The sequence below is a fragment of the Acrocarpospora phusangensis genome, from assembly GCF_016862995.1.
Lineage (GTDB): Bacteria > Actinomycetota > Actinomycetes > Streptosporangiales > Streptosporangiaceae > Acrocarpospora > Acrocarpospora phusangensis.
This window is the reverse complement of the sequence record NZ_BOOA01000006.1, coordinates 114907-172577: the sequence shown is the minus strand read 5'-3', so window position 1 is coordinate 172577 and position 57671 is coordinate 114907. Positions and strand designations below refer to the sequence as shown.

Below are 57671 nucleotides of genomic sequence, written 5' to 3'. Positions count from 1 at the left end.
AACCAGCCCACCACCATCCGTCCGCTCCGCGGGCCGAAAGCGATGAGCACCGTGAACCCTGTGCAACCCGCACCCGAACCACCCCGCTGGACCTTTCTGACCCACCACGCCCGGGTGCTGCTCGAGATCGCCCGCGACCCTGAGGTGCGGTTGCGCGAGATCGCCATTGGCATCGGCATCACCGAACGTACGGTGCAGACCATCGTCAACGATCTGCGCGAGGGCGGCTACGTCACCTGTGAACGCGTCGGCCGACACAACCGCTACCAGCTCAACGCCGACCAGCATTTCCGCTACCCCACCGAGGCCGACCTGCCGGTGCGCCGTCTGATCGACATCTTCTCCGAGCGTGACCTACCCTCCGGCTCACTCCGATCGGGACGGCCTGCGCAGCTGGATGGGCGGATGTAATTCTGATCTCTTTCCAAACCACCCTGGCGGGGCGAACGGGCGCGGGTCTCGCGCTTGCGGCCACGGCCTCAGGGTAGGCGGACGCCCATGAGTGAGCGCCGGGCCCCCGACCGCCCGACCGACGTGCTCAGACGCTCCTGGTGGCAGGTGCTCCGGCGCACCCTCAAGGAGTTCCAGGAGGACAAGGTCACCGACTGGGCGGCGGCGCTGACCTACTACGCGATCCTGTCGATCTTCCCGGCCCTGCTCGCCGTGGTGTCCCTCCTCGGCCTGGTCGGCCAGTCGGCCACCCAGCCGGGCGCGGTGGCGTTCGCGAAGGAGGGGGCGGTTGCGCGGTAACAGGACCCTGATCGACTACGCCGCGACCAAGGGCGCGATCAACGCCTGACTGGACTGCTACCGGTGTGGTGGGTAGGAGGCCATTGTGAAGACGGGGATGACAAGGATGTGGATGGCCGTGCTCGTACTGCCACTCGCCGGGGCATGCGCGTCGGGGCAGGACGGCCAGGTCTCAAAGGTCGCCGGGGATTTCTACGCCGCCGTACGCGGCGGAGACGGGGTCAGGGCATGCGCGTTGCTGACGGAGTCGGCCGCCCAGACGCTGACCCCAATGGCCTCGGCTGAGGGCGAGTGCGCCACCGCGTTGCTGAAGTTGCGGCTGCCCGGCGCGGGGAAGGTGGAAAAGGTCGCCGTGTGGGGGAATGAGGCGCAGGCCCGGCTGACCGGCGACACCCTTTTCCTGCATCGGTCCGCCCAGGGATGGCGGATCAGGGCGGGCGGGTGCCGTCCCCAGGACCAGCGCCCCTACCAATGCGCCATCGGCTGAAAGCGGGACGCATGCGAGTGATGTTCGTGACCACGCTGGTCATCCTCGTGGTGGGCTTGGGCCTGATGTTCGCCGCAGGTTTGGGGGGCCGGTGATGCGCCGTTTCCTGTCGGGCAACGCGCTCAGCCTGTTCTTTCTGATCACCTTCCTGCTCGCGCTGGCCGGGCAGTCCCTCGCGGGCACCGCTGAGTACAACGATCAGCAGCTCGCCGAGGGCGGGACGCCCATCAGCTGGGCGGCCTTCGTCACCTCATCGGATTTCGCGGTGAACGTGGCCGAGAACTGGCAATCGGAATACCTGCAGTTCCTGCTGTTCATCCTCATCACCGCCTGGCTGGTCCAGCGAGGATCCCCGGAGTCCAAGAAACACCCGGAGCAGGGCTTCAGCGAGGAGGAGTCGCGTACCGGTCGCTATGCCGTTCCCGGCAGCCCGGCATGGGCGCGCGCCACCGGCCTGCGCCGTCACCTGTACGGCAACTCGCTCGGCCTGCTCATGGGCGCAGTGTTCGTCTTGTCGTGGCTGGCCCAGTCAGTGGCCGGCACGGCCGCCTACAACCGGCAGCGGCTCGCCCAGCTGCAAGATCCCGTCGGCTGGGACGGCTACGTCATGTCCGGCGACTTCTGGAACCGGACCTTTCAGAACTGGCAGTCGGAACTGCTGGCCGTCCTGTCCATGGTGGTCTTCTCGATCTACCTCCGCCAGCGGGGATCCCCAGAGTCCAAACCGGTGGGCGAACCGCACGAAACGACCGGCGAAAACACCTGACCGCCGATCGTAGATCGTCACGGTCGAGAAGATGGATGTCACCGGTGGACGACAGAATCCGTCCACGCGTTCAGGCGGCCACAACCGGGTTCCAAGGAGCTTCCAAAGAGCGAGTCTCATTCTCGTTCGTGAACACCCCGTTCCGGGGTCGTCGAAGGGAACGATTCACATGAGGCTCCGTAACCCCGAACTCCAATCCTCTTCCACGAGCGCGTCCGGCCGACCGGCATTTCCGCGAACCCTGTCATTGTTCGCCCTCGCGGGACCGGTCCTGTTCGCCGCGTTGATAGCGGTCACCGTCATCCTCCAGTACGACTGGCTCGTCTCGGCCGGCCAGGACCCCCTCACGACCAGCCCGGTCAGCGTCAACGCCTGGGGTCCCTACGGGTTGCTCCAGTACGCCGCGTTCGCGATCATCGGCCTATCGACCCTCGTCCTGACCGCCGGTCTGCACCGCGTCCCCGGCGGACGGGTGGCGACGCTGGTGCCCCTGGCCCTGCTCGGCCTGGCCCTGCTGGCGGAGACCGCACGCTGTGACTGCGAAGGCGGCTTCACCAACGCGAACCCGCTGCCGGGGGCCATCCACACCATCGGATTCTTCGGCCTCATGCTGGCCCTGCTGGCGGCGACGTTCGCGACCTGGTGGCGCCTGCGCCGAACCCCGGGCTGGTCCTTCCAGGCCCGCTGGTCCCTGGTGACCGGTATCGCGCTCCTCCCGCTGTTCATCGTGGGAGATCTGGTTCCCGAACTGGGTATCCCCGGGTTCTACTTGTTCCTGATCCTCGGCCCCCTGCAGTGGCTCACGATCCTCGCGTGGAAGCTCCTGACGGAGACCAGGGCCGCCTCGGTGTCTTCCTGAGCGAAGGACGCCGGTCAGGAACCAAAGGCCGACTCCGCAAACTTCAACTGTTCGGTCAGGGCAGGAGGGTGGATGGGCCGGTACGGGGCGTGCGAGTATTCGGCTAATGCCGCATGCCGAGGCCATGGTCTGGAGCGTGACTATGCGCGCGGGGATCCGGGATCTGATCTCTGTCCTGCACTGCAGTCATCTGGCTATCGCACTTCCCACCGCGATTCGGATCGCGTCGACCGGCACCGCGGAGGCCGTGCCGGATTTCGCCCGAGCGGTCGCGCCCATCATCGACGACGTGCTGCGCGATCCGGCGGAGAGAAAGCGGATGCACGACGCGTTGCTGGGCACCGCGATCACGTTCAATTTCGGTATCCGCAGCTACAGCGTGATGGCCCGGCAGAAATTCGACGGCGAGGTCTCGGTGCTCGGCGGATCCATGGCCCGGCTGTACGACGACCTGGTCGACAGCACGGAGGGCGACGAAGTCGACGCGTGGCTGGCCGGGCTCTTTGAAACCGGGCGGGCCACGCCTCGAAACGACATCGAGCGGCTGCTGGTCCGGATGTATCAGGCGATCAACGACCGCCTCCCGGGCCCGGACCGGCTGGACGTGCCGGGATCGCTGCTGCACGACTCGCTCGTCGCGCTGCACGAATTCCAGGTCCTCTCCCGCGAGCAGCGAAATCCCGAGATATCGAGCGACAAGCTCGAGAAGATAGCCCGCGGGAAGGGCGGATTCGCCGCGCTGGTGCTCTTCGGGCTGATCCGGCGGCGCATGAGCGTGCGGGAACACGACCTGATCATGGAGCTCGGGGAAGCACTCCAACTCATGGACGACTATCTCGACCACGACGCCGACCTCAGAAACGGCATCGCCACGCCGGTGAATCGTGGTGACCTGACGCTCAGCGACATCGGTGCGCGTTTCCGGGCGCTCCGGGCGCGGTTGTCGTCCTTCTACGGCAAGGGCCCAGCGCGCCCGTTCGTCGCGATGATGTTCCTCGAACTCGCTGCCGACGCGTGCAAGCGGCGGCGGCCACGACGCCGCCCCAGCGCGCGCGAGTTTCGCGAGACGCCGCTCAGGCTGCTCATCCGCGGGGGACCGAGCGCCATCCCGACTGTCCCGCGGACCGGCCGGACGCCGTGATGCGACCGCAGAAACTGATCCTCATCCTGCTGAGCGTCGGCGCGCTGGCCTGGGGCCTGTGGGCGTTCATCACGGACAACCCGCAGGCCGGAAACATTCTCACGCTGGCCGCCCTCCTGGTGGCCGTCCTCGCGGTGCTGTTCCCACTGGGATCCTCCCCAGGAACGGCCTCGGACATCACCGCGGAGAAGATCGAGAGCTACGCCACCACCCTGGCCGAGCAGGTGAGGAAGGTCACCCAGTCCGAGGCGGTACGGCGTGACCTGGTCGAAGGTGACTCCATCCGTATCCCGTGGCGGCTGGAGACCCGGCGGAACGTGCCAGCGCTGCCCGCGAGCGGTTACGTCGACGACCTCGTTGAGGTGCTGGCCGCGCCGCAGGGGCCGAAGCGGCTGGTGGTCATCGGCGGCAGCGGCTCCGGCAAGACGAGCCTGGGTCTGCTGCTGACCCTCGCCCGGGCCGGGTCGGGGAACGCGAGCCCGATCCCGGTGTCGCTCGCGCTGTCCTCCTGGGGCGCGGGAATGAGCCTGCGGCGATGGATGAGCCACCGTCTGGTGACCGAGTACGGGTTTCTCGGCAACGAAGGCGTCGACCCGAAGACCGGCGTGGCCGTCATGGTGGAGAAACTCCTCGAACGACAGCGGCTGCTGCCCATCTTCGACGGGCTCGACGAACTGCCGCCCGAGCGGCACGCGGCGACGATTCAGGCGATAGTCGGGAGCGGCATCCAGTCGTTCGCCATCACCTGCCGCGCCGAGAGTTTCGAGGCGCACTCCGCCGATGGGATGCGCGCGATGCCGGTCGTACGGCTGCTGCCGGTCGAGGCCGGGCAGGCCGCTGACTACCTCCGGGCGTACACGGAATCCTCGGAGATCGGCCCGCTGCTGGAAGCACTGGCCGCAGACCCCGGCGGCGAACTGGCCGCGGTGCTCGGGAATCCGCTCATGCTCTACCTCACGCGGGCCCAATATCGGCACGACCGGCCGCTTCCCGCGGAGCTCGTCGCCACCGGCACCCGGCCCGAGATAGAGCGCTTCCTGATCGCCGAATTCATTCCAGCCGTGTTCCGCCCGGCCCCGGACTCCGATGAAGGCCAATCGTGGGATCCCGAGGCGGCGGCCCGCTGGCTGGGTTTTCTCGCGGCGTTCCTCGAGCGGCAGAAAAAGCGCGACCTCGCGTGGTGGGAGCTCTACCGCTCGGTGCCCCGCTGGGTCACCCCGGTCACCCGGTTCTTGTTCGGTGGCACTATTTTCGCGGTGCTCTGCCGGGGCGCGTTCGGCGTATTCGGGATGCCCACGACGGGCCTCGTCCTCGGGTTCGTCGTCGGTGCGATCGGCGGCCTGCTGCTCTCGCTCGCCGAGCAGGAGGGGCCGCGCCAAGCCGCGCCGGCTTTCCTGCGCCGCGTGCCGCCCGACTTCGTGCTTCGCAGCCTCGGGTTCGGCGCGATCTGCACCGTCCCCGGCGGAGTGATCGTCGCGCTGCTCTTCGACGGATTCCACTACGTGATCATCGACTGCCTGGCGTTCGGCGTCTCGTTCTTCCTCGCCCGGTTGCTGTACGCGCCCGCGCTGCCCACCCAGGCGGGCACCCCCGACGGCTTCCTGCGCAACGACCGGGCAACGGTCTTCTACGCTTGGGGGATCGGCGGCGCGATGGGCATCGTGGTCGGCGCGTTCCTTGGGCTGTCCTTCGAGTCGGGCCTCGCCCAGCGGGTCAAGGACGCGCTCGGGCCCAACCCGTGGCTGTTCGAACTCGCCACCTGGCAGCAGGCCCTGCTCGGCGCCGCGGCCGGACTGATCCTCGGCATGACCGGGATCGGGCTCACCGTCATGGCCACCAGCGCGTGGGGCCGGTTCACCAGCGCACGGCTCTCAATGGCCTTACGCGGCCGGACCCCGCTCCGCCTGATGCGCTTCCTCGACGACGCCTACGACCTGGGCATCCTCCGCCGATCCGGGCCCTACTACCAGTTCCGGCACGACCTGCTCGCCGACCACCTGACTAGCCCCGGCGTAGCGCGGCCGGTCGCCGATCCGCAGCCGCAGCCGTGACCCGTACCGGGCCGGACAGAACCCAGAAGGCGACCCGGGCGGGCTGTTCCCGGTCTCGCCGCGTATCGTGGGGGCGGCTCAGATAGGTGGCCTCGGGGAAGCCGATCCGGGCCGCCGCGTGGTCCTGGCGTATGAACTCGACCTCGGCCAGTCCGCGCCGGATCCGCGCCAGCACGCGCTCTCCGCACGGACGACGGTAGGCGAACTCCAAGAACGCCTGCGACGCTCCCGCCGGCTCCGATTCCTGGCGTCGCAATAGCCTGTCCACGTCGTCGGATCGGGTCAGGTCGTAGACGTCGCGGGTGCCGGCCGCCGCATCGCGTACGGTGAGCCGGACGACGTCGAAGCTGTGCGCCCGCAGTACCCGGGTCTGCGCGGCCAGCCAGGCCGGCTCGAACGCACGCTGCCGACGGGCGTACGCCGCTGCCGCGACCACCCTCGCCAGCGCGTACCAGGCGAGGACCTGGGCGACCACGACGAGCGGAGACGCGATCAGCAAACCGATGGCGGCCGCGACGATGGCGGCGGTCATCCAGCCGACGGTGAATCGCCATGCCCGCCCGAAATCGGGCTCGCGGAGCCCGAGGAGGATCGCCCGGAAAACGGCCGGGAAGCGCGGTAGCGGGACGAGCGGGATGGGAAGTTCGGGCCGCGTGAACTCCGGCCCATAAGGCACCGGTGTCACCATCCCCACTCCTTGCGGGTCAGGGCTTGCGGCCGACGGCGCCGATCCGCTTCCGTCTCCAGCCGCGAGTCCTGCACATGGTAACCGCGCGCCTGCCGAAAATCTCATCCATGCAGTTCAGGCTGTATGTGAGTACTCGGACGCCGGTGGGCACGTCTCGATGTCGGCCTCGGCGAGGGCTGCGACCCTGAGTTCATTTGACGGCTGCGGTCAGCTCGGCGACATCGTCCTCACTCAGCTCGACGCCCGCGGCGGCCACGTTCTGCTCCAGATGTTCGACCGACGACGTGCCCGGAATGGGCAGCATGACCGGCGAGTGGCGCAGCAGCCATGCGAGCGCGAGCTGTGACGGTGTGGCCGACAGCCGGGACGCGATGCTCTCCAGCGGGCCGCCCGGTTTCGCCAGGCCACCGGTGGCCAGCGGGAACCACGGGATGAAGGCGATCTGATGGCGTTCGCAGTGGCCGAGCACGTCCTCCGCCGCACGGTTGGTCAGGTTGTACAGGTTCTGCACCGAGGCGATGGGGGCGATGGCGCGGGCCTGCTCGATCTGGTCGACGGTGACCTCGGACAGGCCAATGTGCGCGATCTTCCCTTCGTCCTGCAGCGCCTTCAACTCGCCGACCTGGTCTTCGAGGGGCGCTTCGGGATCGACGCGGTGCAGCTGGAGCAGCGCGATCCGGTCGACTCCGAGGATGCGCAGACTCATCTCGCACTGCTGGCGCAGGTAGGCTGGCTTGCCGACAGGTGTCCACTTGTCGGGGCCCTGCCGGGTGAACCCCGCCTTGGTGGCGATGACGACGCTCTCGTCGTACGGGAAGAGGGCGCGGTGCAGGAGCGGCTCGGCGACCAGAGGGCCGTAGGCGTCCGCGGTGTCGAAGAGGGTCACGCCGAGCTCCGCCGCGCGGCGCAGGACCCGCACCGCCCCGTCCGGATCGGCCGGTGGCCCCCACACGCCGGGTCCGGTCAGCTGCATCGTCCCGTAGCCGAGGCGGTTGACGGGGAGCGTGCCATCGATCATGAACTGGCCGGACGCGGCGGCCGTCACAGCGGTCATAACAGAATCCCCTCCTTCAGGAACACGCCGATGGCGCGGGGTCGCGTCAGCCCATCCAGATCGTTTTGAGGTTGCAGAACTCCCGGATCCCGTGCGCGGCCAGCTCACGGCCGTAGCCGGACCGTTTGACGCCGCCGAAGGGCAGCTCCGGGTACGAGGTCGTCCTGCCGTTGATGAACACCTGGCCGGCGTCCAGGTCGGCGATGAACCGCTCCTGCTCGGTCTCGTCGTTCGTCCAGGCGTTGGATCCCAGGCCGAAGCTGGTGGCGTTGGCGATCTCCAGCGCCTCCTCGATGTCCGCCACCCGGTACAGCGAAGCGACCGGGCCGAACACCTCCTCGGCGAAGACGCGCATGTCGCGGGTGATGCCGGTGATGACTGTCGGCGGGTAGAACCAGCCGGGCCCGTCCGGACGCCGCCCGCCACACAGCGCGGTGGCCCCGGCGGCGATCGCGTCGTCCACCAACTCCTCGACGTCGGCCCTGCCCTGTTCGGTGGCAAGCGGTCCGACTTCGGTGGCCGGGTCGAACGGGTCGCCGACCTTCAGCCCGCGCATGCGTGACACGAACCGCTCGGTGAAGGCGTCGTAGACATCGGCGTGGACGATGAACCGCTTGGCGGCGATGCAGGACTGCCCGTTGTTCTGCACTCTGGCGGCCACCGCGGTCTCCACGGCGCGATCCAGGTCCGCCGAGGGCATCACCACGAACGGGTCGCTGCCGCCCAGCTCCATCACGGTGTGCTTGACCTCGTCACCGCAGATCGCGGCCACCGAACGGCCCGCGAGTTCGCTGCCCGTCAGCGTCGCGGCGACCACCCGCGGATCGCGCAGGATCGACTCCACCTTCCTGGAGGAGATGAGCAGGGCCTGGAAACAGCCCTCAGGGAACCCGGCGCGGCGGAAGACGTCCTCCAGGTACAGCGCGCACCGCGGCACATTGGAAGCGTGTTTGAGCAGCCCGACGTTGCCCGCCATCAGCGCCGGCGCGGCGAACCGCATCACCTGCCACATCGGGAAGTTCCACGGCATCACCGCGAGTACCACGCCCAGCGGCTGGTAGCGGCCCAGAGCCCTCCTCGCCCCGACCGCCGACGCGTCGGCCAGCGGTTCGTCGGCGAGGAACTCAGCCGCATGGTCGGCGTAGTAGCGCATGCCGTGGGCGCATTTGAGCGCTTCATCATGGGCCGCGGCCAGCGTCTTGCCCATCTCGGTGCTCATCAGCTGAGCCGCGACGTCGACTTCCTTCTCGAACAGATCGGCAGCGGCCCGCATGCACTCGGCCCGCTCGTCGAACCCGGTGTTCCGGTAGGTGCGCCATCGTTCGCAGGCGATGCCGATCTTCTGCTCGACCTCGGCATCGTTCAATTCTGGAAACGTCTCGACTGTCGTTCCGGTCGCGGGGTTGATCGTGGCGATCGCCATGACCGGCCCCCCTCCTGGTCGTCTGAGCACTCGCCAACTGGCGACGCCACTCTCGATCGGGGAGCGCCCAGAATGCACGGACGAACCTGACGCTTCCAACTTATCGACAAGGCCCGAACGCTGAGCCATCGCGGGGTAATAACTCCTCAATGTACGACGGCGAGATCAGCTTGGCGGCGTCGTCCACGAGTACCTGCGTGCCGCCTGATCTGCATGACGAGGTTTCGGCAGGCGCAGAGCCGTCGGTCTTCTGGTCGCGGAGGGCGCCGCATGTCATCGGATGCGGGACTCTCCGTCACGCGCACAACCCTTTTGCCCGCTGGTCGTCCACGATCTCGTCCACGGTCTGGCCCTCGTACTGCCTGCGCTGATCGGCGGTCATCTCGTACCGCCATCGCCCGGCCTGATAGCGGAAGGTGAACTGGTCGACCAGGATCGAGCGCGACGCGGTGACCTTGGCGGCAGATCCCGAGACGCGAACGTCATCGATCGACCAGCGAAGCCCCTCGGCCGGGGCCGGGCACTCCTGGAAGCGCCGGATGTACTCCGACCGGCTGACCACCGCCTGGGACTGCTTGGTCCACTGGTCCCAGAACTTGCCGTAGTTGCCGAGGCTGTAGAAGGCGAACGCTCGCGTGGCCGCCGCCCGGGCTCCGGCTCGGGTCTGGGGCTGCGGCGTCGGGGATGGCGTCGGCGAGGCGCTCGCGATGCTCCCGGCAGGTCCGGCGGTGGAGGAGTCGCTGACAGCGGCTTGGGCGACCGTGGTGGGTTGCGGCACGCGTTCCACGACCAGAACCACTGCGGCGATCGCGACCACCAGGGCGAGAATCGCCACCACCAGGGCCACCATCGCCACGCCGCCGCTGGGCTCCCGCCGCTTGCGCGCCCGGCGCGGTTCTCGGTCAAGCGGTTGGGTCATTGGAGGCTCCAGAGGTGACAGCTACCAGTGGGACGTGCGAACTGGCACGGAGGGTGGCCTTCGGGGCTGGCCGGATCCGGTCACGCGCCGGCGTGTGCCACCGGTGAACGGCTCCTGGGCGGGGATCATCCCGACACTCTGTCCTGCCGCAACAACCTCGCCTCCTCCTACTGCGCGGTGGGAGAACCGGGCCGGGCCATCGCTCTCTTCGAGCAGACCCTGGCCGACTGCTAGCGCGTCTTGGGCGGCGAACACCCGCTCACGAAGCTTGTACGGGCCAACATGTCGGCGCTGCGCTAACCCGTGTGCGCCATGACTTCGCACGTGAAAATGCTCGTGTCGGACCGGTGCGAGCGGTGATCGAATCGGGTTGCCGCTATGACGAGCGTGGGTCGTCGTCGGCCATCCGCGATTTGTCCGGCACGCCGGGTCTGGGCTCCAGGACCACCACAGCGGTCTCGGACGGCCGCAGCGCGGCGTACGCGTCCAGGTCCGTGTTGATCTCGCACCAGCGGCTCCACAGCCGCGACCGCTCTTCGCCTGTTGCGGCGTGGCCGTGCACCAGTCGCCGTCCGTCGACCAGATCGACGGTCGCGTCCGGGTTCGCCTGCAGGTTGAGCCACCAGGCGGGCTCGCCTTCACCCCACCCGTTCATCGCCAGCGAGACCAGGTTCGGACCGTCCTCGAAGTACCCGATGATGACGCCGCGCTGCCGGCTGGTGCGGCGCCCGGTGGTGGTGAGCCGCAGCGTGCCCCAGCCGTTGGCGCGCGGTCGCCACAGTCCGGCCCGGCCGCCGAAGATCCTGTACACGCTCCGGTGTACCAGCCAGGCCAGACGGATGAACCAGCGCGGCGGAAGCCGCGGCGTTCTCGCCCCGTGTTCGACTGACATGGCGACCTCCCACATCCAAGCCGACTGCCGCCACAACACGACGCTAGCCGCAGCCGCAGGCGCCCGCCATAGCCGAGCAGACCGTCTGCGCGTGGCGCAAGCAACGCGGTTCACCTCGTGGGCGTCCGCCGCGCCCGCGAGTCCGGCCTGGCGCCGTCGATGGGGCGATCGGCAGCTGCTTCGGCAAAACGGTCATCGAGTCGTTCTAGGACGGGTGGTGTCGCGGGGATGGCGATCAGGGGGTGGATTGTGGAGGCCGGGCATGACATCGCTGCTGGAGCGGCTGGCTGCAGACGAGGAGTCCATGCGCGGTCAGTTGAAGCCATGCGCGAACAGGCGGCCATGCTGCAGGAGCGCCTGAACCAGCTTGCCATCGCCCGGGAGGTGATCACTCAACTGCTCGCCGCGGACCCGTCCTCTCGCCCGGCGTCCGACGCGATGACGCGCACTGACGGTGCCTGGTCGTCAGCGCGTGTTATCGGCTCAACCGTCCTCCTCATCCTTTACAGGACGGCTCCGGTGCCCTCACGGGCGCGGACGTTCCGAGGCCGGGGAGGGGCAGGGGGTGGTTTGCGGTCGAAGCGGTTCAGGGCGATGGCGATGGGGCCCGCGACGAACGAGGAGGACAGGGTGCCCGCCACGATGCCGGTGACCAGGGCGATGGCGAAGTTGTGGAGGGAGTCGCCGCCGAAGACGGCCAGGGCGCCGAGAATGAAGAGGGCGCCGAGACCGGTGTTGATCGTCCGGGGGACGGTCTGCAGGATCGCGCTGTTCACGACTTCGGGGAGATCGTGTTTGCGCTTTCCTGTCCAGAGTTCTCTGACCCGGTCGAAGACCACCACCTTGTCGTTGACGGAGTAGCCGACGATGGTGAGCATCGCGGCCAGGAAGATGCCGTCCACCGGCTTGCCCAGCCAGGCGAACAGGCCGAGCACCACGGCGACGTCCACCAGCAGGGCCAGCACCGCCGCCAGGCCGAAGGTCCACCGGAAGCGTACTGCCAGGTAGGCCAGCTGGGCGGCCATGGCTACGGCGAGCGCGATGGCGGCGTCGCGGCGCAGTTCCGCGCCCATGCTGGGACCGATGAACTCGTCCCGGCGTTTGCTCACCTCGCCCGCGTGGCCGCTCAGGGCGTCCTGGATCCTGGTGACGTCCTCGGGGGTGAGCTGCCCGGCCCGGATGGAGACGAGTCCGGCCGAGGAGTGCACCACGGCCGACGGGTGCCCGGCGTCGGCGACGGCCCGCCGGGCGACCTCGCCCGGCACGGTGCCGGAGGTGGTGAACTCGACGGCTCTGCCGCCGGTGAACTCGACGCCGAAGTTCAGGCCCTGGGTGAGGATCCCCGCCAGCGCGACCGCGACCAGCCCGCCCGCGAGGGCCAGCCACCAGCGGCGGGGTGCCATGATCGCGGGATTTCTGCGGGTGAGCCACGATCTGATCCGGCCGGCCGAGCCGATGCCGGACGCCTTCGGCCCGGCCCGGCCGATGACCGCCTGGGTGAGCACGCGGGTGATCAGCATCGCCGACACGAGCGAGGCGAGCACTCCGATCCCCAGGGTCACGCCGAAGCCCTTCACCGGCCCCGACGCCAGCCAGAACAGGATGGCGGCGGCGATCAGCGTGGTGACGTTGGAGTCGGCGATGGCGCTCCACGCGTGCTTGAAGCCCAGGTCCAGAGCGGGTCTGAGGCCCCGCCGGGGATCGCGGCCGTACTCCTCCCGGCCTCGTTCGAAGATCAGTACGCAGGCGTCGATGGCGATGCCGATGGCCAGGACGAAACCGGCCAGGCCGGGCAGGGTGAAGGTGGCGCCCATCGCCACCAGCACGGCGTACGAGATGAGGCCGTAGGTGGCCAGCGCGACGGCGGCGAGCAGACCGGCCAGGCGGTAGACGACGACGATGAACAGGGTGGTCAGGACGAGTCCGGTGACGGCGGCCTTGGCGCTGGCGTCGATCGCGTCCGCCCCGAGCGTCGGGCCGACGCTGCGTTGCTCGACCAGGTCGAGCGGGACCGGCAGCGCGCCCCCCTGGATGAGTACGGCCAGGTTGCGCGCCTCCTCGTACCCGAACGAACCGGTGATGTCGGTCGAACCGCCGGGGATGCCCGTCCCGCAGGGGATCGAGGGGTCGAGCCGCGGCGAGGAGATGATCTTCTTGTCGAGGACGATCGCGATCCTGCGTTTCGGGTCTTCCAGCGCCTCGCAGGCCGTCGTGCCGGTCAGTCGCTGCCAGGCCCGGGCGTCCCGGAAGTCGATCTTGACTGTCCAGCCGAGCCCGCTCTGCGGGTCGGTGCGGTGGTTCGCGCCGCGGATGTCGTCGCCGCTGATCGCGGCGGGGCCGATCTCCAATCGCTGCCCGGACTCGTCGCGCGGTGCGGCCTGGTCGCTCTCCTGGGCGAGAGCGAGTACGGGATGGATGGACAGCTGCGCGGTTCTGCCGATGACCTCGGCGGCCCGGCTGGGGTCCAGGATGCCCGGCAGTTCCACGACGATGCGCCGGTCGCCGGAGCGGACCAGAGTGGGGTCGACCACGCCGAGCGCGTCGGCCCGCCGCCGCAGCACGTCCAGGGCGCGATCGGCGGATTCGGCGTCGGCTCTGACTGTCGGTGAGTCTCTCGCCTCGAAGACGAGTTGGGTGCCGCCTCGCAGGTCGAGGCCCAGGCGTGGGGTGATGCTCACGGTGAGAATGATCGAGGTGACGATGACGGCCAGCGCCGCCAGCGCACGCCAAACAGGCGCACGGGACACGGAAGCCTCCACAGGCTCGGACGTACAGGAAAGAAGGGACTGGTCAGAGAGGTGTGGAGGGCGGGGCGCGCGCGGGCGGCGCGTAGCGGCGGAGAGCCGGGAGAGTCTGGTCGTCGCCGGGGAGCGCCAGGGAGTGCCGGGCGAAGCGCCTTCCGGGCGCATTCGAGGTGAGGACGGCGTGCCAGGGCGTGCCGGATATCTCGGGTGCGTCGGCACGAACGTGGGGGAGGGGCAACGGGCGGCCGACCTGGTGCTGCTGGTCGGCCTGCCACACGACCGCGTTCGGCGTGACCCCGTGGCCGGCTACCCCGGAGGCGTGGGCGGTGACGGGCAGCAGCCATGCCAGCAGGAGCAGGACGGCGGGCAGCCTGGTCCGCACGACGCCTCCTCCCGTCCGCTGACCGTCCAGCCTAACCGCCAACCCGCCGATGCGCCTTTACGCTTTGGAGCGCTGATGTTTCATCGTCCCGCGCAGGCCCAGAACCCCGGACCGTCTGGTCCGGTATAAGAGGCATGGACTACGTTCAGCGTTATGGCAGGGCCGCACGCTGGTTCCACGCCTTCGTCTATCTGGCCATGCTGGTACTGCTGTCGACCGGCTGGTGGTTCGTCCTGGACGGCTACCAGAGTCAGCTGCTGGGCCTGCCCGACGGTGACATCCACCAGTGGACCGGCCTGCTGTTCGTGCTCGTGACCCTCGGCTACGCCGTGCGGCGCGTCCGGGCCGCCCGGGCCTTCGTCCGGGAGTCACTGGAACGCGAGCCGGGCGACGCCCGCTGGCTGGCCGCCTGGCCCAGGGCCGCGCTCACCGGCCGCTTTCCCCGCCACGAGGGTCACTACGACCCCGGCCAGCGCCTGGCCAACCTGGTCATGCTGGTCACCTTCACGGTCATGGCCCTGACCGGGCTGGGCATGCTGTACCTGCCCTCCCTCCTGTTCATGGCCGACCTGCACCGATGGACCACCTTCCTGCTCACGCCTGTCCTCGCCGGGCACGTCCTGGTCGCCTCCGGGCTGCTGCCCGGATACCGGGGGGTCTGGCGCTCCATGCACCTGGGCGGGAGGTTGCCGCGCGCGGTCGCCGCCCGGATCTGGCCAGGCTGGCTCGCACGGCAGGACAACGGCAAACCCGTTGAACCCGCCGAACCTACCGGTTAACGATTCCTCGTCCGGTGTTCACCGCGATCCGCATGCGCACGATCCCCCGCTGGTACGGGCACCGCGAGCCGACGCCATCACCGACCGTCGGGAGATTCCGGCGCGTACCCGCGCGCGCTGATCTCCAGGCCGACAGCCGCCAGGTCGGGGATCAGCGGCGCGGCGGGCCGCTCGTCGGCCGGTGCGGCGGCGGGAAACCGGGCCGTGATGGCGACCGCGCGGGCGGCCATCGGCGGAAAGGGGTCCCGCCACGACCCGGTGGCGTTCAGCGGCTGGGCCCGCAGATCGTCGACCTCGGTCTTGTGGGCGGCCACGAACTCAGCGAACCCGCCGAACACATCGGCGGGCACGTGCCCCGAGACGTAGAGGCGCCAGGCCTGGATGAGCACCATGGTCTCGCGCAGCGCCTCGACCCCGGCGACCGGTCCGGCCACCCGCGCGGCGGCGGCGTCAGCGCGGTACTCCTGACGGCGGAGGAGGGCACGGTCGATCAGCGTGTACACCCACGCGTACGTGCGGAAGGCCCACCCCGCCGGATTGGCGGGGTGGAGGAAGCCAGCGGTGGCGGTGACGACCGCGCCGCACCGATCGGCGAGGCCGCGCGTCCGGGTGTGCCCGGCGGAGAAGTGCTCCACATGGTGCGCGAGGGCGAACCGAAACTGGCCGAGCGTCATCATCTGGAGCAGCGGCAGCCCGATCCGCAGGCGGCGGCGTCCCCGTAACAGGGTCTCCTCCGACCAGACGTTGATCTCCGCCATGAGCCGGATCTCGTCCGGAGGCCGGGTTCCGGCGGTGGCGGCCAGGTCTCGTACCAGCTCCCACAGGCCCGGGGCCCGATCAGGGCCTACAACGGCCTCGGGTGGCGAGTGCGGGCACGACCGCAGCCCCTTCCACAGGCCGGCGGCCACGGCGGTGACCAGGGCGGCGGCGAAGCCGAAAAGGATCAGAACGAGCACGGTGTAACCCACGGCCGAGGACGAGGGCGACGGCACCGGGGGCAGCACACGCAGCACCAGAACAAGCCCGGCCAGCTGCGCGGCCGCCACGACGACCAAGCCGCCCAGCAGGCCGACCGACACCAGAGCACGTCCCATGTGATCACGTTAGTGGCAGATGCCGAGCTCACTGTCGATGAGCAGGTCAACCGCTATTCACGGACTTTCGGCACTCCACGCCTCCGCCAGGCCGGACCCGGCCCGGGACGCCTCCCCATCGGGTACGGGGGCTAACCCGGTAGGACGGGCGGAATCCGGCGGCGAGACTGAGGGCTTGTGACGTTCCTCCTGCTCTGGCTCCGGCACGAGCTCCGGGTGCGGTGGCGCGGCCTGGCCGTGCTCGCCCTGCTGGTGGCGTTCTCGATGGCGACCGTCCTGGCGGCCCTGGCCGCGGCCCGGCGCGGCGAGAGCGCGCTCGACCGGCTGCGCGCCGTCACCTTGCCCGCCGACGTGCAGGTGCTGACCCAGGATCCGTCGTTCGACTGGGACCTGGTCCGCAGCCTGCCCGGCGTGGCAGCGGTCGCGCCGTTCCTCACCACCCCCTTCTATGTGGAGGGCGCGGAGCTGGGCTGGAACTCGACGCCGCCCGCGGGATCGGGTGTCTGGCAGGGCGTCGAGCGGCCGGTCCTCCTCGACGGCCGCCTCCCCGATCCGGCACGTGCCGACGAGGTGGTGGTGCTGCCCCGCTTCCTGGAGCGGTACGGCAAGCGAGTCGGCGATTCGCTCACCATCATCCTGCATCACCCCGAAGACGTGGACCTGCTCCCCGATGCCGACACCACCCGGATCCGGGCTCGTGGGCCGCGGGTGACCGCGCGGATCGTCGGGGTCATCCGCTCACCGCAGTTCACCGACCCGAGCGACGGCGAAGCCGTCGTCATTCCGTCGCCGGGTCTGTTCACCCGCTACCCGGCCAACTTCCTGGGCACCGGCGGCGTCACCTTCACCAACGCGCTCGTCCGCCTGCAGGGCGGCGCGAGCGGCGTCGCCGACCTCCGCCGCCGGCTGACCGAGCTGACCGGCCCGTCCCGGCTCAAGGTCAGGGACCTGTCGCTGGTCTACCGCGACCGCGACCGGCTGGTGGCCTATGAGGCCGCGGTCCTGCGGGCGTTCGCGCTCGCCGCGCTGGCCGCCGCCGCCTTCATGATCGGCCAGTACGCGGCCCGGCTGACCGACGTGTCCCGGGCCGAGCTGAGAGCCCTGCGCGCCGCCGGGCTGGGACCCCGCCGCGCCGCGGGCGTCGCCGCGGCCGGATCGGCGGTTGCGGCCGTCCCCGGCACGCTGCTGGGCGTGGCGGGGGCGGGCGTCGCCTCGATCTGGATGCCGATCGGCGCCGCCGCGGCCTTCGAGCCCGCGCCGGGGCTGGACGCCGACTGGCTGATCCTCCTGCCCGCCCTCCTGATCGTCCCCGTGGTGATCGGCACCGGTGCCTGCCTGTACGCGCTGACCGCGAACGCCCGTACCGCTGTCCGGAGATCGGTCCTGGTGGACGGCGCGGCCCGGCTGGGCTGGCCGGTGGCGATGGTGGCCGGCCTGCGGTTCGCGCTGGAACGCGGCCGTGGTCAGGCGACGCCGGTACGGTCGGCGCTGGTGGGCTCCGTGGCCGGGGTGCTCGGCGTCATGGCCGCCCTCACCTTCTCCGCCGGAATCGCCGACGCGGCGAGCAACCCCGTCCGATACGGCCAGACGCACCAGCTCCTCGCCTTCATCGGCCTCAACGGCACCGGCCCGGCGCCACGGGAGATCCTCACGGTGCTCACGGCCGACCCGGCGGTCACCGGCGCGGACGCCAGGAAGTCCTCCACGGTGACGGCCGGCGACATCACCTTCCCCGTGTACAGCGTGGGCGGTCCCGTGCCCGTCACCCTGGTGCGGGGCCGCCCGCCCGCATCCGCGGACGAGATCGCGCTGGCGGTCGGCACGGCCGGTCGGCTGGACGCGTCCGAAGGCGACCGGATCTGGGTGAGCGGGTCGGACGGCAGCCGGGAGTTCCTGGTGTCCGGTGTTGGTTTTGTTCCCTTAGGTCCAGATAACGACTACAACGATGGCGCGCTGATCACACCGGACGGGTACGACGCGCTCTCCTCCTCCTTCGACGCGGGCCTGGCGGTCATCACGCTGCGCCCGGGCACGGAACTGGGGGAGACCATCGCTCGTCTGAGAACCGCCGTGCGCGCGGTGCCGGGCGGCGACCGGGTCAGCATGCTGCCCGCCCTGGTTCCGCTCCAGCTGGCGCAGATCCAGGGGGTGCGCGGGCTGCCGGTCGCGCTGGGCGTCTTCCTGGGCGTGCTCGCCCTGGCCGCCGCCGCGCACGCGGTCACCGCCACCGTGCGCCGACGCCGCCACGAGATCGCGGTCATGCGCGCCCTCGGCCTCACCCCCGCGCAGTCTCGGGCGGCCGTACTCACCCAGGCCCTCACCCTCGCGGCCATCGCCGTCGGAATCGGCGCGCCACTGGGCGTCGCACTGGGCCGCGCCCTCTGGCGCGTGGTGGCGGAAAGCACCCCGCTCAGCTACGTCCCTCCGAGCCCGCTGGGGGCGATCCTGCTGATCGCCCCGGCCGCCCTGGCCGCCGCCGTCGTCCTCGCCGCCCTTCCCGCCCATTCGGCCGGACGGTTCCGCCTGGCCGGAGCGCTCCGCGCGGAGTGAGCGCAGCACCACAGGGTGTGGCGTACCGAAAGTCGTGAATAGACCTGCACGTTCACTTGAACGCTGGGCGCTCGCCGGAGGCGGTGGTTCGACGCCCGATCGGGTCGGTGAAATCAATCTCCCGCACGCGGCAGAACTTGCGATCACGGTCCCGGATCAGAAAACGGAATCACCAGCCGGCCCGCCGCCTTTCCCGGTGGCCGCAGCTGCGATGGGAGGCAGCGGTGAGGAGGGGCGGGCCGTTCGCCATAGGTACGGCGGTGCCGGTTCAGTTCTCGCAGGAGACGATGATGGCGTCGCGGTCCTCGACGGCGTCGCGTGTGAGGACATCGCCGGTGCCCGTGCCGCAGTTCAGCTCGATGTCCGCGCTGCGGAAGGCGGCATTGACGGTGTCGTTGCCGCCGCCGGCGCGGATTGAGTCGCCGCCACCCTGGCTGGTGATGACGTTGGCGCTGTTGTTGCCGCGCAGCGAGTCGTTGAAACGGGTGCCGATCAGGTTCTCCACGGTGGTGAAGATGGTGTCGGTGTCGCCGCTGGCCGGGCGGCCGTCGTCGGCGGCGCTGTCGATGTCGACGAGCACCCCGGAGGTGCCGGCGGAGTAGTCGGCGGTGTCGGTGCCTTCGCCGCCGTTGAACAGCACCCGGGAAGAGGCGGATGACTGGCCGCCGAGGTAGGTGTCGTTACCCGCGCCGGCGGAGACGATCGTCTCGACCGGGCGGGAGTTCTGGATCCGGGCGACGTCGCTGCCGCCGTCCAGGTCCAGCCTGACCAGGTTGATGACGGGCTGCCCGGCGGAGTCGCAGGTGGCCCTGCGCGGGTTCAGCGAGTCCAGGCTGCAACCCGCCAGCGCGGTCAGGGCGCCGCTGCTTTCCACGATCACCAGCCGCGAGGCCTGGGTCAGCGTGACGGTCTCGGCCGAGCCGGTGCCGGTGTAGCGAAGCTCGGGGACACCGTTGACGCTGGTCACCTGGACCGTCGCGCCGGCGGCATGGCCCGGGGTGGCCAGCGCGCCCGCCAGCATGGTGGTGGTCACCGCGAGCAGGGACAGCCGGGCTAGGTTCTTACGGATACGCATGATGAATTCCTTGATGGTGGCGGAGCGGCCTCGACGAGGCCTTTCACCCCCGGTACGCCCCACCCGGACACGCCCGTTCCGTAACCGGCCAAAGGACACACACGCCAGGCCGTAGCCGGGATCACAAGCCGCCGATCATTACCTTCGCCCGGCTATGAGCCGTCTTTGCGAGCAGGTCAGCAGACGCCCTTCCGGGGGTGCCAGCGCAGCACCGTCCGGGGCGAGAGGATCAGGCGCAGCCGACGGCGATGCGCCGTGGAGGGCAGCCGAGTCAGCCCGGACACTCACGGTGCCAGACAGCGGGTCGTCTCCGGCACTATAACGATCATCGTCCGCGGTGGTCCCGAGATCGGAAGTCGACCGCCAGGAGCGCGCGGCATACCGGCTGACCTGCTGAAACAGTCGAATTATACAGCCAATATATCGCCCTCCCGTAATCCAGTCCTCGCATCCATTCGCGAGCTGTTCACGGGAGGCAACAGGTGATTCGTCGCCTATTAGGAGTCGCGGTTTCTGCGTTACTCGTGGGGGGCGTGACGTTCAGCGCCCCCCTCGGGGCGGGGGCGTCGGCGGAAGCACCGGAGATAAGGGAGGTCCTGTCGCAACGCGGCGAGACCTCCGAGGTATTCGCCAATCCGGACGGAACATTCACCCGGTACGAATATCTTCGCCCGATCTGGGCGAAGTCAGCGCAGGGCGACTGGGTGCGCCCCGACGCCACCCTGCGCGTACGCCCCGACGGAACGGTCGCCCCGGTGGCGTCGACGTTCCCGATCACGTTCAGCGGGGGCGGCACCGCCCCGATGGCCACGGTGCGCAGGAACGGCACCGAACTCAGCCTCGGCTGGCCGGGGGAGCTCCCCGAACCCGTGCTCAAGGGCAATGTCGCGGTCTACCCCGAGGTGCTCAAGGGCGTCGACCTGCACGTGGAGGCCGAGGTCGACGGCTTCACCCACGTTCTGGTCGTGAAGAACCGCGAGGCCGCGCGGAACCCGGCGCTGCGCAAGCTGTCGCTGACGACCAGGACCAAGGGCCTGTCCGTGGGCGTCGACCCCGAGACCGGCGCGGTCAGCGCCAGGGACGCCGCCGGAAAGCTCGTCCTGGGCGGCGCCACCCCCACCATGTGGGACGCCGACACCGAGAGCACCGTCAAGGCCGAGGTCCGCGCGGGGGCGCTGACCCTGGTGCCCGACCCGGCGCTGCTCGACGACCCCGGAGCGCGCTTCCCCATCAAGATCGATCCGTCCTGGACGGGGCGCCGCAACCACTGGACGGTGGTCCGCGAGAACGCCCGTACGACCTCGTACTACGACCGGCTGACGATCGGCGACGACGACGCGGAATCGGGAGTGCTGCGCGCCGGGATCTCCGGCGGCCTGAAGTCCCGCTCGATCGTCGAACTGGACATCTCCAAGGCGTCCGGGGCCGTGGTCAGCAGCGCCACCTTCAGGCTGTGGCACTCCTGGTCGTCCAAGGACTGCGGTAACGGCAACTGGAGCGCCGGCGCGGTCGCCGCCTGGCACACCGGCACGATCAGCGGCTCGACCACCTGGGATGCCCAGCCGAGCTGGATCACCTCGCTGGGCGGCGACGGGGGAGTCGTGCGCCGCTACACCGGCGGCTACCAGGGCAGATGCCCGGCCGGCGCGCAGGAGTACAACGCCACCGACGTGGTGCGGGCAGCCGCCGCGGCCAGCGCGACGAACGTGACGCTGGGGCTGATGGCGGTCAACGAGAACGACCAGTGGTCGTGGAAGCGCTACATGGTCTACAGCGACGGAGGACATAGCCAGAACCCGCATCTGGCCTACACCTACAACTCCTATCCCGCCGCGCCCGAGCTGCTCACCGCCGCGAACAGGCCCTGCGTCACGGGCGGCTCCCGGCCGTGGGTGGCCACCCGTACGCCCGTGCTGAAGGCGCGGCTGACCGACCCGGACGGCGACGAGGAGAACGACCTGAAGGCCACCTTCGAGTGGGCCCGCGTCAACGCCGACGGCACCTACGGCGCGGTCATCGGCTCGGCGACCACGGCCGGCAACACCGCGAACGGCACCACCGCCGAGGTCACCACCCCGGCACTCGACGAGGGCGGCCTGTACGCCTTCCGCGCCCTCGCCAACGACGGCAACCTCAGCAGCAAGACCCACGGCGGCTGGTGCGAGTTCGGCGTGGACACCGTCGGCCCGGACACGGCACCGGCCGTGACCTCGCCCGACTACCCGGCCGACGGAGAGTTCCACGGCGCCCCCGGCCAGACCGGCACGTTCACCTTCAGCGGCGGCGGCACCGGCGTCACCGGCTACAAGTACGGCTGGGCCGACCCGCCCACCACGCCGGTCACCGGCTCGCCCGCGACGCTGCAGATCACACCGCCGCCCCCGAACCCCGCCGACCCCACCCGGCCCGGCGAACGTGTCCTGTACGTCCGCGCCGTCGACCGGGCCGGCAACGAGAGCCCGAGCAAGCACCACATCATCAAGATCGGCTCGGCCGGCGGCCCGACCGGCGACTGGGCGCTGGACGGCGCCGGCTCGGCCCAGAACGACCTGTCACCCGCCGGCCGTACCGCCACGCTGAACGGCGCGGCACCGGGCGCGGACGGCCGCCTGGTCGGCGCCACCACGGTGGCGTTCGACGGCGTGGACGACTACGCGGCCACGGCCGGAACCGTCCTGAACACCGCCACGAGCTTCACCGTGTCGGCGTGGGTCAAGCTCGCCGACAAGAGCGCCGCGCGCACCATCCTGTCCCAGGCGGGAGCGAACTACCCGACGTTCCGCCTGGAGTACAGCCCGGCCAACGACCGCTGGCAACTGTCGGCCTGGCCGAGCAACGCGGGCGGCACGCCGGTCACCGCCGCCTCCACGGCCGTACCCGCGGCCGGTGTGTGGACCCGGCTGACCGGCGTGTACGACGCCGGGGCCAGGACGCTCACCCTGTACGTCAACGGCGTCGCCCAGCAGACCGTCTCCCGGCCGACCGCGCCGTGGGCGAGCACCAGCCCGCTGTACTTCGGGCGTGGCCGGTTCGCGGGAGCGTTCACCGACCACTTCGCCGGCTCCCTGGCCGGTGTGCAGGTGTGGAACCGCGTCCTGGCACCCGCCGAGATCGTCGGGCAGGCCACCACCCGGGTCGGCCTGTGGACCCTGGACGGTCACGGTTTCGACGATTCCGGCTACGGCCAGGACGCCCAGCCCACCGGGGTCGTCTGGGCCGCCGACCGGGGTGGTAACACCGAGGCCGCGGCTCGTCTGAACGGCGCCGCCAAGCTGACCACCGCGGGCCCGGTGGTTCGCACCGACCAGTCGTTCACGGTGGCCGCCTGGGCGCGGATCACCGACCTGTCCCTCTACGAGCGGACCGTCGTCTCCCAGGAGGGCACGAGCGTCGCCAGCTTCTACCTGGGTCTGCGGCAGGACGCCAACCGGCCGCAGTGGTCGATGCAACTGCGGCCCAGCGACGCCACCGTGTGCTGCCCGCGCGCGGCCGTCGGCGGCACCGTGAAGCTCGGCCAGTGGCAGCACCTGGCCGGCGTGTACGACCAGGCCGCCGGCAAGGTGCGCCTCTACGTCGACGGCGTCAACGTCAGGGAGGTCACGGCCACCTCCGCCTGGCGGGCCAACGGACCGCTGTCCATCGGCTTCGGCAAGTGGGCGCCCGCCGGTGACTTCTTCGCGGGCGACGTGGACGACGTCCAGGTGTTCGCCGGCGTTCTCCCCGACTCGCGGATCGCGGCCCTGGCCGCGGCCGCTCCCGGAGGCCAGCAGTGAAAAGAACCTTCAACCTGCTCTTAGGGGCGGCGCTGCTGCTGCCCGTATTCGTGCCGATGCCCGCCGTCGCGGCGGCGCCCGAGCGGATGCGCGCCCAGGAGGACGTGTCCGTGCCGGGCCACGTGCTGCCGCTGGTGGACATCCCGGAGCCGAAGACCGGCGAGCCGTATGTGGGCACCCCGCCCGTGCGGCCCCGGGCGGGGCTCAGTTCGACCACGACCCTGGTGGCTGGGCAGCCCTCGACCGCCGCGGGCCTGCCGGTGACGCTCCAGTCGGACACCGCCGGCCGGGTCACGCTGGAGGTGGTGGACTCGCCGGGACTGACGTTCCACATCGCCTCCGAAAACTCGGTGAACGGCGATCCGGCCGTGCCGGCGGCGACGGTGAGCGTCGACTACACGGCCTTCCGCGACACGTACGGGGCCGACTGGGCCGACCGCCTGGTGCTGGCCAGGGCCGGCGACTGCGCGGGGTGCGCGGCGGCGCCGCTTCCCTCCACGAACGAGGACGGCACCGTGTCGGCGCAGGTCGCGCTGCCCGCCACGCTGACCGTGCAGGCGGGCCCGGCCGGGCCGTCCGGCGACTACAGCGCCACCTCGCTGCAACCGTCGGCCACCTGGTCGGCGGGCAACTCGTCCGGTGACTTCTCCTGGAACTACCCGTTCCGGGTGCCGCCGGCGGTCGGCGGGCCCTCACCCAGCCTGGCGCTGGCCTACTCGTCCTCGTCGGTGGACGGGCGGATGGCCGCCTCCAACAACCAGCCGTCGTGGGCCGGTGAGGGCTTCGAGGTCTCCACCGGCTACATCGAGCGCCGCTACAAGATGTGCTCGGAGGACACCGAGGGCACCGCCAACAACGCCAACCGCAAGACCGGTGACCAGTGCTGGGTGACCGACAACGCGACCCTGTCGCTCAACGGGCGCGGCGGTGACCTGGTCTTCGAGAGCGGCAAGGGCTGGAGGAACCGCAGCGACGACGCCTCCCGCATCGAACGCAGGACCGGCGCCGCCAACGGGGACGACGACGGCGAGCACTGGGTGGTGACCACCAGCGACGGCGTCCAGTACTGGTTCGGCAAGAGCGGGGCCACCGAGAGCGTCCTGACCACGCCCGTGTACGGCAACCACCCCCAGGAGCCGTGCCACGAAACCGCTTTCGCCGACTCCGACTGCACGCAGGCGTACCGGTGGAACCTCGACTACGTCGTGGACCCCTCCGGGAACACGATGACGTACACGTACAAGCGGGAGAAGAACAAGTACGCCCGCAACATCACCACCACCGACCTGGCCGAGTACGACCGGGCCAGTTACCTGGTCAGGATCGACTACGGCACCCGGGACGGCTCGGCCAACGTGCCCGCCCGGGTGCTGTTCGAGACAGCGGACCGCTGCCTGGCGAACTGCACCACGAAGAACGCCACGACCTGGCCGGACACACCCTTCGACCAGGAATGCAGCACCTCCCCGTGCCAGCAGACCGCGCCCACGTTCTGGACCACCAGACGACTCGCCAAGATCGTCACCCAGGTGTGGAACGCCACGACCGGCAAGCACGACGACGTGGAGTCGTGGACGTTCACCCACTCCTTCCCCGACCCCGGTGACGGCACCAGGCCCGGCCTGTGGCTCGACAAGATCTCCCACGCGGGTCGCGACGGCGTCACGGTGCCGGACGTGATGTTCCAGGGCGTGCAGATGCCCAACCGGGTGGACACCATCGACCATTCACCCGCCATGAACTGGTGGCGGATCGCATCCGTCACCACCGAGACCGGCGGCAAGCTCGGCGTCTCCTACTCCGCGCCCGACTGCGTCGCGGGCACTCGCGTGCCGTCGGCGCCGGAATCCAACACGCTGCGCTGTTACCCGGTCAAATGGAGGCCACCCGGCGCGGCCGACCCGCTCACCGACTACTTCCACAAGTACGTGGTGACCGCCGTCACCGAGAACGACCTGACCACCCATGCCCCCCGCACCATCACCAGGTACGACTACCTCGGCGACCCCGGCTGGCACTACACCGACGACGACGGCATGGTGAAGGCCGACTACAAGACCTGGTCGGTGTGGCGCGGGTACGGCACCGTCCGCACCACCAAGGGCGACCCCGGCCAGGAGGAGATCACCGAGACGACCTACTTCCGCGGCATGCACGGCGACAAACTGCCGTCGGGCACCCGTACCGCCACAATGCCCGCCGTGGGCGGCGCGCCGGCCGTCAACGACGAGGACGCGTACGCCGGCATGACCCGCCGGACCGTCACCTACAACGGCGCGGCGGCCATCGGAACGCAGACCTTCGAGCCGTGGCAGTCGGCCCCCACCGCGACCCGCACCCTCAACGGGGTCACCGTCTCGGCCCGTCACACCGGCACCGCGGTCACCCGCACCGGCACCGTCCTGGACGGCGGCCGGGCCCCCCGCACCACGTCGGCGCGTACCACCTTCGACGAGTACGGCCTGGTCACGCAGGTCAACGAAGCCGGCGACGAGGCCGTCACCGGGGACGAGAAATGCGTGAAGACGACGTACGAGCCACGGGACGGCCGATGGCTGCTGGCCCTGGCCAAGCGCGTGGAGACCTACTCCGTGCCCTGCGCCACCGCGCCGGCCGTCGCCGACGACGTCATCAGTGACGTGTTCAACACCTACGACGACAAGGGCCGGGTGACCAAGGTCGAGACGCTGACGTCGTGGTCGGCCAAGACGTACACGACGACCGCGCGCACCGGGTACGACGCGCAGGGCCGCATCATCGACGCGTGGGACTCCAAGGGCGGGCACAGCACCACCGTGCACACGCCGGTCACCGGAGGCCCGCTCACCAAGACGGTGCAGACCAACGTCAAGGGCTGGACCACCACGACCGAGCACGACCCGGCGTGGGGGGCCAGCACCAGGATCACCGACCAGAACGGCCGCGTCACCGTCATGCGCTACGACGGCCTGGGCCGCCTCAGCAAGGTGTGGGCTCCCGGCCGGGAGGGCGAGCCGACCCCGACGGCGCAGTTCGGCTACCTGGTCCGCAACGACGGCCCGGTGGTGGTGACGACGTCACGGCTGAACGCCAACGGCGGCCTCACCACCTCCCACACCCTGTACGACGGGCTGTTACGGGTCCGCCAGTCGCAGGCCCCCGAGGCCGGTGATCAAGGCGGCCGGGTCGTGACCGACAGCTTCTACGACACGGCCGGGCGCATGTGGCAGACCAACGACGCCTACGTCGCCGACGGCGCCCCCGGCACCTCGCTGTACGAGCCGCTGGGCGACCACGTCATCCCGTCCCAGACCCGCAAGCTCTACGACGGCGCGGGCCGGGAGACCGCGTCGATCTTCTACTCCAAGAACGTGGAGAAGTGGCGCACCACGACCGCGACCTTCGGCGACCGCATCGAGACGACCCCGCCCGAGGGCGGCACCCCGTCCACCATGTTCACCGACGTCTCCGGCCGCACCACACGGCTGCGCCTGGCCGGCGACGACACCAGATACGAGTACAACAAGCGCGGCGAACTCAAGAAGATCACCGACCCGGCCGGCAGCGTCTGGGAGTACCAGTACGACCTGCGCGGCAACAAGATCGTCGAGAAGGACCCCGACAAGGGCACCACGACCAGCAGCTACAACGAGCACAACGAACTGACCAGGATCACCGACACCACGGGCGCCTCCCTCACGTTCGCCTACGACGAGCTGGGCCGCAAGAAGAGCGTCAGCGCGGGCGCCGTCAAGCGCGCGGAGTGGTTCTACGACACGCTGCTGCCGGGTCAGCTGGACAAGTCGGTCCGGTACGAAGGCGGCAACGCCTACACCCGGGAGATCACCGAATACACCGTCGGCTACAAGCCCAAGAGTGAGATCTTCACGATCCCCTCGTCCGAGGGCGCGCTGGCGGGCTCCTACACCTACACGCACACCTACACGGCCAACGGCCTGCCCGCCTCCACCCGGCTGCCCGACGTCGACGGCGCGGGGACCGGCCTGGCGGCCGAGACCCTCGCCACCGGCTACACCGACCTCGACAAACCGGCCACCCTGTCCGGCTACGTGGACCTGACCGACTACACCCGCTACGGCGAACTCGCCGTCGTCGGACGCCGCAACGGCACCGGACAGATCATGGACACCGGCTACTTCTACCAGGAGGGCACCCGCCGCCTGGAACGTCTCCGCACCACCCGCGAAGTGGCCCCCTCGACCGTCCAGGACGTGACCTTCGGATTCGACAACGTCGGCAACCTCACCAAGGCGGCGGCCTCCGACGACACCCAGTGCTTCCGCTACGACACCCAGCGGCGGCTCACCCAGGCGTGGACGCCGGACAACGGCGACTGCGCCCCCGACCCGGCGGCAGCCGCGCTCGGCGGGGCGGCCAAGTACTGGCTGAGCTGGCAATACGACGAGGCCGGCAACCGGCTGGAGCAGGTGGCCCGCACCACGGGCAGCACGGTCTCCACGACGTACGCCTACTCGGCGACGCAGCCGCACGCGCTCACCGGCGCCACCACGGACGGGACGACGACGACCTACGGCTACGACCCGACCGGCAACACCGTCACCCGGCCCTCGGCCAACGGCACCCAGACGCTCACCTGGGACGGCGAAGGCCGCCTGGCCGCCTCCACGGACACCTCGGGCAGCACGTCCTTCGTGTACGACGCCGACGGCCAGCGACTGCTCCGCCGCGACCCGGCCGGGGCCACGCTCTACCTGCCCGGCCAGGAACTGCGGGTCACCGGCGGCACCGGCGGCACCAAGGCCACAACCCGCTACTACACCCACGCGGGCGTCACCGTCGGCTTCCGCACCTCGGCCGAGGTGACCGGACTCACCTGGCTGGCCGGTGACCACCAGGGCACCTCCCAGGTGTCGGTCCGCGCCTCCGACCAGGCCCTCACCGTCCGCCGCCAGACTCCCTACGGCACTTCGCGTACGGGGTCCGGAACCTGGCCTACCGGCATGACCAAGGGCTTCGTCGGCGGCGTCAACGACAACACGGGATTGGTCCACCTCGGCGCACGCGAGTACGACGCCGCCCTCGGCCGCTTCATCAGCGTCGACCCGGTGATCGACTACATGGACCCCCAGCAGATGCAGGGGTACTCCTACGCCGGGTCCAACCCGATGACGATGGCCGACGCCGACGGCCGGTGGCCCAAGCCACCCGCGTGGCTGTCGAAGGCGGGCAGCGCGCTCAAGCAGGTGGCCGACAACCACGTCCAGGCGGCCGCGAAGGCGATCTCCACGGTGAAGTCGTCGGCGGTCGCGGCGTACAACAACACCAAGTCCGGGCTGAAGAGCGCCGGCACGTGGTTGGTTGACCACGCTGGGGACATCTCGGCCCTAACGGGTACGGCGTCGCTGCTTCTGGCCATGGGACCGCCTCCCCTTCAGGTGGCGGCGGCTGCCCTGGGCGCGGTGTCTTTCGCCTTCGGCGTCGTCGACGCGGTCAAACAGTGCGCCGACCGCAAGCCGATCGACTGCTCGGTGGCCACCGTGAGCCTGATCCCCGGCTTGGCGGGCCTGAAGTCGGGCGTGAAGGCCGCGAAGGCGTCGCTGAATTTCTTAAAGGCGCGTAAAGCGCTCAATGCCGCGGACATAGACGCGCGTCACGCGGCCGGAGCGTCCGACATGCTGTACAGCCAGCCGACACCTAGCACGACCAACCCCAACTACAAGGACTTGACGGCGGACCGCACGAAGGCCATGGACGACCTGTACGCGGCCAACGAAAGGCAGGCAATGGCCAAACGGCAGTACGACGAGTGGAACAAGCGGCTCTATGCGCCAGACCCATGGCGGAATACCCAAATAATGGTCACCGTCTACAACCAAAGCTACACGACCTGCAAAGCGATGCGTACCTGCCCGCAAGACCAGCAGGACTTCTACCAGCCGATGCTGAACACCATCGGCAAGCGGCAAGGAGGGACGTTCGTCGAATGATCAGCTGAGGCCCGTCCTCTCGGTTGGGTGACCAGAAGCCCAGGTCGAGCGACCTGGGCTTCTGGCCAACGGCCCGGGTGCCCAGAGTCAGCCGAGCACGGCGTCGATGTGCCCTCCGCATCAGCGGCCGCCTGCTTCTGGTACACGGGGCGGCAGGTCTCAGGGTTTTCGCTGCGAGCCCTACGTCCTCGCGGAGGCCACCGAGAGGACGGTCTACGCCCCGGAATGCCCGAACAAAAGGTGAACGGCAGGCATCTAACCCCGCATGAAGCTCCTGCTGGTCCTGTCGCTGCTCGTCCCGCACCAGATCCTCGCCCCCGAAGACTGGCGGATCGTCAAGGGCGCCCGCCTCGGCGACCGGGCCAGCGCGCTGCTGGACGTCGCCGCCACCGGACCGAGCGACGCCTGGGCGGTCGGGTACGGCTGCGGCGCCGAGGACAGCGAAGGCTGCCCCGGCGTCGAACGCTGGGACGGCGTGCGATGGCGGAAGGCCGACGTGCCGTGGCGGAGCTACCACGCGGACGGGGTCAGCGCGGACTCGCCCAGGAATGTCTGGGTGGCCGGCAACGGCGAGACCGCCGCCGCCGCGCACTGGGACGGCCTGCGCTGGCGGACCTACCAGCCCTTCGGCGCCGCCCAGTATCACCGCGTCAACGACGTGGCGGTGGCCGGGCAGCCGTGGTTCGCGGGGAACACGCCGAACGGTTCCGCAGTGGTGGTGGGGTGGACCAGGACGCGGGGCTTCTATCCGGCTTTCAGCCTAGGCGGCTCACTGAATGCCATCACCGCCCGGCGCTCCACCGGAGACGTCTGGGCGGTCGGCATCACCGGCACCCAGCCGCTGGTCATCCACGGTGACGCGCGCGGCGCCTGGGGGAACATGCTGCTCCCGCCCATCCAGGACGGCGTGCTCACCCGCGTCTGGCAGGTGGCCAAGAACAACGTCTGGGTCGTCGGCTACGCCGGAAAGACCCTCGCCGACTCCCGCCCCATCGCCCTGCGCTACGACGGGAAGACGTGGCGCCAGGTGCCCGTCCCCGTCGCCAGGGGCCGCCTGACCGGTCTCACCGGCGACGGCGCTGGCCAGGTGTGGGCCGCCGGAGTCAACACCGACCTCGGCGAACGCGTGATGTTCGTGCGCCTGCCCTCAGGCTCGGTCTCGTACGGCCCCCGGCTGCCGATCCCCGACCAGCGCGACTACGACCCCCAAACGGTCACCAAGGTCTCGATCGCCCGCATTCCCGGCACCAAGCGGGGCATGTGGGCCGTGGCCGCGGCAGGCGGGGGAGATCGCGAGGCGCACTTCATCCTGCGCTCCGGATAACGAACGGGAACCGCGGCTGGCCCGGCAGAGGATTCTTCCTGGTGATCGTCAACTGGACGGCACCGGCGAAGCCTACTGCGGGCACGTCCGCCTTCTCCGGGCTGGCGATCACCAGAACACGACCAGCCCTGCCACGTCCGTCAGCGCGACGCCTCCACCGGCGAAACCCAGACGACGACGAGATATGCCGCCATTGCCCGTGCTTTCCCGGGTCCGGCATAGATTGGCGGGCCGCCCGCGTCCTTGATGGGTGATACCGCGAGGAGGACCGGTGGATCTGGAACCTGATTTCCGGGCGTTCGTCACCGAACGGTCGGGGGCGCTGTTCCGCTCCGCGTACCTGCTGACCGGGGACCGCCACGCGGCAGAGGACCTGGTGCAGACGGCGCTGACCAAGACGGCGGCGAAGTTTCGCGGCCTGAACGACCCGAGCGCGCTGGAAGGCTACGTACGGCGGGTCATGTACAACGAGCAGGTCAGCTCGTGGCGGCGGCGCGGGCAGATGACCGAGGTCGCCTTCGGCCACCTCCCCGACCAGATCGCCGAAGGTCACGCCGACACGGCCGACCTGCGGCTGGTCATGCGGGGGGCGCTCGCCCGGCTGACGGCGAAACAGCGGGCCATGCTCGTGCTGCGCTACTTCGAGGACCTGTCCGAGGCCGAGATCGCCCGGTTGCTGGGAATGCGGATCGGCACGGTGCGCAGTCAGATCTACCGCTCGCTGGAGCGGCTCAGGAAGATCGCGCCGGAACTCGGCGCGGTAAGGGAGCTCAGGTGAACATCGAGGATCTGCTCCGGGAGACCCTGGCCGACATGGCCGACGACGAGACCCCGCCCCATCCGTCCAGGTTCCTGGTCACCCGGTCGGTCCGGCGCCCCCCGTGGCTGGCGCTGGCCGCGGCGGTCGCGATCGTCGTGCTGGTGGCCGGGTCCACGTACGCGGTTCGGGTACTGACGTCGCAGGACGCGCCGCCGCGGCCCGCAGTGGTTCCGTCACCCGCGAGCGAGCCCCGGACCGTGCCGCTGGCCGAAGTCTGGCCTGACGCGGTCCACACCGTGCCGCTGATACTGCCCAACGGCCTGAGCTTCACGCCGGAGGTGTTCCTCGACGCCGACACCCTGCTGGCCAGGACCGGCCCCGCGCAGAAGCCCCGATACTGGGCCTACGAACTGGACGGCTTCCGCGCCAGGGAACTCTTCACCTTCACCGCGCCCCCCGCGACTGGCTACACCTCGGGTGTGACCATCGGCGAAGGCCGCCTGGTCTGGTACACCGTCTCCGTGGGAGCCATCAAGGGCGCCCTCGACCTCTGGACCGTCCCCGCCACCGGCGGCCGAGTCACCAAGGTCACCACCATCCGCCAGACCATGAAGTACGGCGACCTCGACGCCCTCACCATCCAGAACGGCAGCGTGATCTACTCGCGCCGCGGTCCGGGCGGCATCTACCAGGTCCCGCTGACCGGCGGCGACCCGGCCCCGCTCCCGTCCTCCCGGCCCGGCCTGCACCTGCTCGAATGGCCCTGGGCCGTAATCGCCACCACCGGCGTCCAGTGGGCGCAGACCAACACCCAGCACATCGTCAACATGCTGACCGGGGAGAAACGCGACATCACCGCACTCCAGGGGGATCCCTGGAGTTGTTCCCCCACCTGGTGCCTGCAAAGGCACGGCCAGAATGACCGCTTCACCGTCGCCAAACGCGACGGCACGTCCCGCCGCGAAGTCGTCGGCGCGAGCCTTCTGATCGGCCCGCCCACCAACGACCGCTTCGTCATCCTGACCAAGCGCGAAGGCGACACTTTCCGTCTGGTCCTGCACGACATCACCACCGGCGACACCGGCGACCTCGGCATCACCGGCACTCCCGGCGACGGCAGGATCCTGAATCAAACCATGCTGCGCGGCGGCACCCAGAACCTCTACACGTACCCGCTGAACGGCAAGCGGATCGTGGTCAACCTAAGCGCGATCAAATAACTCCGGCCTGTTACGCGCAGGGGCGGCGAGGTGTCGGCTCAGTGGCCGTCGAAGGGGTCCTGCTTCGGGCACATCCTGCCAAGCATAGACAGAGACTAGCCATGGCTATATCTTATAGCCATGGCTAGTAGTTCGAGTCCTGAACCGTACGCGCGACGGCTTGCCCACCGCCGCCAGACCATCGACCAGGCGCTCGACGAAGCTGTGCTGATCATGGAGGAGGCCGGGGTCGGGGGCCTGTCGGTTTCCGAGGTCGCACGGCGGCTGGGCATGCGCCAGCCATCCCTGTACAAGTACTTCTCCTCCCTGCACGCGCTGTACGACGCGCTGTTCGCCAGAGGGCTGGCGCGCAGCGACGCGGCCATGCGGGCCGCCACGGAAGGGCAGCCCCCCGGGGTCGCGCGCCTGCGGACCTCGGCCACCGCGCTGGTCCGCTGGGCGGTGGAGAACCCCGCCCTGGCCCAGCTGCTGTTCTGGCGGCCGGTGCCCGGGTTCGCCCCCACCGAGGCGACCTTCGCCGCGAGCGTCGCGCAGATGGCCGAGGTCCGCGACGAGTTCGCGGCGGCGGTCCGCCTCGGCGAACTCCGTCCCGACGCGGCGGACCTTGCGGCGCTGCGGCTCTACACGGTCGTGGTGAGCGGCCTGATCTCCCAGCAACTGGCCAACGAGCCGGCGGTCGGCTACGAGACCGGCCAGTTCACCAGCCTCACCGAGACCGCCCTCGACATGTACTTCGCCTGTTACTCGCCCACTGGAGGCTCCGATGCAGACCCTCGACCATGACCTGGTGACCATGCACGTCGACGCCCCGCCGCACCTGGTGTACGGGCTCGTCGCCGACGTCACCAGGACCCCCGAGTTCAGTCCCGAGATCCTTGAGTGCACCTGGCTGGACGGCGCCACCGGGCCCGCGGTCGGTGCGCGCTTCGAGGCCGTCAACAAGGTGCGGCGCGGCCCTTCGTGGCGGAACCGGCCGGTCGTCCTGGAAGTACGGCCGGGGGAGGAGTTCGCCTTCTCCCGCACCGAGAAGTTCGCCGGCACCGTCGTGTGGCGCTACCGGTTCACCCCCGATGGCGACGGCACCACGGTGACCGAGTCCTACGAGGTCACCGACCCCATCACGCGCATCGGCTGGTTCATCATCGGCCGCCTGTTCGGTTGCCGGGACCGGCGCTCGGAGCTGCGGGAGGGCATGGAGCAGACGCTGGAGCGCCTCCGCGCCACCGCCGAGCGAGAGGCACGGCAGGAGGCGATGCCCGGTCATCACACGCCCGGACAGCGATGACGTGAAGGGTGTACTCGACCTGCACATTCCCCGGCTGAGGCCATCGGCGGCAAGGATTGCCTTCTTTGACAGCACGATCGGTTTGGCCGGGCGGATAGCTCAATGGGAGGTGGGCCTGGCCGGCTTGTGGCCGGGCCCACCTTGGAAGGCTTGAGATCCTTTACTGGATGGCGGACGCCAGGTGTGGTTGCGACTCCGCCTTTTCCGTTCCCTCCCATCGTGCGAGTCGATTTCTGTGCTCGTCCAGACGCTTGACCTCGATCTAATCCCGATTTTCACTGTTGGCCGCAAATCTTCGACTCCATGACTAAAACCCAAGGAGCCATCCTCGTTTAGTCAGGCAGACGCCGCTCGCATGTGTCGCCAGTGGCCGGGGGCTCCGGCCGGGAGCTCGCGTCCGGTGGTGTCGCTCGGAGGAGGCGCAGCGCCGCCGCGCCGGAGAGGTAGGCGATCAGTGCCGGCGTCGGCCACCCGAACAAGGCAGGGCTCGTGCTGGGCAGCAAGCTGTTGCCGAGTATCCCCGACGCAACCCCGGCGAATCCGGCCACGGCCAGTGCCGAGCGTGGCGCTGAACGGCTGACTGCCCGGACCAGGCTGAGCGGGATCCCGCGGGGCAGCCGGTCTCGCCGGAGGGCGGCGCGGACCTCGATCGATCCGAAGATCGCGACCAGGAGCGCGAGCACGAGGCTGAACATGATCAGCAAGGGGATCCGCCAGGCGTACCAGGCCGTCGAGCCGACGCTGGGAGTGGACAGGATGCCCGCGAAATGCAGGACTGCCAAGCCCAGGATCGCGGCCGTGATGTGCCACAGGAAGATCGTCAAGATCACCGCATTGACAGCGATCACTCCCAGCCACGCACGCGACTGCCGCAGCCACCGCTCAGCCCGGTCACGCAGCAGCAGGGCCGTCCCCAGTTGGACGGCGGCCACCGCCAGCAGGGCCAGGCTTGGAGGCGACATGTTGTGCAGCCGCTCACCCGGCACATCGATCATGCTGATCGGGTACGGGCCGGCAAGCGTGAGCACCAGCAACGCGCAGAACCCGCCGAACATCAACGCCAGCGCGACACTCACACGGTTCAGCCGATCCTCGCGCCAGGCGAACCCCATCTGGTGGATGGCCAGCCATCCGAACAGGAAGTTGCCGTTGCCGTAGAACGGCTCGCCGAGCAGGCGGGCAAGGTCGCCGGCGGCGACGAGGCCGACCAGCGCCACCGGAACCGCCAGGCCGTACCGGCGGTGCAGGGCGTACATGACCGGCGTCAGCACCACCACGACCAGGTACGCCACCAGGAACCACAGCGGAATCGAGGCGAACCACACCACCAGGCGAACCCGGGCGGGGTCCTCGTCGAACAAATGGGCGATCAGCGCGCCGGCGGCCATGACCAGCACCAGGGCGGTGGTCGGGCGGATCAACCGGCCGCCCCGGCCGAGCAGCCATTCGGTCGCATTACCGCCTCGCCTGCGTTCCGCGGCCAGCGATACCGCGTTGGCGTACCCGCCGACGAAGAAGAACACCGGCATCACCTGCAGCACCCAGGTGAGAGGGTGCGCCCACGGCAGATAGGGCAGCGCCGACCGGGCGGTCAATTCACCGTCTTCGTCGTAGCCGACCACCGTCGCCAGCCAGTGCCCGAGGACCACGGCGAGGATCGAGACTCCCCGCAGCAGATCGATGAACCGCTCCCGTGACGGCGGCGTCTTCTCAGCACGCCGCCGAATCCCCCGCGACACGGCGCCCATGCCGTCCATGTCGTAAATGCCTCGTGAAAGTGAGTAGTACTAGACTCCTACCCTCGCTGGCCGTTCACGAGAGCTCGGCAGGCGGGAACATGGACGGATGGCTTGCCCGTGTCCGCACGCACCTGCTCCCGGGCCGGTCACAGCCCGGGATCCAGCGCGCCCACATGTAGCGGTCTCATCATTCGGCGGGCCGGTTGGGCGCCGGTGACACCGGCGACGCTGCTGGGGCCCGGTCTCACTCAGTGGTGAGGGATAGGCCGGGAGTCGCGCGGGCGTCAGGCGTCGAGTGTTCGCCGCAGGGCGTCGAGGCCGCCGCTCAGGACGCGGTTGACGATGGCGATCGCTTCCTCTTCGGCGACCCCTGCCGGGGTGAAACTGGCGGACCATTCCACCTGGGATCTTTCCGGTTCGCCGGGAACCTCGTGTACGGCGATGGTGGCGCGGTAGTCCTGTACCGGGAGGGGCGGCTCGGGGGCGGAGTAGCTGTAGGTGCGGGCCTGCTCGTCGAAGTGTTGGAGGCGCTCGACGATGACGCCGCCGTCCTTGGTGGTGACCCGGCGGACGCGGCCACCCTCGAGGAGCTCGCTGCCCGTGATGGCAGGCAGCCAGTCGGGTAACGAGTCGAAGCCGCCGATGAGCGCCCAGACGCGGTCCGGCGAGGCGGCGAGGTCGGCGGATGTGGTCGTGCTGGCCATGATGATCTCCTGAAGCCGGGGGCACCCAAGTGGCGTGTCCAGTGCGGGGCGAATTATGGGGGGTTGTCACGCGGCGCGGTGGTCGCTGGGGGACACCCCGCGGACCCGTTTGAAGGCGACGCTCAGCGCGAACGCGTTCGCGTAGCCGACCTGCCGGGCCACTGAGTCGATCGTGATGTCGGAGTGACGCAGCAGGTCGGCGGCCAGCGCGATCCGCCAGCCGGTCAGGTACGTCAGTGGCGGCTCGCCCACGAGGTCGGAGAAGCGGCGTGCGAAGGTCGCCCGCGAGGCACCCACCTTTCCGGCCATCGACGCCACCGTCCACGGATGCGCCGGCGCGTCATGGATCAGCCGCAGCGCCGGCCCGATCAGCGGGTCGCTCTGCGCTCGGTACCAGCCCGGCGCCCGCGCCTCGGGGCGGGCGAACCAGGCGCGCAGGGTCGCGATCAGCGCCAGGTCCAGGAGCCGGTCCAGGACGATCTGCTGCCCGGGCCCTTCGCCGCTGACCTCCTGCGCGAGCAGTTCCATGATCGGTGACGGTGTGCCGGACCGGCGCACCAGCACGATGTCCGGCAGGGCGTTCAGCAGTCGCTCGCTGACTTCGCCGTCGACCTGGTACGTGCCGCTCGCCACGGTCGTCGACCCGTCGAGGGAGTACCCACTGGTGCGCGGCGCCAGACGTAGCTGATCGGTGACGTCGGCGCCGTCGGGCGTCGTCAGCCGGTTGCCGGGGTTGACCACGATGTCGGGCGCAGTGGCCGGGTCGTCGCCGACGGTGTAGGGGGCGTGGCCCTTGATGATGGCGACGTCGCCGGTGCCCAGCAGCACCGGTTCCCCCTGGTCGGGCACGATCCAGGCGTGCCCGCGCAGGGCGGTGGCGAGGGCGAGCCTGGCCCCGTCGGCGATGCGCAGTGCCCACGGCGGCTGCAGGATCGCCTGGCAGAAGGCCGCGCTGTGGGCACGTACGCCCTGGAGGAGGTCTGCGAGCGGATCCACGTCTTCATGTTAGACGAACAGACATGGATTCAAGCGTGACGAACATGGATCGTCTCATCTGATCCGCGTGTACTGGTCGTACCGACACAAGGACGACCTGACGGAGGTTCCGATGTACGCGATCATGGGAGTGACCGGCCACGTGGGCGGTGCGGCGGCACGTGAGCTGCTGCGCCGGGGGGAGCCGGTGCGGGCGGTGGTCCGCGACCAGGCCAAGGGCGCCGACTGGGCGGCCGCGGGGGCGCGGGTGGCCGTGGCCGACTTCGCCCACCGGGAGACGCTGGCGGAGTCGTTGCGCGGCTGCGCCGGAGCGTTCGTCCTGCTGCCGACCGACACGGCCGCCGCCGACCCGGACGCCGCCCACCGCACGATGGCCGACACGATCGCCGGTGCGGTGCGGGAAAGCCAGGTTCCCCACGTGGTGATGTTGTCCTCGGTCGGCGCCGACCTGGCCGACGGCACCGGTCCCATCCGCTGGCTGCACCACCTGGAGAACGGGCTGCGCGCGTCGGGCGCCCAGATCACCGCGGTCCGTTCCGGCCACTTCCAGGAGAAGGTCGAGCTGCTCCTCGGCGCCGTGCTCCACGCGGGCCTCTATCCGGTCTTCGCCGATTCGGCCGATGTGCCCACGCCGATGATCGCGACCCGGGACATCGGCGGTGTGGTCGCCGACCTCCTCCTCACCCCCGCCCGCGCCTCCGAGGTCGTCGACCTGGACGGCCCGAGCTACACCGAGCGCCAGGTGGCCGAGGAACTGTCGGCGATCCTTGGCCGGCCACTCCAGGTGGTCACCATCCCGCGGCCGGGCTGGGCCGCCGCGTTGGTGGACGGCGGCCTCCCGCCGCGGCTCGCGGAGGAGCTGGCGGGCCTGTACGACGCCGAGCGGCGAGGCATCCTCCAGCTCAGGGGCGACCGCCGCCTGACCGGCCGGACCGAGCTGCCGGAGACCCTCCGCCACTTGGCGAAGTCCATCGGCACGATCTGAACCGGGCGTTCCGGGCCTTCGCGGTGATCAGCGACGCTTTCGACGGGCGAGTACGCGGAAACACGGCAGACGTACCACCGTGTGGGTCGCAGGCTCGGTCGGCCGCGACCCGCACGGATGTCGCTGTGGTCAGGATGCCTGGTCCCAGTTCAGTTCGCCCTTGTCCACGGCCGGTCGCCAGCCTCGGATGGGCTTACCGGTCTCCAGCGATCGGGCCGTCGCCTTGAGCAGCGCGAGGTAGGACGGCCAGACCACGTCGCCTTCGTAGGTCAGGCCCGTTTCGTTGAAGTATTCGCCGGTCTTGCCCGTACGGCTGTCGATGAACAGGTTGCCGCCGTCGTGAGCCGCGGCGAAGGGGATCAGGTGTCCGTCCCACCAACTGGTGTCGAGCTCCCCGGACGCCCCGTCGAGGACGAGGCCGCAGAGCATCTTCCAGTCCGAGTGGATGTGCTTGGCCGACGTCAGCTCATAGAACGGGGCGGGGCCGAAGCCCCAGGAGCCGCCGCCGTCGTGACGGAGCAGAGAGGCGCGCAGGTCGTCGGGGAATCGCATCCCCATGGCCGCCTCGGCCTTGGCGATGGCCCGCGGAGTGGCCGGGCGCGCGAGCTTCTTGTAGGTGACGGGCGCCTTGCGGGCGAGCCACCGTTCGACCCGCCGCCAGACCGCGTCGACCCGAGCGGCCACGTCCGGGGCGACCGGGCGGATCGCGGCCGCGCGGCGGGCGGGACGGCAGCCGGTGGCCGCGATCTCCTCGGCGCTGGGCGGTTCGGGGGTCGGCTCCACGGTGGGCGTCGGGGTCGGGCGGGGACCACCGGCGCATCCCGGGCGGGGTTCGCCGGGTTCCTCGGCCCAGCGCAGCTCGCAGCCGGAATCGACCACCGGGTGCCAGCCCCGCAGCGGCGTACCGGATTCGAGGGCGACGGCAATCGCCTCCAGCATCTCCACGTAGGACGGCCAGCCCATGGGGCCGTCATAGCTCACCGGTTTGTCGTACGCGGCCTCACCGACACGGCCGGTGCGAGGTTCGATGAAGAGCTCCCGGCCGTACCCGTCCGAGCCGATCGCGAGGAAACTGCCGTGCCAGTGGCCGTGCTCCGGATCGGCGGCCGAGAGGTCACCGGACATCACGATGCTCTGACAGTTTCCCCAGTTGATGTACTCGATGTCGTAGACCTCGAGCAGGCCGTGGCTGGGCGGCAGCTGGAAGCCGGCGCCCAGGTTGCCGTCGGCCCCGTTGTGGCGCAGGTAGGAGACGTACAGGTCGTCGGGGAGCTTGCGGTCGCGGGTCTGCTCCCACTGGGCCAGGTCGGCGGGCTCGGCGCCGAACTTCAGCTTGCGCAGCGTGGCGGACGCGTGCGCGCCCAACCAGGTCTCGATCCGGGTCCACGCCTGGTTGACCCGGGTGGCGATCGCGGGATCGGGTGAGCGCGGGGTGTACGTCGGAGTGGGTTCCTCGCCCGGATAGAACTGCAGCGGGTCTGTGGGTTCCTCGTCTTCGAACGAAACGGGCGGGCAGCCGATGGCACGAGCTTGATCGGGCGTGAGCATCTGGGCCTTCAGCTGGGCCTCCAGCTCGGGGTCTCCGCAGGACATCGAGGAGCCCACGGAGGAGCAGACCATCGTCTTGATCTCGAACTCCGGAGGTCCGCTCGCGGCCAGGCCGCCCAGCAGGAGAACGACGGCGAGCGTCAGCCGTACAGGACGAAGGCGGCCAAACCCGATCACCGCAGTACCTTATCGATCAGCGGGCCCGGTCACGACGACGAGCCCGCTGGACGGCTCGTCATCGAAGGGCCGTGGTGGCCGGTGGCGGCTCCTCGAGGGGGCGGATGGGGGTTCGGGGGCGGAGGTCCACCGACAGCTGGAAGATGTCGGGCCGGTTGTAGTGGCCGGTCGGGTCGAACTTGCGGCGGGCCGCGTGCACGCGGGCGAGGTCGAGGTCGGCGTACAGGATGGTCTCCTCGTGCCGGGACGGGCCGGCGAGGATGGTCCCGGCGGGGTCGATGATGACGCTGTTGCCGCCGTCCACCCACTCGCCGTTGGCTTCACGGCTCCAGAGCCGGTCGCGGTTCGGGAAGTCCGCCGGGATCTGGTCCATGTGCAGGCAGGGGTTGACTCCGATGACGTAGCAGCGGCCTTCGAGGGCGATGTGCCGCATGGTGGCGATCCAGCCGTCGCCGGGGGCGAGGGTGGGGGCGGTCCAGATGTCCACGCCCTGGCCGTACAGGTAGTAGCGGGCCAGCGGCATGTAGTTCTCCCAGCAGGTCAGCCCGGAGAGCCGGCCGAAGGGGGTGTCCAGGACCGGCAGGGTGGAGCCGTCGCCCATGCCCCACACGGTGCGTTCGGAACCGGTGGGCATCAGCTTGCGGTGCCTGCCGAGCAGGGCGCCGTCGGGGCCGAAGTACAGGGTGGTGTTGTAGACGGTGGCGCCGTACGGTTCACGTTCCTGCACGCCGATCACCAGGTAGGCGCCGGTGTCGCGGGCGGCGGCGCCGAGGGCGTCGGTGACCGGGCCCGGCACCACAACGGCCTGGTCGACCAGCAGCGCGTACCACTCCTCGTCGCCGTCCCAGATGGGCCGGGAGTCGATCCAGAACGGGGTGCCCGGGATGAACACCTCCGGCAGCACGACGATCCCGGCGCCCGCGGCGGCCGCCCGGTGCAGCAACTCGACGCTCCGGTCCAGGCAGGCCTTCTGGTCCATCAGCACGTACGCCGCCTGCACGGCGGCCACTCTCACCGTGGTCACGGCGCGCCTCACCGCACACCCGAGACGACGAGCATCTCGCACGGGCCGACGAATCCCTCGGGGTCCTCGAACTGGGCGAGGGCCTGGCCGATCTCGGTCCAGGTGTCTTCCCGTTCCGCCTCGGACAGGCCGGACATCATCTGGTGCAGCGCCCCGAACGACTCTCGCTCGAAGCGTACGCAGTCGTCGGCGCCGCGCATCCGCACCGGGGACGGCACCGTCTCGACCGTGACCTCCTTGAACCCGGCGGTGGCCAGGACCTGTTCCGCCACGCCCGGGGTGCCGAGGCTGAACGGGCCCGGCTGGCCGGGCGCGGGCGGCGGCAGCTGGGCGCGGCGGCGGATGATCCCGACGGGGATGGAGAAGAACCCGTTGCGGTCGGCGGTGGAGTAGACCACGGCGGAGAGCTTCCCGCCGGGGCGCAGGGCGGCGCGCATCCCCGCCAGCGCGGCCTGCTGGTCCGGGAAGTAGATGAGCCCGACGCGGGAGATGACCGCGTCGTAGCCGTCCGGGGTGACGTCGAGGTGCTCGCCGTCGAGTTCGCGGGTGGCGATGGTGGCGATCCCGGCGTCCGCGGCGGCCTTGGCCGCGTACTTGAGTATGGCCGGCGAGATGTCGGTGGCCAGCACGTGCCCGCTCGGCCCGGCCCGCCGCGCGGCGGCCACGCTCTGGCCGCCGGCGCCGGCCGCCACGTCGAGGACCCGGCTGCCGGTCGTGATCCCGGCGGCGTCGAGCATGCGCCGCGTGGCCTGGCCGAGCCAGTTCTCGATGAACGGGCCCCACCGGTCCCACGCCTCTGCGGCATCCTCCCACTGGGCCCGTGTCGTGCTCTTGTACTGCTGCGCGTTGAATGTCGTCACGATCCCGTACGCGCCAGAACGGGAGTGGCTCCCGCCAGAAACGGACTGGCACTTTTGCGCGGGGGATAATCCAGGGATGCCAGTCTTCATCGGCCGTGCCGAGCCGCTGGCCCGGCTGACCGCCGCCTACCAGGCCGTCACCGCCACCCCGGGCGGCGCGATCCCCGGCTGGGCGGGGCTGGTCCTGGTCACCGGCGAAGCCGGGATCGGCAAGACCGCGCTGCTGACCGAGTTCACCAACCAGGTCGCCGCCGCCGGCGGCACAGTCGTGTGGGGCACCTGCTGGGACGGCGACCAGGCCCCCGCGTGGTGGCCGTGGACCCAGGCGCTGCGGGCGCTGATCGAGCGGCGCCCGGACCTGACGGCCGCCGAGCTGGGGGCGATCCTGCCGGAACTGCCCGGCATCGACAGCGCCGACGGGACCGTGAGCCGGGTCAGGATCTTCGACGCGGCCGGGCGGCTGCTGCGCCGCGCCGCGCCCGTGGTGGTGATCCTCGACGACCTGCAGTGGGCCGACGAGTCCACCGTCGACCTGCTGCGGTTCCTGGCCGGCGCGCCGCAGCGGGGCGCGGTCCTGCTGGTCGGCGCGTACCGTCCGCACGAACCGCCGCCCGGCGTCACCGCCGCCCTGGCCGAGCTGGCGGGCAGCGCGGAACTGGTGATCCTGCGCGGGCTGTCCGCCGGCGAGGTGGCCGGCCTCGCCCAGACCGTGACCGGTACGGCCGCGCCCGACGAGTGGGTGCGGATCGTGCACGAGCGCAGCGGCGGCCACCCGTTCTACGCCCGCGAGCTGTGCCGGCTGCTGGCCACCGGGGGCACCGCGGCGGACGTGCCCGTGGCCGTCCGCGACGTGATCGGCCGACGGCTGGCCCGCCTGTCCCCGGACTGCGCCGCGCTGCTGGACGCGGCGGCGGTGACAGCTCGGGCGGCCGGCACGACACTGCTGCCCGACGTGCTCGCCGAGGTCACCGGCGACGACGGCCCCCGGATCGCCGCCCTGGTCGCCGAGGCGGCGGCGGCCGGGATCCTCACCCCGGCCGGGCGGTTCGTCCACGACCTGTACCGGGAGACCATCGTCACCGCCCTCGAACCGGCGCGCCGGCTGGACCTGCACCACCGGATCGCGCTCGCCCTGCTGGACCGGTACGACCGGGGCGGCCCGGTGTTCGAGGCCGAACTGGCCCACCACTTCACCGCCGCCCTCCCGGTGGCGGACACCGCCTCCGCCGTGGCCTGGACGCACGCCGCCGCCCGCGCCGACACCGCCAGGTTCGCCTTCGCCGAGGCCGCCGGTCACGTCACCCGGCTGCGCGCCGCGGTCGCCGCCGCCGGCCTCCGCCTGTCCGGCACCGACCTGGTCGGCCTGCTCACCACCGAGGCCGACCTGCGCCTCAGGGCCGGCGACGCCGTACGGGCGAGGGAGTTGCTGGACACCGCGTGGACCAGGGCGGCCGTCACCGGCAGGGCCGACCTGCTCGGCGCGGTGGCGCTGGGCCTGGACCGCGTCGACGCCCGCTTCGCCATGCCCCGCGCCGACCTCGTCGCCGTGCTCGCCGCCGCCCGGGAGGCGCTGGACGGCACCGGCACGACCACCGAGGCGACGGTGACCGCGGCCCTGGCCCGCCAGCTCCAGCACTCCGTGCCCGCCGACCGGCCGCAGGCCCGCCCGCTGGCCGAACGCGCGGTCGCCATCGCCCGTACGCTGGACGACCCCGCGACACTGGCCAGCTGCCTGCTCGCCCAGCACGACACCCTGTGGACCCCGGGCACGGCCGTCGCCAGGGGCGCCATCGCGGCCGAGATCACCGGCCTGGCCGGGCGTGCCCGCGACCGGGAACGGCACGCCCAGGCCCTGCTGCTGTCGGCGACTGCCCAGCTGGAGAACGCCTCGGCGGCCTTCCGCGCGACCTTCGCCGAGTACGCGCACGTGACCGCTCGGCTGCGCCAGCCTCGCCACGACTACCTGCTGCGCACCCGGGAGGCCGCGCTCGCGCTGCTCGACGGCGACATCGCCACCGGTGAGCGGCTCTCCGCCGAGGCCGCCGCCCTCGGGGAGAGCGTCGGCGACAGCGACACCGGCAACGTGCGCATGTCCCAGCGCCTGGAGGTGGTCCGCGCCCGCAACCGTCCGGCCGAGCTGCGGGAGATGGCCGGCGAGGCGGTCGCCTGGTGGATCGGCGTCCCGGCGCACGCCCACGCCGTCGCGGCCGGGTTCCGCGCGCGGGCCGGCGACCTGGACGCGGCGCGCCGGGAGCTGGACACCGTGCTGGCGCTGGAGGACTGGCGTAGCGACCGCTCCTACCTGTGGTCCATCTTCATCGGCGAGATGGTCACGGCCGCCATCGCCGTACGCGATCTCCCGCTCTGCCGGCGGCTTCTCGACGACCTGCTTCCCTTCGCGGAGACCTGCGCGGTCAACGCGGCCCTCGTCTGTTTCATGGGCGCCCACGCTCACCGGGCCGGACTCCTGTACGCCGCCCTCGACGAGCCCGAACCCGCCCGCCACTGGCTGCGCCACGCCCTTCGGACCCACCGCCGCCTCGGCGCCCACGCCTGGGAGGCCGAAACCGGCCAGGCGCTCACCGCGCTCGGCACCCGGGCCGCGGAAACCAGCCAGTCGCCCCCCGCTCTCGGCGACCTTCGCGAATCCGTCGCCCCGAACCCGGACATTCCCCGTCTTCACCGGGTTGGCGACATGTGGCAGGCCACCTATCGCGGCCACACCGCCTACCTCCGCGACGCCAAGGGTTTACGCGACCTCGCCACCCTGCTCGCCCATCCGGACACCGACCTGCCCGCCCTCGACCTCGCCGCGACCGGCCGTACCACTGTCACCCGCCCTGACCCCGTGCTCGACCGTACGGCACTGGCCGCCTACCGCCGCCGCCTGGCCGAACTCGACGACGAAATCACCACCGCCAAGACCCACGGGGACCTGGCCCGCCACCAACGCGCCACCGACGAACGCGAACAGGTCCTGTCCGAACTCCGCCGCGCCACCCGCCCGGACGGCGCCTCCCGCCCGCTCGGCCCCACTCCCGCCGAACGCGCCCGCAAGGCCGTCACCGCTCGCATCCGCGACGCCATCCGCCGCATCTCCGACGCCCACCCCGAACTCGGCACCCACCTCAACCGCAGCATCCGTACCGGGACAATCTGCCGCTACGAAGCGGGAGGGTAGGGGTCGTCCGGAAAGTTTCAAGGGGCACGGCAGAAGCATCTCCGCTGTTCAGGTGCACCCCTCCAAGAACATCGTTGACCTCTTGGGAGAGGACGCCTATCCTCCGGACGGAAACGTTTCTATTTGTCATAGAAATGTTTCGGGACCTGTTCCACGTCTGAGCCTGATCCTCCGGAGGACAGTCCTATGCGACATTCCCGTTTAGGGACGCGCCTGGCCGTCGTGCTCACCGCGGTGAGCCTCAGCATGGCGATCGCCGCTCCCGCCTCCGCCGGCGGCGGGGACCATCACAAGAAGAAGACGCTCGGCGAACTGGCCGAGGCCAGGGGTCGTTACTTCGGCTCCGCCACCGACAACAACCCCCAGTTCACCAATCCCGACTATCTCAAGATCCTGGGTGAGGAGTTCAACCACAACGTCGCCGGCAACGCGCTCAAGTGGTACGCCACCGAGCCGCAGCGCGGCGTTTTCGACTTCACGCTGGCCGATCAGATCTTCGATTTCGCCCGCAAGCACCGGCAGAGTTTCCGCGGGCACACGCTGATCTGGCACAACCAGCTGCCCGAGTGGCTGACCACGACCACCTGGACCGCCGACGAACTGCGCGCGGTGCTGAAGAACCACATCTTCAAGGTGGTCAAGCAGTACAAGGGGCGGATCCTCGCCTGGGACGTCGTCAACGAGGCGTTCAACGAGGACGGCACCTACCGTCAGACGCTCTTCTACAACACGCTCGGCCCCGGCTACATCGCCGACGCCCTGCGCTGGGCGCACCAGGCGGACCCGAAGGCCAAGCTGTACCTCAACGACTACAACATCGAGGGAATCGGCCCCAAGAGCGACGCCTACTACAACCTGATGAAGCAGCTCAAGAAGGACCGGGTGCCGGTGCACGGCCTCGGCGTCCAGGGGCACCTGGCGCTGCAGTTCGGGTTCCCGACGACGCTGCGGGAGAACCTCCAGCGCTTCGCCGACCTGGGCTTCGACGTCGCCATCACCGAACTCGACATCCGCATGATCCTGCCGGCCGACGACGCCAAGCTGGCCACCCAGGCCCAGTGGTACGCGGATGTGACCCGGGCGTGCCTGGCCGTACGCCGCTGCGTCGGCATCACCGTGTGGGACTACACCGACAAGTACTCGTGGATCCCCCAGTTCTTCCCCGGTGAGGGCGCCGCCCATCCGTGGGACGAGAACCTGCTCCGCAAACCCGCCTACGACGCGATCAAGGCCGTGCTCCGCGCCGGTCACTGATCCACCGGGCACTCCAGGGGCCGAACCCTCATCCGGTTCGGCCCCTTTCATGCCCGTCCGCGGATGTCGAAGACGAAAGTTTCCTGGGCCGTCCGCGTCTGACCAGGCCCGTTTGGCGGAGGGCGTCGATCGATCTCTGCTGATCGGGGTGGGGCGGCGTACCGTACACCTCGCTTACCGTCGTCGGAAAAGGGAGTTCTCGTGCGTACGTGGCTGTCCCTGGCTCTTGGGTCCCTCTTGGTGGTGCCGCTGACGGCGGTGCCGGCGGTCTCCGCCTCGGCTCCGGCACGGGGCTGCGCGAAGGGGACGTTCCTCTTCTGTGAGGACTTCCAGTCTCTCCCCGTCGGGGCCGCCGGCAGCCTGCGGTGGGGGATCGACACCAAACACGGCACGCTGACCGTGGAGCGGGCGGGGAGGCACGGCGAGAAGGTGCTGCGTGTGCACACCGAAGGGAACGGGCGGGCCTTCCTGAAGGTGGACGACTTCGCGGCGCCCGGCAACAGCTTCTACGGGCGGGTACGGCTGCGCGTCAGCGCGTTCCCGACGGCGCCCGACTGGGCGCACTACACGCTGGTCGAGGCGACCGGCGCCGGACCGGAGATCGTCCGGCCGCTCGGCGGCCAGTACGCCCCGCCGCCCCACGGCGGCGCCCAGTTCTGGGGCGTCGGCGCGGACGGCGGTCCCACCGGGGACTGGACGAACTGGCGGACCAGCGCGCCCTCCGTCGCCGGGACCTGGCAGTGCGTCGAGTGGCGGATGGACGCTACCGACAACCGCGTCTCGCTGTGGTTCGACGGGGTACCCAAGCCCGATCTCACCGTGTCCACCCACGACCACGGCGGCAATCCGGTGGACTTCCTCTTCCCCCGCTTCGACACCGTCAAGCTGGGCTGGCAGCTCTACCAGGGCGATCCGACCCCGGCCTCCTACGACGTGTGGATGGACGACATCGCCCTGAGCACCAAGCGCGTGGGCTGCTGACCGCCTCGTGGTGTTCGTGATCACGATGTGATCTGGCGTCGTGAGACTTTCGCGCGCGAATATGAGAGAGGAAAGCGCGTGAAGCGAGCCATGGCCGGGACGATGTTGATCGTGGGCGCCTTGTTGGTGCCCGGGGGACCGGCACAAGCCAAAGTTGATCCGATCAAGGCGTTGCAGGCGCAGTTCGTCGCAGGGCGGGGCGTCAAGCTCAAGACGGTGCTGCAGGTGCGGGTCAAAGGCGGGAAGGGGACTGTCACCCAGGAGCTGGGAGCGGTCCGGTTCGGTGCGAAGGGAGCGGTGGCTTCGGATCTCAGCGAGAAGACGCGCTACGACAAGGGTTACTTCAACGAGTCGAGCAAGGATGAGCGCGAGACGAAGAAGAGCCTGGAGCGCCCCGGCAGGGTGATCTCGCTGCCGAAGGTGACGTACGTGCAGGGACCCCGGGCTGGCGAAGGGCTGCCGGAGGGCAAGTACTGGGTACGGAAGCGGCCGATCCCCCCGGTTCCCAGCGGGATCATCATCAGCGTGTTCGAACCGAACACGGTCAAGACTCTGATCGCCAGGGCGGCTTCCGTCCGCGGTGGCGTGGTGAAGGGGTCCACCACGAGCGCGAAAATGGCGGCGCTCTCACCGGTGTTCCGCAAGCAGTACGGCCCTGGCGGCAAGAGCGAGAGCGGCCAGATTTCCAAGATCACTTACGCTTTCTCGCTCAACTCCGAGGGCCTGATCACCCGCCTCAGCGTCAAGCTGCGGATGCCCGTCGGCGACGGAACCGTCGTCGACTACAGCTCCGTCACCCGTCTCTACAACTGGGGTGCCAAGGTCTCCGTTTCCGCGCCCCCGGCCGACGCGGTGGCCGACGAGAAGGACCTCAACCGCTGATCGGCGGACGGCAACCGATCCGGTGAGGATGGGCGGCATGGCTTGCCGCCCATCCTCCACAACTCTCGGGTCAGTACGAGCCGACTACCGTGTTGCTTCTGGCGGAACGCACCGGAAGCGGTGTGTCGTACCGGACTAACGCGTAGATCTCGTCCAGGAAGACTCCGCTGTCTTCGTCGAGAATGTCGCCTGTGACGAGGAAGTACTGGGTGAAAGTGCCGTTCGGCTCAGTGGTGGCGGGCCCCAGCATCCCGATGCGCAGCAGGTGGTCTGCTTTCGGGAAGTCGTTACCGTACAGGCCGTACATGTACGTCGAGGTCTGGGCGCTTGGGGCAGTACCGGAGATCTGCACGAGGTACACGTAGGGGCTCGAGGGGGTGATGCTCAGGGATACGCTCCCGGCATACGCGGTCTGGGCCGAGGCGTGCGCCGGCCCTGCGGGAATCGCGGCCAGGACCATCGCTCCGGCCAGCGCCAGTGCGGTTAATTTTCGTCTGATTTCCATGTGAATGGTTTCCGGAATTCTCACGTTGATTTTGGCTCCAATGCTCCCTGCGAGGGGCGGGGAGGACATCGGTCGGATGACCTATCCGTATCGGCGGCTACGTGGGTGGACGGGAGGCCGGCGGCCTTTCCGCTGTGACCGCTTCGGGGCCGGCCGGCGAGGACGCTGTTCTGCGGCGGCCTGGTGGATTCGGGAAAAGCCGCAGGTCGAGAGGGGGTACGCGCTCAGGTGGAGCATTCTCGAAAATCCAGACAGCCGCGGCGAGCATGGCGATGACCAGCGCCCACCCGACAGTGAGTATGGCCTCGTCCATGGGAATCGGATCGTCCTTGGACACGCTCAGTCCCGGCAGGTACTCCGCTATTGGAAGGTCGAGCAGCCGGCCCAGGTTCGACATGGCCTGGTTCGGAGGTGTGGGCCAGTGGAAACGATCTCCGGGGTATAAGTCGGTGGCGAAGTTGAAGGCGAAGCCGACGAGTCCGGTGATCGCCGCGATGAGAATCGCCAGCCAATGGTGGATTCGCTGGAGCGTCACCGCGACATAGAAAGCGAGCAGTGGCACCACGACCGCGAGGTACCTGCCAGGCGGGGCGAAGCCGGCCCACCACTCCGAGTACGTCGCGGTCGCCAGCACGTACGGCATCGCGACGAAGCCCACCGCGGCATCGAGTTGCCAGCGTACCCAGGGGATCCCCAGCCCGATACCGATCACCACGAAGACCAGTACGGGAAAGTTCGGGAACAGGCCGAACTCGCGGTCGAACAATAATCCCGCGAGCCCCCGGACCGGCGATATCTGAAGTGGCCCGACTCCTTTCACGCCATTTCCCGGTGACGGGTGGAAAGTGTTGAAACAAAGGTAATTCAATGCCCCGAGCGCACCGAACAGCAGCAACATCGGCCCGAACGCCCACGAGTAGGCCCGGATGCCGTCTCCGTTGCCCGAACGGCGGACGCGTAACAGCAGGAGCAGGGCGGCGGGAAGCGCGAGGGCGAGAAAGCGGCCGTTGAGCCACGGCAGGTAGCCCAGCGACATCGATGCCAGGCAGAGACTCGCCGATGAGTTATCTCTCCGGCATATCACTCGCATCGCATAGAGCAGGAGCAGGGCGGCCAATGATTCGGTGAACAACGAATTGGAGTAGACGTAGATCGTCGTGCCGACGGCGAACAGTCCGGCGGTGAGGGTCGCGTACAGGCGGACGATACCGAGTTCCCTGAGGAACCAGAACACATGGAGAACCGTCAACACGGCGACCACCACCATGAATCCAGTGGCGCCGGCACGTCCCCACAGCAAGAAGAACGGCACCCAGAGCAGCGGGGCGCCGAAATTGTGCCAGGGCAGCATCTGGCCGTTCTCGTCCGGGGAGAGGTGCCTTTCGATTTCCTCTGGAAAGAACGACAAGTAGTCACGGTTGTCGTAGACCACGCCGATATCGAAAGTATGGTACTCCGCAAGTGCGACGGTGGCGATGAGATAGTGGGGTTCGTCTCCCTGGGGAATACCGTTCACCAGCCGAAGGCGTGCGGCCAACGCGTAGACCACCAGCGAAATCAGACCCAGCAGCATGGCAATCGAGCGGTCCGAGAGCCGAAGTTGGTCGGGGCTCGTGGGCGCCGACTCGTTCCGCTCCGTCGAAATCGTGCTCTTCGACGCGGGGCCATCGACCTGCGCGCCGGAACTTTCGGGTAAGAACTGACTGGTCACGGGCTCGGATGCTATAGCGTCAATGCTGAATAATCGATACATATAAGCTGAACAATGTGCCGTTTCATCCTGAGTAGACGCCCTGCCGGGAATAGTCGCGGCAGGGCGTCCAGCGGGGACCCCTCATGGTGCTTCCGGGAGCGCGCGACGGCGGACGCCGCGGACCAGCAGGTAGCCGACCATCCAGAACTCGCCTACGTGCGCGGGGGCGCCGCGAGAAGTTCAGCGACGACGCGTGCCTCGGGAGCGAGGCGCACGATGAACGCGCCGAGCAGATAGCCGGCGCCGCCTCCGATGAGCCGGCTCGTGAGAGTCCCGTGATCATCCGGCGACCCCCGATGCAACGACGGTGTCGGCAGTCACCGGCCGGTCGGCCATGGCGCAGAGGGCCGCGATCGGGCAGAAGAGGTCTGCGATCCGGGCGAGGTGTTGAGGGGTGTCCATGCTTCTCCCTTGCTTTTGGGCGTGAAGGAGGAAGGCCGCGGGGCGGTGCCCCGCGCGCCGGTGGTAGGGGTGTGGCGGTTAGTCCTCGGTGTCGGGGTACTGGAAGACGTCGTCGAGCGGCACCCCGAACACGCGGGCGATCTGGAAGGCCATCTCCAGTGACGGCGAGTAGCGGCCCTGCTCGATGGCGATGATGGTCTGGCGGGTCACGCCGACGCGGTCGGCCAGCTCGGCCTGCGTCATCTCCCCGTGGGCGAATCGCAGGGCTCGGATCGCGTTGGTGACCTTGGTGGGCTTGGCCATGGGCTAGAAACCTCGCCGGTACGCGACGATCTTCACGATTGAAGAGGCGAGGGCGGCCAGGATGAACGCGAGGTAGAGCGTGTTGGCGATCCAGAACTGCTCGATCTCCGCCATCGCCAGGCCGAGCGGGACGAGCGCGGCGATGCTCATGACGTAGAACCCGACGTACTCGCCCAGCCGGTTGATCTGCTTGTCGCGCTCGTCGGTCTTGTCGGCCTCCCTTGGCGAGAGGACCGCGGCGATGATGTTCAGGACGATGTTCGCGGCGATCCCGACACCGATCGCGGTGAGCATCGGCCACACGTAGGCGATCGTGGACACATCCGTTCCCGGCACCTTCGACAGGACGGTCGCGAAGTAGACCACGGCTACGCCGGCCGCGACCACGACGTAGATCCACGTGCGCTTCTCTTCGGAGGACATGCTCGCTCCCATGTACAACAAACTTGACATTGCCAAGGTAAAGCAGCACAGACGTGATGTCAACAATTCTTTACTCCACCCGGCGCTCGACCGGTGCGCGGTTGTCCACCTGACGGAACCGGCGGTGACGACGCGTACGGGCGTGTGGGGCACTCAGGTGAGGAGCCCGGCCAGGATGGGGTTGTCCACGGATGCGCAGAGCGCGAGGGCGGCGTCGCGTCCGGCCTGGTCGCCGAGTCGCCAGCGGTGGGCCGCGGCCCGGACGGTGAGCTCTGCCATGCCGCTGCGTTGCGCGATGGCGGCGAGTTGAGCAACCCACGTCCCGGCTTGGGGCAGGTGGCGTGCGATGCCGATGCCGGCCAGCGCGTCGAGAATGTACGCCTGGACCCAGACGTAGCCGTCCGGCAGTCGCGAGGCCCGCCGCCGGGCGTCCAGGAGGGACTCGACCGCGCCGCCGGCGTCGCCCTGTGCGGCCAGGAGGAGACCGAGCCCGCGTCCCGACAGTCCTTCCCAGCAGGGGTCGCCGATCTGGCAGCCGAGGGCGAAGGCGTGCTCCAGTCGGGTCCGCGCCGCCGGGAGGTCGCCGCACCGCAGGTCGATCTCGGCGCGCAGTGCCTCCGGCCAGGGGATGAACGCGGTCCATCCGGCTGCGGTGGCCCGGGCCATCGACTCGTCCAGCGTCTCGGCGGCCGCGGCGAGTTCGCCGCGAAGCAGGTGCGCCCGGCCGATCATCGAGAGCACGTACGACCGGCGGCGTTCGTCCCGCGCGAAGTCGAGTGCCTGGCCGAGGGCGTGCTGCGCGGCCGCGTACCGGGCCAGGTCGCTGAGGGTGCTGCCGCGTACCGACAGGGCGGCGGCACGCTGGGCGGGTTCGGTGGTCACGACGTCGGCCTGGGCGAGCCAGACCTCCACCCGGTCGTACCTGCCGTGGAGGAACTCGATGTAGGCCAGCTCACACAGGACTTTCGCCAGCGTGGCCGGCTCGGCCTCCTCGCAGGCGAGGGCGCGGTGCAGCGCCGTCGCGCCCTCCTCGTCGCTGCCGCGGGCAGCGTGCACGAGCGCCGAGCCGAGCGCCGCGAGGCTACGCGCCGTCAGGGCGCCGTCGCCGAGCGCCGAGGCGTCCGTGACCGCCCGGCGCAAGCAGTGCAGTCCCGCCTGCAGCACGCCCGCCCCGATCGCCGCCTCGCCCGCCTCGATCAGCGCTCGCACCGCGGGACGGCCGGTGACCGCGCCCGCCGTCGGCGTCGAGGTCGTGGCGGTCATCGCGGCGTCCAGGGCGGGACCGGGCTCGACGCCCAGTTCTGTACGGAACAGTTCCCGGCAGGCGGCGGCCTGCCGGGCCGCTTCCACGCCACGCCCGCCGACGGCCAGGGAGCGCACCAGGAGCGCCTGGAAGTTCTCCTCATAGGGGTTGAGGGCCACCAGGCGCGCGGCGAGGTCGGCGCTCCCGTCGGCGTCGCCGCGCGCCAGCCGGGCAAGCGCGGCCTCACGCAGGAGCGATTCGGCGGCGCCCCGGGCATGTCGGCGCTGGGCGTCGAGCCAGATCTCGAACGAGGGGCAGCCGGGAAAGTCCATCGACGCCAGCAGGTCCTGACCGAGGTCGCCGAGCGCCCGCGCCTGGGCCGGGCCGCCCGAGCGCAACGCCAGGACGTCGACCACCGGCGGCTCGGCCCAGGCGCAGGTCAGCGGGTCGTCCCGGAACACGCCCGGGTCGCCCACCAGTCGGCGCAGCATCGAGAGTGCCCACCGTAACGCGGCCAGTGGGTCATCGGCGGTGGGGAACAGCAGGCCGGCCACGTGCGCCCGAGTGGCCGGCGCCTCGCGCAGCAGGAGGTAGGCGAGCAGGCCCCAGACCTTGCGGCCCCGGGGCGCCGGCATCGCTGTCCCGCCCCGTACGACACGCGGCGGGCCGAGCAGATGGATCTCGAACGTCATCCGTCGCCATTCTCCGTACGCTCCCGCCGCTTCAGCCCTCGGCCGTCGCGGGATCGATGACCGCCGATACCGCCGCCACGCTGTCGGCGGGGAAACCGCCGCGGCGCGCGTGCTCGCGCACCAGTTCCTCATCGTCGGCCAGGTAGACGCAGTAGATCTTGTCTACCGTCACGTAGCTCTGGATCCACTGGACCTTCGGCCCCATTTCCCCGAGCACCGCGCAGGACTTCTGCGAGATCGCCCGCAACTCCTCCTCGGTCGAGCCGCCGATCCCCTCGATTCTCCGCTCGATCACGAACTTCGGCATCGCGCACCTCCTGTTGTACGGGGTCCCGCGACCCCGGTGCGACCAGCCTTCGCCGACGGCGTTTGACCGATCGTTTGCCGCCGAACGGGAACGGTCAAGCCCTCTCCTGCTCGCGATGGCAGGTAGCGGCGGGGTGCGCCCTTGTTACCGGGCCGCGGGCCTTCGCCGCAGGCTCGGGTCCAGGAGGGCGGGGGGCAGGTAGGCGGCCTCGTCGCGCGGGCCGACGTCGGTGCCGGGCGGCACGATTTCGTCGATTCGGTCGAGGACGTCGTCGCCGAGGGTGACGTCGACGCCGGCGAGCAGGTCGTCGAGTTGCTCCATCGTGCGCGGCCCGATGATCGCGCTGGTCACGCCGGGATGGGCGATCGCGAACGCCATCGCGAGATGCGTCATCGGCAGCCCCGCCTCCTCGGCCACCGGCACGATCCGTTCGACGACGTCGAGCATGCGTTCGTCCCGGAACTGCCGGAACAGGCCGACGCGGCGCAGGTCGGTCGCCTGACCCTTGCGGATGCGGCCGGTGAGCATCCCCTTCGCGAGCGGGCTCCACACCAGGACGCCCATCCCGTAGCGCTGGGCGACCGGCAGCACCTCGTACTCGATGGCGCGGCTGAGGATGGAGTAGGCCGGCTGTTCGGCGCGGAACCGCTCCAGGCCCCGCCGCTCGGCCACCCACTGGGCCTCGACGATGTCGGAGGCGGGCATCGTGGACGATCCGATCGCCCGGACCTTCCCGCTGCGGACCAGGTCGGTCAGCGCCGAAAGGGTGTCCTCGACATCGGTGTCGGGGTCGGGCCGGTGGATCTGGTAGAGGTCGATGTGGTCGGTCCGCAGCCGGCGCAGCGAGTCCTCCACCGCTCTCATGATCCAGCGCCGCGAATTCCCCCGTTGGTTGAGATCGTCGCCCATCGGGCGGGACAACTTGGTGGCCAGTACGACGTTGTCCCGGCGCCCCTTGAGCGCCTTGCCCACGATCTCCTCCGACTCGCCCTGGGAGTAGACGTCGGCGGTGTCGACGAAGTTGATCCCCGCGTCGAGCGCCTTGTGGATGATGCGGATCGCGTCGTCGTGGTCGGGGTTGCCGATGGCGCCGAACATCATCGCGCCGAGCGCGTACGGGCTGACCTTGATGCCGGTCCGGCCGAGCGTGCGGTAACGCATGCGAATCCTCCTGACAGAGGGTAGGTTGAAGCGGAACGCCTTTCCGGAACTATATGGAAAGGCTTTCCGCTTAGGCAAACGAAGGAGCCCCGTGACGGACACCCCGGCGCCGCGCCGGCTGCGCGCCGACGCGCAGCGCAACGTCGACGCCCTGCTGGAGGCCGCGAAAACCGTCTTTGGCACGTCCGGTGTCGACGCCCCCGCCAAGGAGATCGCCGACCTGGCCGGCGTCGGCGTCGGCACCCTCTACCGGCACTTCCCGCAACGATCCGACCTGGTCAAGGCTGTGTTCCGGCGCGAGGTCGACGCCACCGCCGACGCCGCCCCGGCGTTGAGCGCCGCCCACGAGCCGGGGGAGGCCCTCGCGAGGTGGCTGCTGCGCTACACCGAGTTCCTCGCGACCAAACGCGGCCTCGCCACCGCCCTCCACTCGGGCGATCCGGCGTTCGAGTCCCTGCCCGGCTACTTCATGGGCCGCCTGGGGCCCACCCTCGGGAGGCTGCTCGAGGCCGCGGCGGCGAGTGGCGACATCCGGGCCGGGATCAGCTCCGAAGATCTCCTCTACGCCGTCGCCACCCTCTCTCAGCACGGCGTCGCCTACAGCAGGCGCATGGTCGCTCTCCTGGTCGACGGCATGCGCTACCGCGCCTCGGCGCACGCCCCGGACCAGTGACGGCCCTGCGCACGTCGTCGTCTCTCAAAGCCTGCCGCACGACCGATCCACCGATTACTCAGCGGTAGCTTAAGTACTTGAGCTCATGTCCGATGAGCGGTGACTGGTCACGATTGGTCTATGAGCAGACCAGTGCCGAGCAAGACCACCACCGCCTTCTACATGCAGTCCGTGATCTCTTTCGGGCTCTCGCTCTCCGCCCTCACGATCGGAGTGGCCTACCTGCCGGTCGACGCCTGGATCCGCGCGTTCTTCGCGGTCGGCGTCTTCTACGTGGTGACCTCGTGCTTCACGCTCGCCAAGTGCGTACGCGACCGGCAGGAGGAGGCCGCGGTGGTGACCCGGGTGGACCAGGCCCGGCTGGACAAGCTCCTCGCCGAGCACGACCCCTTCCGCTCCGACTAGCCAGTACGCCGGCACCGCCCGAGCGGGGGTCACGAGTGTGGGTTCCCGCCGGCGGGGCCGATCGGCGTCGCCGGCGTGCGGGACAGGCGGGCACGTGCCCAGTCGAAGATCGACGGCCCGCCCGCGAAGCACCACAGGGCCAGAACCGGATCGCAGATGGCGCAGCCGAGGGAGGAGTGTTCGGCGAAGGGGAGGATGGGGCTCGCCTTGAGGTGGTGCACGACGTCCCAGGCGGTGTGGAGCAGCCAGCCGATGCCGATCCAGGTCCAGTTCGTGAGCCCCCGGTAGGCGACATAGGTCATGACGGCCGGCAGGACGAGTTCCCAGTACCCGAGTCCGCCTCCGCTGAGGTAGGCGGCGCCCGCACCGCCGACCAGCACGGCGTTGACCTGGCGTCGATGCGGCTCGCGGAGCTGGGACATGAGGGCAACGCAGATCAGCCCGATGGCGATCGGCAGGATGACGGTCATGGTGTGGTGATCCGTTCGGAGAAAAGGCCGATTCAGCGGAGGCGGGTTTGATCAAGGTCTTCCCCGTGAGGCGTATCGCGCCAGGCCACGAGGGTGCGGCAGCGCCAGGCTAGATCGACCATCGAGGGTCGTCCCATGGGCTGAATCGACAATCTCCAACGAGTTTTCGCCAACCGGTCCCGGCGATGCGGACCGCCGCCGCCCGATCCCTTGTGGCCGCAGACCTCCCTTACCGTGTCTGCATGCACACGGTGGCGGTCCTGGCTCTGGATCATGTGGTGGCGGCCGACCTGGCGACGCCGATCGAGGTGTTCGGGCGGGCTCGGCTGGCGGACGGGCGCCGGCCGTACCGGGTCCTGGTCTGCGCCGTGGCACCGCAGGTGGCCGGGGACGCGTTCACGCTCATCGCGCCGCATGGTCTGGAGACGTTGCCGGAGGCGGACACGATCATCGTGCCGGGGTGCTCCGAGCAGGCCGGCCCGCCTGCTTCGGAGGTCCTCGACGCCCTGCGCGCGGCCGCGGGCGCCGGAACCCGAATCGCCTCCATCTGCGTGGGCGCGTTCACCCTCGCGGCGGCCGGGCTGCTGGACGGTCTGAGCGCGACCACGCATTGGGCGGCGGCACCTCAGCTGGCCGCGATGTTCCCGCGAGTGGAGGTGAAACCGGATGTCCTCTACGTCGACAACGGCCAGATCCTGACCTCGGCCGGGGCCGCCGCCAGCCTTGACCTGTGCCTGCATCTCATCCGGCGGGATTTCGGCTCGGCCGTCGCCGCAGCCTCGGCCCGGCTGTCGGTGGTGCCCTTGGAACGGGAGGGCGGCCAGGCGCAGTTCATCGTCCACGCCCAGCCCGCCGTGCCCCGAGGTTCGCTGCTGGAGCCGGCGCTGTCGTGGATTGAGGACAATCTCGCCCAAGAGGTCACATTGGCGGAGATGGCCCTGCGATGCGGGATGAGCGGGAGGACTTTCAGCCGCCGCTTCCGCGAGCAGACCGGCACCACCCCGCTGCAGTGGGTGCTCCGGGCCCGCGTACGGCGTGC

General features: G+C 69.9%; 49 protein-coding genes (2 of these 49 only partly in view). 25 read left to right on the top strand and 24 right to left on the bottom strand.

The genetic code is table 11. The features are described 5' to 3' along the window. The 7 genes from Aph01nite_RS05715 to Aph01nite_RS05685 form a co-directional block, all read left to right on the top strand. Window positions 1–411 carry the 3' portion of a helix-turn-helix transcriptional regulator gene (locus Aph01nite_RS05715; RefSeq protein WP_239161412.1) on the top strand. The gene continues 120 nt to the left of window position 1, outside the view, so the window shows 411 of its 531 coding nt (coding positions 121–531); its start codon lies beyond the left edge, outside the window; the stop codon is at window positions 409–411. Between the two features lie 87 nt (window positions 412–498). Beyond that, complete coding sequence (locus tag Aph01nite_RS05710; RefSeq protein WP_204039681.1) at window positions 499–750, top strand: YhjD/YihY/BrkB family envelope integrity protein; 252 nt, start codon at window positions 499–501, stop codon at window positions 748–750. 112 nt (window positions 751–862) lie between these two features. Further along, window positions 863–1237: a hypothetical protein gene (locus Aph01nite_RS05705; RefSeq protein WP_204039680.1), complete on the top strand. Its 375-nt coding sequence runs from the start codon at window positions 863–865 to the stop codon at window positions 1235–1237. 94 nt (window positions 1238–1331) lie between these two features. Further along, window positions 1332–2003, top strand: coding sequence for a DUF6766 family protein (locus tag Aph01nite_RS05700; RefSeq protein ID WP_204039679.1), 672 nt, complete (start codon window positions 1332–1334; stop codon window positions 2001–2003). Between the two features lie 247 nt (window positions 2004–2250). Beyond that, window positions 2251–2862: a DUF998 domain-containing protein gene (locus tag Aph01nite_RS05695; RefSeq protein WP_204039678.1), complete on the top strand. Its 612-nt coding sequence runs from the start codon at window positions 2251–2253 to the stop codon at window positions 2860–2862. A 106-nt stretch (window positions 2863–2968) separates the two neighbouring features. Beyond that, window positions 2969–4003 carry a class 1 isoprenoid biosynthesis enzyme gene (locus Aph01nite_RS05690; protein WP_204039677.1) on the top strand — a complete coding sequence of 345 codons (1035 nt, stop codon included), beginning with the start codon at window positions 2969–2971 and terminating at the stop codon, window positions 4001–4003. Next, a complete protein-coding gene (locus Aph01nite_RS05685; protein WP_204039676.1) occupies window positions 4003–6054 on the top strand; it encodes an NACHT domain-containing protein in 2052 nt (683 codons plus the stop codon). The genes Aph01nite_RS05690 and Aph01nite_RS05685 overlap by 1 nt, the downstream gene beginning before the upstream one ends. On the opposite strand, the gene Aph01nite_RS05680 is transcribed toward Aph01nite_RS05685, so the two are convergent. The 4 genes from Aph01nite_RS05680 to Aph01nite_RS05665 form a co-directional block, all read right to left on the bottom strand. Next, window positions 6005–6742, bottom strand: coding sequence for a hypothetical protein (locus Aph01nite_RS05680; protein WP_204039675.1), 738 nt, complete (start codon window positions 6740–6742; stop codon window positions 6005–6007). The genes Aph01nite_RS05685 and Aph01nite_RS05680 overlap by 50 nt on opposite strands. A 190-nt stretch (window positions 6743–6932) precedes the next feature. After that, a complete protein-coding gene (locus tag Aph01nite_RS05675) occupies window positions 6933–7796 on the bottom strand; it encodes an aldo/keto reductase (RefSeq protein ID WP_204039674.1) in 864 nt (287 codons plus the stop codon). A gap of 46 nt (window positions 7797–7842) precedes the next feature. Beyond that, window positions 7843–9219, bottom strand: a complete 1377-nt coding sequence (locus Aph01nite_RS05670) for an NADP-dependent succinic semialdehyde dehydrogenase (RefSeq protein WP_204039673.1) — start codon at window positions 9217–9219, stop codon at window positions 7843–7845. 295 nt (window positions 9220–9514) lie between these two features. After that, window positions 9515–10138, bottom strand: coding sequence for a hypothetical protein (locus Aph01nite_RS05665; RefSeq protein ID WP_204039672.1), 624 nt, complete (start codon window positions 10136–10138; stop codon window positions 9515–9517). 27 nt (window positions 10139–10165) lie between these two features. Here Aph01nite_RS05665 and Aph01nite_RS05660 point away from each other — a divergent pair, with 27 nt between their 5' ends. After that, on the top strand, window positions 10166–10372 hold the full coding sequence (locus tag Aph01nite_RS05660; RefSeq protein ID WP_204039671.1) for a tetratricopeptide repeat protein: 207 nt from the start codon (window positions 10166–10168) through the stop codon (window positions 10370–10372). Window positions 10373–10514: 142 nt separating this feature from the next. Here Aph01nite_RS05660 and Aph01nite_RS05655 read toward each other — a convergent pair whose 3' ends face one another. From Aph01nite_RS05655 to Aph01nite_RS05645, 3 genes are all read right to left on the bottom strand, one after another. Beyond that, on the bottom strand, window positions 10515–11030 hold the full coding sequence (locus Aph01nite_RS05655; protein WP_204039670.1) for a nitroreductase/quinone reductase family protein: 516 nt from the start codon (window positions 11028–11030) through the stop codon (window positions 10515–10517). A gap of 503 nt (window positions 11031–11533) precedes the next feature. Then, on the bottom strand, window positions 11534–13777 hold the full coding sequence (secD, locus tag Aph01nite_RS05650) for a protein translocase subunit SecD (protein ID WP_204039669.1): 2244 nt from the start codon (window positions 13775–13777) through the stop codon (window positions 11534–11536). A gap of 43 nt (window positions 13778–13820) precedes the next feature. Further along, window positions 13821–14156: a hypothetical protein gene (locus tag Aph01nite_RS05645; protein WP_204039668.1), complete on the bottom strand. Its 336-nt coding sequence runs from the start codon at window positions 14154–14156 to the stop codon at window positions 13821–13823. Window positions 14157–14290: 134 nt separating this feature from the next. Between Aph01nite_RS05645 and Aph01nite_RS05640 the strand changes: the two genes are divergently transcribed. Next, window positions 14291–14935, top strand: a complete 645-nt coding sequence (locus Aph01nite_RS05640) for a cytochrome b/b6 domain-containing protein (protein ID WP_204039667.1) — start codon at window positions 14291–14293, stop codon at window positions 14933–14935. A 77-nt stretch (window positions 14936–15012) separates the two neighbouring features. On the opposite strand, the gene Aph01nite_RS05635 is transcribed toward Aph01nite_RS05640, so the two are convergent. Continuing rightward, a complete protein-coding gene (locus Aph01nite_RS05635) occupies window positions 15013–16029 on the bottom strand; it encodes a M48 family metallopeptidase (RefSeq protein WP_204039666.1) in 1017 nt (338 codons plus the stop codon). A gap of 177 nt (window positions 16030–16206) precedes the next feature. Here Aph01nite_RS05635 and Aph01nite_RS05630 point away from each other — a divergent pair, with 177 nt between their 5' ends. After that, on the top strand, window positions 16207–18579 hold the full coding sequence (locus Aph01nite_RS05630; protein WP_204039665.1) for an FtsX-like permease family protein: 2373 nt from the start codon (window positions 16207–16209) through the stop codon (window positions 18577–18579). A 268-nt stretch (window positions 18580–18847) separates the two neighbouring features. On the opposite strand, the gene Aph01nite_RS05625 is transcribed toward Aph01nite_RS05630, so the two are convergent. Continuing rightward, on the bottom strand, window positions 18848–19654 hold the full coding sequence (locus Aph01nite_RS05625; protein WP_204039664.1) for a hypothetical protein: 807 nt from the start codon (window positions 19652–19654) through the stop codon (window positions 18848–18850). A gap of 533 nt (window positions 19655–20187) precedes the next feature. Here Aph01nite_RS05625 and Aph01nite_RS05620 point away from each other — a divergent pair. The 7 genes from Aph01nite_RS05620 (at window position 20188) to Aph01nite_RS05590 (ending at window position 33964) form a co-directional block, all read left to right on the top strand. After that, the gene (locus Aph01nite_RS05620; protein WP_204039663.1) at window positions 20188–23427 is read left to right on the top strand and encodes a LamG domain-containing protein; all 3240 of its coding nucleotides are present in this window, start codon (window positions 20188–20190) and stop codon (window positions 23425–23427) included. Then, window positions 23424–29375: an RHS repeat-associated core domain-containing protein gene (locus Aph01nite_RS05615; protein ID WP_204039662.1), complete on the top strand. Its 5952-nt coding sequence runs from the start codon at window positions 23424–23426 to the stop codon at window positions 29373–29375. Before Aph01nite_RS05620 ends, Aph01nite_RS05615 begins: the two co-directional genes overlap by 4 nt. Before the next feature lie 265 nt (window positions 29376–29640). Beyond that, window positions 29641–30699: a hypothetical protein gene (locus Aph01nite_RS05610; protein ID WP_204039661.1), complete on the top strand. Its 1059-nt coding sequence runs from the start codon at window positions 29641–29643 to the stop codon at window positions 30697–30699. Between the two features lie 271 nt (window positions 30700–30970). Beyond that, entirely contained in the window at window positions 30971–31477 is a 507-nt protein-coding gene (locus Aph01nite_RS05605) for a SigE family RNA polymerase sigma factor (RefSeq protein WP_204039660.1), read from the top strand. After that, a complete protein-coding gene (locus Aph01nite_RS05600) occupies window positions 31474–32679 on the top strand; it encodes a hypothetical protein (protein ID WP_204039659.1) in 1206 nt (401 codons plus the stop codon). The genes Aph01nite_RS05605 and Aph01nite_RS05600 overlap by 4 nt, the downstream gene beginning before the upstream one ends. A gap of 120 nt (window positions 32680–32799) precedes the next feature. Further along, a complete protein-coding gene (locus Aph01nite_RS05595) occupies window positions 32800–33462 on the top strand; it encodes a TetR/AcrR family transcriptional regulator (RefSeq protein WP_204039658.1) in 663 nt (220 codons plus the stop codon). Continuing rightward, window positions 33443–33964 (top strand): SRPBCC family protein, encoded by a 522-nt coding sequence (locus Aph01nite_RS05590; protein WP_204039657.1) that lies wholly within the window; start codon window positions 33443–33445, stop codon window positions 33962–33964. Before Aph01nite_RS05595 ends, Aph01nite_RS05590 begins: the two co-directional genes overlap by 20 nt. Window positions 33965–34296: 332 nt before the next feature. On the opposite strand, the gene Aph01nite_RS05585 is transcribed toward Aph01nite_RS05590, so the two are convergent. From Aph01nite_RS05585 to Aph01nite_RS05575, 3 genes are all read right to left on the bottom strand, one after another. Next, window positions 34297–35712: an acyltransferase family protein gene (locus Aph01nite_RS05585; protein ID WP_204039656.1), complete on the bottom strand. Its 1416-nt coding sequence runs from the start codon at window positions 35710–35712 to the stop codon at window positions 34297–34299. A gap of 275 nt (window positions 35713–35987) precedes the next feature. Beyond that, window positions 35988–36407 (bottom strand): SRPBCC family protein, encoded by a 420-nt coding sequence (locus tag Aph01nite_RS05580; RefSeq protein ID WP_204039655.1) that lies wholly within the window; start codon window positions 36405–36407, stop codon window positions 35988–35990. Window positions 36408–36473: 66 nt separating this feature from the next. Then, complete coding sequence (locus Aph01nite_RS05575) at window positions 36474–37403, bottom strand: AraC family transcriptional regulator (RefSeq protein WP_204039654.1); 930 nt, start codon at window positions 37401–37403, stop codon at window positions 36474–36476. 112 nt (window positions 37404–37515) lie between these two features. Here Aph01nite_RS05575 and Aph01nite_RS05570 point away from each other — a divergent pair, with 112 nt between their 5' ends. After that, entirely contained in the window at window positions 37516–38388 is an 873-nt protein-coding gene (locus Aph01nite_RS05570) for an NAD(P)H-binding protein (protein WP_204039653.1), read from the top strand. 129 nt (window positions 38389–38517) lie between these two features. On the opposite strand, the gene Aph01nite_RS05565 is transcribed toward Aph01nite_RS05570, so the two are convergent. Genes Aph01nite_RS05565 through Aph01nite_RS05555 form a run of 3 tightly spaced genes read right to left on the bottom strand, consistent with a single transcriptional unit; the run spans window position 38518 to window position 41997 of the window. Continuing rightward, the gene (locus tag Aph01nite_RS05565; RefSeq protein WP_204039652.1) at window positions 38518–40113 is read right to left on the bottom strand and encodes an SMI1/KNR4 family protein; all 1596 of its coding nucleotides are present in this window, start codon (window positions 40111–40113) and stop codon (window positions 38518–38520) included. 58 nt (window positions 40114–40171) lie between these two features. Continuing rightward, the gene (locus Aph01nite_RS05560; protein ID WP_204039651.1) at window positions 40172–41137 is read right to left on the bottom strand and encodes a carbon-nitrogen hydrolase family protein; all 966 of its coding nucleotides are present in this window, start codon (window positions 41135–41137) and stop codon (window positions 40172–40174) included. 8 nt (window positions 41138–41145) lie between these two features. Continuing rightward, window positions 41146–41997, bottom strand: coding sequence for a class I SAM-dependent methyltransferase (locus Aph01nite_RS05555; RefSeq protein WP_204039650.1), 852 nt, complete (start codon window positions 41995–41997; stop codon window positions 41146–41148). 76 nt (window positions 41998–42073) lie between these two features. On the opposite strand from Aph01nite_RS05555, the gene Aph01nite_RS05550 reads away from it, so the two are divergent. The 4 genes from Aph01nite_RS05550 (at window position 42074) to Aph01nite_RS05535 (ending at window position 48295) form a co-directional block, all read left to right on the top strand. After that, window positions 42074–45178, top strand: coding sequence for an ATP-binding protein (locus Aph01nite_RS05550; RefSeq protein ID WP_204039649.1), 3105 nt, complete (start codon window positions 42074–42076; stop codon window positions 45176–45178). 186 nt (window positions 45179–45364) lie between these two features. Next, a complete protein-coding gene (locus Aph01nite_RS05545; RefSeq protein ID WP_204039648.1) occupies window positions 45365–46432 on the top strand; it encodes an endo-1,4-beta-xylanase in 1068 nt (355 codons plus the stop codon). Window positions 46433–46633: 201 nt separating this feature from the next. After that, the gene (locus tag Aph01nite_RS05540; RefSeq protein WP_204039647.1) at window positions 46634–47413 is read left to right on the top strand and encodes a hypothetical protein; all 780 of its coding nucleotides are present in this window, start codon (window positions 46634–46636) and stop codon (window positions 47411–47413) included. 78 nt (window positions 47414–47491) lie between these two features. After that, the gene (locus Aph01nite_RS05535) at window positions 47492–48295 is read left to right on the top strand and encodes a hypothetical protein (protein WP_204039646.1); all 804 of its coding nucleotides are present in this window, start codon (window positions 47492–47494) and stop codon (window positions 48293–48295) included. Window positions 48296–48365: 70 nt separating this feature from the next. Here the strand turns inward: Aph01nite_RS05535 and Aph01nite_RS05530 are convergent, their stop codons facing one another. The 8 genes from Aph01nite_RS05530 to Aph01nite_RS05500 form a co-directional block, all read right to left on the bottom strand. Next, window positions 48366–48824: a hypothetical protein gene (locus Aph01nite_RS05530; RefSeq protein WP_204039645.1), complete on the bottom strand. Its 459-nt coding sequence runs from the start codon at window positions 48822–48824 to the stop codon at window positions 48366–48368. Window positions 48825–48897: 73 nt separating this feature from the next. Further along, window positions 48898–50511: a hypothetical protein gene (locus Aph01nite_RS05525; RefSeq protein ID WP_204039644.1), complete on the bottom strand. Its 1614-nt coding sequence runs from the start codon at window positions 50509–50511 to the stop codon at window positions 48898–48900. A gap of 321 nt (window positions 50512–50832) precedes the next feature. Continuing rightward, entirely contained in the window at window positions 50833–50955 is a 123-nt protein-coding gene (locus tag Aph01nite_RS42045) for a hypothetical protein (RefSeq protein WP_275418577.1), read from the bottom strand. A 78-nt stretch (window positions 50956–51033) separates the two neighbouring features. Beyond that, complete coding sequence (locus Aph01nite_RS05520) at window positions 51034–51258, bottom strand: helix-turn-helix transcriptional regulator (RefSeq protein ID WP_204039643.1); 225 nt, start codon at window positions 51256–51258, stop codon at window positions 51034–51036. 3 nt (window positions 51259–51261) lie between these two features. Then, entirely contained in the window at window positions 51262–51681 is a 420-nt protein-coding gene (locus tag Aph01nite_RS05515) for a hypothetical protein (protein WP_204039642.1), read from the bottom strand. A 153-nt stretch (window positions 51682–51834) separates the two neighbouring features. Beyond that, the gene (locus Aph01nite_RS05510) at window positions 51835–53616 is read right to left on the bottom strand and encodes an AfsR/SARP family transcriptional regulator (RefSeq protein ID WP_204039641.1); all 1782 of its coding nucleotides are present in this window, start codon (window positions 53614–53616) and stop codon (window positions 51835–51837) included. A 31-nt stretch (window positions 53617–53647) separates the two neighbouring features. Then, the gene (locus Aph01nite_RS05505) at window positions 53648–53923 is read right to left on the bottom strand and encodes a DUF4242 domain-containing protein (RefSeq protein WP_204039640.1); all 276 of its coding nucleotides are present in this window, start codon (window positions 53921–53923) and stop codon (window positions 53648–53650) included. Window positions 53924–54067: 144 nt separating this feature from the next. Further along, a complete protein-coding gene (locus Aph01nite_RS05500) occupies window positions 54068–55084 on the bottom strand; it encodes an aldo/keto reductase (RefSeq protein WP_204039639.1) in 1017 nt (338 codons plus the stop codon). 91 nt (window positions 55085–55175) lie between these two features. Here Aph01nite_RS05500 and Aph01nite_RS05495 point away from each other — a divergent pair, with 91 nt between their 5' ends. Both Aph01nite_RS05495 and Aph01nite_RS05490 read left to right on the top strand, forming a co-directional pair. Beyond that, window positions 55176–55757 carry a TetR/AcrR family transcriptional regulator gene (locus Aph01nite_RS05495; protein WP_239161411.1) on the top strand — a complete coding sequence of 194 codons (582 nt, stop codon included), beginning with the start codon at window positions 55176–55178 and terminating at the stop codon, window positions 55755–55757. Between the two features lie 120 nt (window positions 55758–55877). Then, on the top strand, window positions 55878–56162 hold the full coding sequence (locus Aph01nite_RS05490; RefSeq protein WP_204039637.1) for a YiaA/YiaB family inner membrane protein: 285 nt from the start codon (window positions 55878–55880) through the stop codon (window positions 56160–56162). 29 nt (window positions 56163–56191) lie between these two features. Here the strand turns inward: Aph01nite_RS05490 and Aph01nite_RS05485 are convergent, their stop codons facing one another. Beyond that, window positions 56192–56632: a DUF6010 family protein gene (locus Aph01nite_RS05485; RefSeq protein ID WP_204039636.1), complete on the bottom strand. Its 441-nt coding sequence runs from the start codon at window positions 56630–56632 to the stop codon at window positions 56192–56194. Window positions 56633–56874: 242 nt separating this feature from the next. Between Aph01nite_RS05485 and Aph01nite_RS05480 the strand changes: the two genes are divergently transcribed. Further along, window positions 56875–57671: the 5' portion of a GlxA family transcriptional regulator gene (locus tag Aph01nite_RS05480; RefSeq protein ID WP_204039635.1), read on the top strand. 160 nt of this gene lie beyond the right edge of the window; only the first 797 of its 957 coding nucleotides appear in the window; the start codon lies at window positions 56875–56877; its stop codon lies beyond the right edge, outside the window.

What these genes read in the sequence shown, in the direction of transcription:
- Aph01nite_RS05710 (WP_204039681.1), top strand. Translation starts at nt 499, where the DNA reads ATGAGTGAGCGCCGGGCCCCCGACCGCCCGACCGACGTGCTCAGACGC.
- Aph01nite_RS05705 (WP_204039680.1), top strand. Translation starts at nt 863, where the DNA reads ATGGCCGTGCTCGTACTGCCACTCGCCGGGGCATGCGCGTCGGGGCAG.
- Aph01nite_RS05700 (WP_204039679.1), top strand. Translation starts at nt 1,332, where the DNA reads ATGCGCCGTTTCCTGTCGGGCAACGCGCTCAGCCTGTTCTTTCTGATC.
- Aph01nite_RS05690 (WP_204039677.1), top strand. Translation starts at nt 2,969, where the DNA reads ATGCCGCATGCCGAGGCCATGGTCTGGAGCGTGACTATGCGCGCGGGG.
- Aph01nite_RS05685 (WP_204039676.1), top strand. Translation starts at nt 4,003, where the DNA reads ATGCGACCGCAGAAACTGATCCTCATCCTGCTGAGCGTCGGCGCGCTG.
- Aph01nite_RS05680 (WP_204039675.1), bottom strand. Translation starts at nt 6,742, where the DNA reads ATGGTGACACCGGTGCCTTATGGGCCGGAGTTCACGCGGCCCGAACTT.
- Aph01nite_RS05675 (WP_204039674.1), bottom strand. Translation starts at nt 7,796, where the DNA reads ATGACCGCTGTGACGGCCGCCGCGTCCGGCCAGTTCATGATCGATGGC.
- Aph01nite_RS05670 (WP_204039673.1), bottom strand. Translation starts at nt 9,219, where the DNA reads ATGGCGATCGCCACGATCAACCCCGCGACCGGAACGACAGTCGAGACG.
- Aph01nite_RS05665 (WP_204039672.1), bottom strand. Translation starts at nt 10,138, where the DNA reads ATGACCCAACCGCTTGACCGAGAACCGCGCCGGGCGCGCAAGCGGCGG.
- Aph01nite_RS05655 (WP_204039670.1), bottom strand. Translation starts at nt 11,030, where the DNA reads ATGTCAGTCGAACACGGGGCGAGAACGCCGCGGCTTCCGCCGCGCTGG.
- Aph01nite_RS05640 (WP_204039667.1), top strand. Translation starts at nt 14,291, where the DNA reads ATGGACTACGTTCAGCGTTATGGCAGGGCCGCACGCTGGTTCCACGCC.
- Aph01nite_RS05635 (WP_204039666.1), bottom strand. Translation starts at nt 16,029, where the DNA reads ATGGGACGTGCTCTGGTGTCGGTCGGCCTGCTGGGCGGCTTGGTCGTC.
- Aph01nite_RS05625 (WP_204039664.1), bottom strand. Translation starts at nt 19,654, where the DNA reads ATGCGTATCCGTAAGAACCTAGCCCGGCTGTCCCTGCTCGCGGTGACC.
- Aph01nite_RS05610 (WP_204039661.1), top strand. Translation starts at nt 29,641, where the DNA reads ATGAAGCTCCTGCTGGTCCTGTCGCTGCTCGTCCCGCACCAGATCCTC.
- Aph01nite_RS05595 (WP_204039658.1), top strand. Translation starts at nt 32,800, where the DNA reads ATGGCTAGTAGTTCGAGTCCTGAACCGTACGCGCGACGGCTTGCCCAC.
- Aph01nite_RS05590 (WP_204039657.1), top strand. Translation starts at nt 33,443, where the DNA reads ATGCAGACCCTCGACCATGACCTGGTGACCATGCACGTCGACGCCCCG.
- Aph01nite_RS05585 (WP_204039656.1), bottom strand. Translation starts at nt 35,712, where the DNA reads ATGGGCGCCGTGTCGCGGGGGATTCGGCGGCGTGCTGAGAAGACGCCG.
- Aph01nite_RS05580 (WP_204039655.1), bottom strand. Translation starts at nt 36,407, where the DNA reads ATGGCCAGCACGACCACATCCGCCGACCTCGCCGCCTCGCCGGACCGC.
- Aph01nite_RS05570 (WP_204039653.1), top strand. Translation starts at nt 37,516, where the DNA reads ATGTACGCGATCATGGGAGTGACCGGCCACGTGGGCGGTGCGGCGGCA.
- Aph01nite_RS05550 (WP_204039649.1), top strand. Translation starts at nt 42,074, where the DNA reads ATGCCAGTCTTCATCGGCCGTGCCGAGCCGCTGGCCCGGCTGACCGCC.
- Aph01nite_RS05545 (WP_204039648.1), top strand. Translation starts at nt 45,365, where the DNA reads ATGCGACATTCCCGTTTAGGGACGCGCCTGGCCGTCGTGCTCACCGCG.
- Aph01nite_RS42045 (WP_275418577.1), bottom strand. Translation starts at nt 50,955, where the DNA reads ATGGACACCCCTCAACACCTCGCCCGGATCGCAGACCTCTTCTGCCCG.
- Aph01nite_RS05520 (WP_204039643.1), bottom strand. Translation starts at nt 51,258, where the DNA reads ATGGCCAAGCCCACCAAGGTCACCAACGCGATCCGAGCCCTGCGATTC.
- Aph01nite_RS05515 (WP_204039642.1), bottom strand. Translation starts at nt 51,681, where the DNA reads ATGTCCTCCGAAGAGAAGCGCACGTGGATCTACGTCGTGGTCGCGGCC.
- Aph01nite_RS05510 (WP_204039641.1), bottom strand. Translation starts at nt 53,616, where the DNA reads ATGACGTTCGAGATCCATCTGCTCGGCCCGCCGCGTGTCGTACGGGGC.
- Aph01nite_RS05505 (WP_204039640.1), bottom strand. Translation starts at nt 53,923, where the DNA reads ATGCCGAAGTTCGTGATCGAGCGGAGAATCGAGGGGATCGGCGGCTCG.
- Aph01nite_RS05500 (WP_204039639.1), bottom strand. Translation starts at nt 55,084, where the DNA reads ATGCGTTACCGCACGCTCGGCCGGACCGGCATCAAGGTCAGCCCGTAC.
- Aph01nite_RS05490 (WP_204039637.1), top strand. Translation starts at nt 55,878, where the DNA reads ATGAGCAGACCAGTGCCGAGCAAGACCACCACCGCCTTCTACATGCAG.
- Aph01nite_RS05485 (WP_204039636.1), bottom strand. Translation starts at nt 56,632, where the DNA reads ATGACCGTCATCCTGCCGATCGCCATCGGGCTGATCTGCGTTGCCCTC.